This is a genomic window from Azospirillum tabaci (assembly GCF_014596085.1).
Lineage (GTDB): Bacteria > Pseudomonadota > Alphaproteobacteria > Azospirillales > Azospirillaceae > Azospirillum > Azospirillum tabaci.
This window is the reverse complement of the sequence record NZ_JACCJY010000035.1, coordinates 1-56,284: the sequence shown is the minus strand read 5'-3', so window position 1 is coordinate 56,284 and position 56,284 is coordinate 1. Positions and strand designations below refer to the sequence as shown.

Here is a 56,284-nt window from a genome sequence, read left to right as displayed (position 1 = left end):
CATGCCCCAGAAGGCGTAATGGATCGACGGCACGGTGAAGCGCATCGGGTCTTCCAGAACGGCGTTCGTCAGCGCCTCGTAATGGGCGACGTCACCATCGAGCAGGAACAGCAGCGAATGGCGCCGCATCACGTCGCCCATGGCGTAGGCCGCGTCCACCTCGGCCGCCGCGGCGCGGCGGTCCTCGTCGTCGTAGCGGCGGATCAGCCCGGCCAGCGCGCTCACGTTGCCCCAGCCCTCGCCCTCGTTGGTCAGCAGGGTCAGGGCGCGGGCGAAGCTCAACGCCGCGTCGCGGGTCTGGCCGGTGGCGTGCAGGGCGTGGCCGAGATTGGCGTGCAGCAGGGGAGAGGTCGGGTCGCCGGCCACCGCCTGCCCGATCAGGTCCACCGCCTCCGCCGGACGCCCGCTTTGCAGCCCGATGACGCCGAGCAGGTGCAGCGCATCCGGATGGCCGGGCGACGCCGCCAGCACCTCACGGTACAGGCGTTCCGCCTCCGTGGTGCGGCCGGCGCGGTGGTGTTCGGTCGCAACGGCCAGCGTCTGTTCGATGGTGTCCATGGTCGGCGTTCCTGCTGCTTGGTCCCTGACGGCATGTTTACGCGCTTTTAGGGCGGATGCGCTGAACTTTTCCCATGCAGCGCACCGCGACATTCTTGTGGCATCTTGTCCCGACGGCAACCCTGGCGATTGCCCTGGCGCTTGTTTCGCCCGGTGGCGTCCGCGCGCAGGACACCGCCACCACCGCCGAAACCCCGTCGCCGCGACGAATCGTCATCAGCCTGACGGAGCGCCGACTCCATTTGCTGGAGGAGGGACGCCCGCCGCGTTCCTTCCCGGTCGCCATCGGACGGCCCGGCGTGGCGATCCCGCTGGGGGACAGCCAAGTTCTGCGCAAGCGGCGCAACCCGACTTGGCACCCCACCGCCAACCAGCGCCGCGACAACCCGGCATTGCCGGCGTCGGTGCCGCCGGGGCCGTCCAACCCCTTGGGCGAATTCGCGCTCGACCTCGGCTGGACGGCCATCGCCATCCACGGGACCAACGAGCCGGATTCGGTGGGCCGCCGGGCCAGCGGCGGCTGCTTCCGCATGCTGCCCGCCGACATCGCCGCCCTGTTCGAGATGGTGCCGGTCGGGACGCCTGTCCGAGTCGTCTCCGGGCCGGCCATCGTCCCGGCACCGCAGCCCGCCAGTGCAGTCGCCGTTCCGGCGGCTCTCCCAACTCCCGCCCCGCCGCCGTCGCTTCCCATCGTGCCCGATCCGCGCTGTACCACAGCCGGCGCGCCCCTGCGGCGGATGATTTGCACGATGCCGGACCTGGCCGCGCTGGATGGGCGGGCGCGCGGGCTGCACCAGCGCCACCTCGCCGCCCTGCCGGCGGAGCGCCGCGACGCGGCCGCTTATGCGCTGCTTCAGGAGGAGCGCCGCTTCGACGACCGCATCACCGCCCGTTGCTGGGTCCGCCGCGGCATGGAGGAGGACCCGGCGGTCGCCGCCGCCGCGCGGGCCTGCCTGAGCGACGCCCTGACCGTGCGGCTGGAGCAGGCAAAGCGCCGCTGATCGCCGCCAGATCCGCACAGGAAACTTGTCACGACTACGAAGGACTGCTACGCCGCTCAGGCTTGGCCATCCGGGGCTCTCCCAAGGGCGAATCGTGCATGCCGTTTGACTATTACCTGAACATCGCCGCGTCCGGCCTGCTGACCGGACTGGTCTACGGGCTGGCGGCGCTCGGACTGTCGGTCATCTTCGGCGTCGTGCGCGTGGTCAACTTCGCGCATGGCGAGATGATGGTCGCCGGCATGTACGGCGCCGTGCTGCTGGCCAGCCTGCTCGGGCTCGACCCGATCCTGGCGGCGCCCGTCGTGGCGGCGGTTCTGTTCGCCTTCGGCTGGGTGCTGCAGCGCGGTTTGGTCAACCGCTTCGTGGAGCGGCCGGAGCACATGCAGTTCATCCTGCTGCTGGGCATCGCGACGATCATCCTGAACGCCATGCTGATGCTGTTCGGCCCGGATTCGCGCAACGTCATGGTGCCCTATAGCTTCGACACGGTGGAGATCGGGCCGCTGCTGCTCGACGCGGTGCGGCTGCGCGCCGGGGCCGGGGCGATCGTGGTGACGGTGGCGCTGTTCGCCTTCTTCCGCTTCAGCCGCACCGGCAAGGCCATCCGCGCCTGCGCCGACAACCCGCTGGGCGCCCGGGTCGTCGGGCTGAACATCGACGGGCTCTATGCGCTGACCTTCGGCATCGGCGCCGGGGTGGTGGGCATCGCCGGCGCGCTGATGACGCTGCTGGTCGACTCCCGGCCGCAGCTCGCGCCGGAATACACGCTGCTGAGCTTCATCATCGTCATCGTCGGCGGGCTGGGCAGCCTGCCGGGCGCTCTGCTGGGCGGCATGCTGATCGGCTTTTCGGAGGCGATGGCCGGCTTCCTGCTGGATCCCTCGCTCAAGTCCCTCTTCAGCTATGGTGTGCTGATCGTGGTGTTGCTGCTGCGCCCGCAGGGCCTGCTGGGGAAACGGTCGTGACGGGGCGCGGAATCGTCCTTCTGGCGCTGTGCGGCGCGCTGCTGCTGGCCGCGCCGATGATCGCCGACCGCTACGTCCTGTCGGTGCTGACCACGGTGCTGTGGTTCGCCTATGTCGGGCAGGCGTGGAACGTGATGATGGGCTTCTCCGGCCTGCTGTCGCTGGGCCACGCGCTCTATGTCGGGCTGGGGGCCTACGCCAGCGCGGCGCTGTTCGTGCACTTCGGAATCGGTCCCTGGGCGGGGATGTGGGTGGCGATGCTGGCGGCGACGGCGGCGGGCTGCTTCATCGGCTTCCTGGGCTTCCGCTTCGGGGTGCGCGGCGTGCATTTCGCGCTGCTGACCATCGCCTTCGCCGAGGTCGCGCGCATCGGCTTCGACCATCTGCAATGGTTCGGCGGCTCGGGCGGCTTCTTCATCCCGGTGGCGGGCGACGCCGGCAACGACCTGCTGAACCTGCGCGGCTCGCCGGAGCTGTTCTACTACGTGATCCTGGCGCTGGTGCTGGCCGCGCTGGCCCTGTCGCGGGTCCTGCTGCACAGCCGCCTCGGCTACCAATGGCTGGCCGTGCGCGAGGAGCCGGAGGCGGCGGAGGCGGTCGGCGTTGACCTGTTCCGCGCCCGCATCGCCGCGGTGGCCGTGTCCTCCGCCCTGACGGCGCTGGGCGGGGTGTTCCAGGCCTTCTACTTCAACAACCTGTTCCCCGAGCAGGTCTTCTCCATGGGCCGCTCCATCGAGATCATCCTGCCGGCCATCGTCGGCGGCATCGGCACGCTGATCGGGCCGATCCTCGGGGCCTTCATCCTGACCCCGCTGGGTGAGCTGCTGACCTACCTGATCGAGGTGACCGGCTTCGACCTGCCGGGCCTCAAGCAACTGTTCTACGGCGTGGCGCTGGTGGTGATCGTCGTCTACCGCCCGGACGGGGTGTGGCCGTGGCTGGCCGACCGGCTGGGCCTCGTCCGCCGCCCCGGGGAGGACGCGTGATGGCGGCGCTTCTGGAGGTCGAGGGCCTGTCCAAGCGGTTCCGCGGGCTGAAGGCCGTCTCCAACGTCAGCTTCTCCGTGCCGGAGGGCCGGATCGTCGCGCTGATCGGGCCGAACGGCGCCGGCAAGACGACCACCTTCAACCTGATCGCTGGGGTCTTCCCGCCCGACGAGGGGCGGGTGCATCTGAAGGGCGCGCCGATCACCGGGCTGAAGCCCAACCGCATCTGCGCCGCGGGGATCGGCCGGACCTTCCAGATCGTCAAGCCCTTCGGGCAGTTGTCGGTCGAGGAGAACGTGGTCGTCGGCGCGCTGGCCCGCGAGCGGTCGGTGGCGGCGGCGCGCGACCACGCCCGGATGGTGCTGGACCGGCTGGGGCTGGCCGATCAGGCCGCCCGCCCGGCGCGCAGCCTGACCCTGCCGGACCGCAAGCGGCTGGAGGTCGCCCGCGCGCTCGCCACCCGCCCGATCCTGCTGCTGCTGGACGAAGTGCTGGCCGGCCTGCGCCCCACCGAGGTCGACCGCATGGTCGAGGTGCTGCGCGACCTGAACCGGCGCGAGGGCATGACGATCCTGATGATCGAGCATGTGATGCGCGCCGTCATGGCCCTGTCCGACCGGGTGGTCGTGCTGGATCATGGGGAGAAGATCGCCGACGGCCTGCCTGCGGAGGTTGTGGCGAACCCCAAGGTGATCGAATCGTATCTGGGCGCCGAGGATCTGTGACCCGCCAGCGGCGACAGCCGAGCGCGACGCTGGAAACACTCCCTTAATGTTTGTTGGTCCATCATTCGTTCCTGACTGAAGGCAACGGCCGACGCGGCAACGTCCGGTCGAAAAAGAAGCGTCCGACAAAGGGTGCTGCACGGGAGGAACGAATGAAGGCACTCGGCAATCTGCGGATTGGCCAGCGGCTGTCCATCGGCTTCGCGGCGGTGATCGCGGTGCTGGTGGTGACGGTCGGCACCGGCCTGCTGCTGACCGACAATGGGAAGACGCTCAGCCGCCTTGTGGCCGATGTCCGCATGCCGACGGCGCTGGCCGGGCAGGGCATCGTCGCGGCGGTCACCGCCACCAACGCGGCCATGCAGGGCTACCTGCTGACCAACCGCGAGGATCTGAAGCAGGAGCGCAACGTTGCGTGGGACCGCATCGACGCGCTGCGCCAGGAAATGGACGGTCTGTCGGCCCGCTGGTCCGACCCGCAGGTCCAGGCCACCTGGGACGCGGTGAAGCCGCTGCTCGACCATCTGCGCCGCGATCAGGACATGGCCGAATCGCTGGGCACCATCGGCGACCAGATGGGGGCGCTGAATTCCCTGAACGACGACGCGATCCCGCGCGCCAACCAAGTCATGAGCCTGCTGGTCGGCGACGCCCGCTCGAACGACGCCAGCGGCCTGATCCCACGCCAGCGCGCCCTGCTTCAAGCCGACACGGAGGGGATGATCCAGGGCGCCGACCGTCTGGTGATGGTGCAGGCGGTTCTGCTGACTCTGGGGCTGCTGATCGCGGCGGCGGCGGTTCTGCTGACCTCGCGCTCGATCGTGCGGCCCTTGGGCGCCATGACGGAGGCGATGCGGCGGCTGGCCGACGGCGACTCCGGGACCCCTGTGCCGGCCACCGGGCGGGGCGACGAGATCGGGCAGATGGCCAAGGCCGTCCTGGTCTTCAAGGACAACATGATCGCCGCGCGGCAGGCCGCGGAGCGCGAGCACGCGGAGCAGGATGTCCGCGCCCGCCGCGCCCGCGCCATCGAGGAGCTGACCGGCCGCTTCGACCGCGAGGCGGCGGCCGTGCTCGGATCGGTCTCCGCCGCCGCGGTGCAGATGAAGGCGACGGCCAGCCAACTCGCCGCCACGGCGGAGCAGACCTCCCGCCAGTCGGTGACCGTGGCCGGCGCGTCGGAACAGGCCAGCGCCAACGTGCAGACGGTCGCCACCGCCACGGAGGAGCTGGCCGCGTCGGTCCAGGAGATCGGGCGGCAGGTCGCCAGCAGCACCGCCATCGCCGACGAGGCGGTGCACAAGGCCGAGCGCGCCGATCAGGCGATGCGCAGCCTCGCCAGCGCCTCGGCGGAAATCGTCGCGGTGATCGACCTCATCACCCAGGTGGCCTCCCAGACCCGGCTGCTGGCGCTGAACGCCACCATCGAGGCGGCGCGGGCCGGCGAGATGGGCAAGGGCTTCGCCGTGGTGGCGGCGGAGGTCAAGGCGCTGGCCGACCAGACCACCCGCGCCACCGACGAGATCGCGGCGAAGATCGTCTCCGTCCGCAGCGAGACCGAGGGGGCGGTGGCCTCGATCGGCGACGTGATGGGCACCATCGGGCGAATCAGCGAGGTCGCCTCGACCATCGCCGCGGCGGTGGAGCAGCAGCAGGCGGCGACGCGGGAGATCGCCCGCAACATCCAGCAGGCCGCCGTCGGCACGCAGGACGTGACCTCCAACATCGCCGACGTGAACCGGGCGGCCAGCGAGACCGGCAGTGCCGCCCGCAACGTGCTGGAGGCGGCGGGATCGCTGTCCGATCAGGCGGACGGGCTGCGCAGCAAGGTGGAGGTGTTCCTGACCGCGGTGCGCACGGCCTGACGCGGCGGGGGCGCCTTGAGGAGCAAAAGTTCGGCGCGCCGGGTCTTCGGCCCGATCAACACTTGACCCGGACGCCCGAGCCCGTCAGCTTCTCGCCGGGCTTCCCCGCGACGCAAGCACATGAACCGACTGCAACGCTATCTCTTCCGCAATCTTCTGATCGCCCTTCTCTATTCCACGGCCGGCCTGACCTTGACGATCTGGCTGAGCCAGTCCTTGCGGCTGATCGAGATGGTGGTGGAAGCCGGGGCGCCGATGCGGGTGTTCCTGTGGCTGCTCGTCCTGACGGTGCCGACCTTTCTCGGCATCGTGCTGCCGCTGGCGCTGGTCGGGGCGGTGCTGTTCACCTACAACCGGCTGGCAACCGACAGCGAGCTGGTCGTGATGCGCGCCGCCGGCGTCGGCCCCTTCGCCCTGGCCGCGCCCGCGATGCTGCTGGCCTTCGGCGTGACGGTGGTCGTCTATGTGCTGAATCTGTGGCTGACTCCCGCCGCCCACCAGGAGCTGGTGCGCATGGAATACGCCGTGCGCAGCGACTATTCGCAGCTGTTCCTGCGCGAAGGCGTGTTCAACGAGGTGGGCGACCGCTTCAGCGTCTTCGTCCGAGAGCGCGACAGCGACGCCAATCTGCACAACGTGATCATCCATGACGGGCGCGTTCCGGAAAAGCCGGTGACGATCATGGGCGAGCGGGCGGTGATGCTGACCGGGTCGGAGGGCGCGCGCTTCGTCGTCTACAACGGCAACCGCCAGGAGCTGGACCGCAAGACCAACCGGCTGTCCCAGCTTTTCTTCGAACGCTACGCGGTCGACCTGAAAGTGTTGAGCAGCGCCACCGGCGAGCGCTATCCGGACGCCCGCGAACGCTCCACCGACGAGCTTCTGCACCCGCCCCCCCAGTTGGCGGAGGACCCGAAGATGATGCGGGACCTGCTGGCGGAGCTGCATCACCGCCTGTCCTCGCCCTTGCTGGCGCTGGCCTACACCATGGTGGCGCTGGCCAGCCTGCTGTCGGGCGAGTTCAACCGGCGCGGCCAGTCGGTGCGCGTCACCACCGCGGTCCTGTTGGTCATGTCGATCCAGGCCGCCGTCCTCGGCCTGTCCAGCCTCGCCGCCAAGGTCAGCGTGCTGGTGCCGCTGATGTATGTGCTGCCGGTGGCGGCCCTGGCGCCGGCGGCCTGGATTCTGTCGCGCAACCTGCGGCGGCGCGTGCCGCCCAGCGGCGAAGCGGCGGCGGGCTGAGGGGCGGGTCTTGCGCATCCTGTTCATCACTTCCAACCGGCTGGGCGACGCGGTCCTCTCCACCGGGCTGCTGGCCCATCTGAACGAACGCCATCCGGACGCCGCGCTGACCATCGCCTGCGGTCCCCTGCCGGCGCCGCTGTTCCGTGCCGTGCCGGGGTTGGACCGGCTGATTCCCATGCCGAAGCGGGCCTGGGCGCGGCATTGGATCGACCTGTGGCGCGCCTGCGTCGGCACGCGATGGGATCTGGTGGTGGACCTGCGCAACTCCGCGGTCGGACGTCTCGTCCTGGCGAAACGCCGCTTCTTCCACACCCGCGCCCCGCATCTCCACAAGGTGGAGGAGATCGGGCGGGTGCTGGGCCTGTCCCCGCCGCCTTCCCCCCGCCTGTGGATCGACGCGGCGGCCGAGGCGGAGGCCGACCGGTTGCTGCCCGGCGGGGCGGAGCCGTTCCTGGCGATCGGCCCGACCGCGAACTGGACCGGCAAGGAATGGCCGGCGGACCGCTTCGCCGAGCTCGCCGCGCGGCTGACCGGTCCCGGCGGCCGGCTGTCCGGCCGGCGCGTCGCCGTCCTGGCCGCCGGGCCGGAACGCGAGCGTGCCCGGGCGGTTCTGGAGGCGCTGGGCGATCGGGCCATCGACCTGACCGGGCGCACCGACCCGATGGCCGCGGCGGCCTGCGTGCGCCGGGCGGCGCTCTACATCGGCAACGATTCCGGACTGATGCACATCGCCGCTGCCGCCGGCACGCCGACCGTCGGGCTGTTCGGGCCGGGTTTCCCCGAGACCTACGGCCCCTGGGGCGTGGCGGCGCGCACCGTGATCAGCCGGGTTCCTCGGTCCGAGCTTCTGGCCCGCCAGAAGGCCGATCCGCAGGCCACCGGCCTGATGGACGGCATCGCCGTGGAAGCGGTTGAACGGGCGGTGGAGGAACTGCTTGGACCGGCAACTCAGGAATGGCGCGAAGTCGTGACAAATCCTTGCAAATCACCGGAGACAGGTCCCTAAAGTTGACAAGGATTGAAGGATCGCTGACAATCCATTTGGTCCGGACCTGATTCAGCATTGCTCTGTCCGGCGGCCTGTCCCGAGGGTTTGGAATGAAGCCGACACCGACATACGCGAACAAGCCGACCTCCGACAATCCCCGTGATGTCGAGGCCTGGGCTTTGGCGGAGGCGTCGCGACGCCTGATCGATGCCGGGCGCAGCCCCGTGAACGAAGAGACGCTCCGCGCCGCCCTGCAATTGAACCAGCGCCTGTGGACGATCTTCCAGGCCGCGATGACCGAGGATGATTGCGGCCACCCGCCGGAGGTGCGGACGAACATCGCCGCCCTGTCGCTGCTGGTCGATCGCGAGACGGTCGCCCGGCTGATCGACCTGGATGTGTCGAAGCTGGAGACGCTCATCAGCATCAACCGGTCGGTGGCCAGCGGCCTGACCGCCCGTCCCGACGCGCCCGCCCAGGGTCAGCCCGCGCCGGCTTCGCAGGCGGCGCGTCCTCCGATGGCCCCTCAGGCGATGGCCCCGCAGGTTCCCGCTCCGGACAGCCAGCCGCCGCGCCAGTCGCTGCGGATCTCGATCTGAAGCCAGAACGCTTCGAACGAAAAACCGGCGCCCTTCGGGGCGCCGGTTTCGTTTTGGCGGCGGCTGTCGGAAAAGCGGCGGAAGCGTTGTCCAAGGGGGTGTTGCCCCCTCCGCAGGCCTCCCCCGCTCCGCAGGGGAGGGAGCCATTGGCGCCTCAAGCGATGTAGTTCAGCAGCGACAGCTTCTGACGCTGGCCGGCGACCGTGTAGGCGGCCTCCAGCGCGTTCATGGAGGTGCGCAGCCGCGCCGCCACCTCGGTCTCGTCGATGCCCTCGATGCCGGCGATGCGCTCGACCACCGTGGCCGACGCGGTGGTGTGCGCGGTTTTCTTCTCTTCCAGCGTGGCGAGGTCGGACGCCACCTTCGAGTGCACCGACCGCACCTCGTCCTTGGCCTGGGCCATCAGCTCCCGCGACTTGGTGATGTACTCCTCGTACTTGCCGGGATTGGACGCGGCGACGTGGGCCATGCGGAAGGCGGAGATCAGCTTCTGGAAAGCGCGGTCGTCGCTGGTGACGCCGTAGGTCAGCGTCTGGCCGTCGTCGATGGTGACCGCGGCCTTGTCCCACGCCTTGCTGTTCTGCCGGTTCGACATGTATTCCGAATCGTAGAAGGGCAGGTCCGGCGGGTCCACGTAGGGCAGGTCGGTCAGGGCGTCGGCCTGCGACGGCAGGGTGGCGACCGAGATGGTGTTGTCGATCTGGCCGTTGACCGCCCGCACCGAGGTGGTGAACTGCTGCACGCGCGACGGATGGTTCGGGTCCATCGTGCTGTTGCCGGTCAACGCGATGGTCGGCCCCTTGCCGAGGTCGCCGAGGATCGCGTTCATGTCCAACGGCGGCACGGGGCTGGTCTTCGTGAGCTCGGTGCGCAGCATGTCGGCCACCTTCGACACGTCGGTGACGCCGTTGTTGTAGTCCTTCTCCGTGACCGTGTAGCGGACCGTGTATTGCTGATAGGGCGGCAGGTCCTCGGGCTCGTCCGGGTGTTCCGAATAGTATTTCCGGTTGAAGGGGTCCTCCGGGTCGCCGACGGTGACGTTGATCTCGTAGGTGTCGCCGATGTCCACGCCGTCGCCGGTCAGCGCGAAGCTGTCGATCTGCTTCAGCCCGGTGCCCGCGGGCGCCGGCAGGGTGGCCGCCTGGGTGGTGGTCGGCGCCGTCATCGAATTGTCGATGCTCATCGAGTTCTGGACGCGCGCCTTCACGTCGAACTTCTGGCTCGGGTCCTCGCTGATCAGCGAGATGACGCCGTTGGCCGCGGCGGCGATGATCGGCAGCTTCGGGTTGGCCGACTGGATCAGGCTGTTCAGCGTGTTGGCGACGAAGGTGACGGTCTTCGGATCGCCCGGCTGGACCTGATAGCCGAAGGGCTTGCCGTCGATCGACACCTCGAAGTAGTCGTCGGCGTTGACCATCGACCCGTTCAGCGTCACGCGGGTGGACTGCGGCTGGGCCAGCAGGTCGCCGACCGGTTCCGTGCCGTAGCGCGAGCCGGCGAACAGGTAGCGGTCGCCGAACTGCTCGTTCAGGAGCTGCTGGATGTCGCGCAGCGCCCCCTCGACCCGGTCCCGCATGTCGTTGGCCTGGGGCCAGCTCACCGTGAAGGTGCTGCTCGAAGCCGCGGTGAGCTGGTCGAAGCTCAGATTCAGGACCGCGCCTTCGCCGGGGCCGCCATCGATCTTGAAGTTGTAGCCGCCGCCGTCGCTGGGGGGCACGGTCTTCAGATTGATGGTGCGGGTGGTCTTGCCGCCCAGCCCGTCGGTCACCGTCACGTCGAACGACCCGTTGACTCCGTCCTTCGACGGGATGGAGGTCACGGTGTAGCGGGCGTTCTGGGTGAAGGTGGACTTGTCGCCGTTGACCGTCAGCTTCAGCGCGTCGGGGTTGCTGTTGAAGGGGGAGGTGACGCTGGCGGGGCCCGGCTGGAACGGCATCAGGTTGCTGCTCTGCCAGTCCGTGGCCAGCTTTTCCAGGCTGTTCAGCACCGTGTCGGTCGCCTTCACGCGCGGCGACGCGGTGTTGATGTTCTGGACATAGGCCTCGCGCTGGGTCAGCTCCGCGCGCAGAGCCAGCAGCTTCTGCGTCTCGGCCCCGTAGGCGTTGAGGTCGGTGGACTTCTTGCCGGTGGTCAACTGCTCCGAGAGCGTGTCCACCCGGTTCTGGCCGTTCGTCAGATTGCGGACCAAGCCGAGATACTTGGCGTAGCTGCTGACTTGAGTGATGGAGCTCATCGGACGATCGCCTCCAGCGCGTCAAACATCGTGTTGGCCACTTGCATGACCCGTGCCGACGCGGCGTAGGAGGTCTGAAGCTGCTGCAGATTCGCGATTTCCTCGTCGATGTTGACGCCGGTCGTCGCGTGGTAGCGCTCCTCCAGGATCTGGCGGGAGTCCTTGTCCAGCGTGGTCTTGTCCAGCGCGGTCTTGGCCGCGGACATCCAGCCGCCGGTGATGTTGCTGGTGATGGAGCTGAAGGACGCGCCTTCCAGCTTCAGCCCGTCGGCTTGGAAGGTCCGGCCCGTGGCGCCGAGCGCCGTGACCACGTCCTTGACGGCCGCGCTCTTGAGCTTCTTGCTGTTGTTCAGCAGGTTCTCGTTCACGTGGATGGTGAAGCGGTCGTTGCCCATGAAGAACTGCGTGCCTTCCTCGCCCGGCACCGTCTTCGCTTGGTCGTAGGCGTCGCGGAAGCTGGTGGGCTCGCCGGGCTTGGTCGAGCCGGTGAACATCTGCGCGTAGGCGTCGAGCTGCGAGCGCAGCTTGCGGATCACCTCGTTGGTCGGGTCGGCGCTGGCCGGCTGCGGCGGGTTGGTGGCCGAACCGTCGGCGCGCAGGTTCATCAGCGCGGCGACCTTGCCTTCCTTCAGGTGCTGGTTGACGTTGGTGACTTGATTGCCCACCGTCAGGTTAATATTGCCGCCGTCATAGGAAAGATTTGCCGCCTGGCTGTCGACCAGCGCCAGCCCGGTGGGGGTGAAGACGGCCACGCGACCGTCCGGGCGGGTCATCGTGCGCACGCCGACGTAGGTGCTCAGCTCGCGGATCAGCCCGTCGCGCTTGTCGGCCACCTCGTTGCCGGCGGAGCCGTAGCCCTGCAGCGAGACGATGTTGTTGTTGATGCTCTCGATTTCCTTCAGCAGCCGGTTCACCTCGCCGACCGACTGGCCGAGGTCGCCCTGAATCTCGCGGTCCATGTCCTCCACGCCCTGGGACACCCGCACGATCTCGCGCGAGAAGGTGTCGGCGGCCTGGATGAGCTGGTACTGAGCGACCTCGCTTTCCGGAGAGGTCTCCACCGCCTTCCAAGCGGTCTGGAAGGCTTCGGCGTATTCGTTCAACTGCGGCTTGCCGCTGGTCGTGCGCAGCAGGTCGCCCAGCTTCTGCATGTAGGACGATTTGGCGGCCGAGGAGCCCTCGCGCGCGGTCAAATCCTGCACCTGGCTGAGCAGGGCGGAATCGACCTCGCGGCGGTACTGGGAGGTGAGGACGAACCCGTTGGAATCCAGCACGTTCGACACGGTGTGCCGGGTGCGGGTGGGATCGTCGGCGCGGGCGACGTTGTCCGAGACCAGCTTCACCTGGGCCTGGACCGCACGGAGGCCGGCTGTCGCGCTGCCGAGGGCGCCGAAGAGGGACATGGCCGTTGGACCTTTCGTCTACGGGGAAAGCGGGCTGCTGTTGGCCGGGCGGGCCGCGGATCACGCGGCCGCCCGCCGGATCGGAACCGCGCTTAGCGCTTCAGCCCGAGGACTTCCTGGAGCATCTCGTCGGAGGTCGTGACGATCTTGGTGTTGGCAGAGTAGGTGCGCTGGGTGACGATCAGCTTGGTGAACTCGTCCGCGATGTCCACGTTGGAGGACTCCACGCTGTTCGCGACCACCGCGCCGGCCCCGTTGGTGTCGGGGTCGTTGAAGTTCGGCCGGCCGCCGTCGTCCGTCTCGATGTAGACGCCGCCCGCCTCGCGCTGCAGGGCGTTGGGGTTGTTGAAGGTGACCACGGGAATGCGCCCGATGGTGCGGCTGCGGCCGTTGTCGTAGTTCACGATGACGTCGCCGTTGTCGCCGTAGACCACCTCCTTGTACTGGCCGCGCGAGGCGCCGTCCTGCACCAGCTCGCGCACGTTGATCTCACTGCCGGCGAACTGGGTGACGCCGCCCGACTTGCCGATCTGGCCGAGGTTCAGCGTGATCTGCTGCGGGCCGAAGCCGTAATCCACCGTGAAGGTCACGTTGGCGTCCGCCCCCAGCCCCTGGTTGGCGGACGTTACCGCCGTGCCGGTGCCGACTTTCGCCGTGCTGACGCTGGTGATGGTGCCGACGTTGCCGGGATCGGTGCCGAAGTTCAGCAGGACGTGCGCGGGGGTGGTGCCGGCTTGGGCGGCGGTTTCCAGCAAGAATTGGTCGGCGGCGGTGCCGCTCGCCGTCTTGGCGACGAGCTTCAGCACGCTGCCCTCGGCACTGGCGGTCACCGGCAAGGAGGTGTTCTTGTTCACCAGATTGGCGAGGCTGGCCGCGATGGTCTCCATCGAGGTCTCCTCACCCGTCGTCCGGTAGGTGATCGGCGAGCCGTTGACGATGACCGTGTATTCGGCGTCCTTGTCGCCCGGCGTGCCGGTCAGCGTCACCGATTCCGACTGCCGCACCCCCGCCACGTTGGAGGTGGTGGTGGAGGCGGTCAGCGTGCCGGAGCTGCCGGTGGCGTTCTGTATGCTGGCCTTCGCCTCGAACTTGCCGGTGGTCGAGGTGTTGTGGGTGAGGGTCAGCCGGCCGCCGGTCGCCGTGGCGACGACGTTCAGGTTGGCGGCGTTGACGCGGTTGGCCAATTCCTGAAGAACGCCGTTGATGTCCTGGAAGTTTCCGAAGTTGGACTTGTCCACCTTCACTGAGATCGGCGTTCCGTCGACCGACACCGAATAGACGTCGCCGATGTCGATCTGCGTCTGCGGATAGGAGAACTCCTGGCGCTGGCCGCGCGCGTCCGTCGGCGCGCTGATCGTCGGGCCGGTCACCTGGTTGTTGGAGGCCGCGCCCGATGTGTATTCCTGGTCGATCTTGAAGGGCGTGCCGGGGTTGCGGGCGGTGACCTGCAATTGTGAGTTCACGACCGACGCGATGACCGGCGCCTGCGGGCGGGCCGAGTTGATCTGGGCCGCCAGCGCGTTGGCGATGCCGCCATAGGTCCCCATGGTCAGGATGTTGTCCGCGGTCACCGAGACCGCGTAGGGCACGCCGTCCACCCGCACGGTGTAGCTGTCGCCGACCCGCACGTTGTCGGTGGCGGTGATGTTCAGATTGTTGGCGCTGACGTTCAGGGGATCATTAGGATTGATGGCCGTCAGCACCAGATCGCCTGCGGCGTTGCGCGCAGCGGATACCGCCAATCCGGCGCCGTTGATCTGCGTCACCAGATCGTCCACGACCCCTTCCATATCCTTCAGTGTGTTGATGTTCGAGTAGGAAATGCTGGTCTTGAACTCGGTCCCCAGCACGTTGACGACATACTGGTCCGGCACCTTCAAGCTTGCTGCTGTCGGGAAATCGACCTGGGTGATCTCGACCACGCCGGGGGCGGGGAGCTGGGTGGTGGTCGCCGTCATTGTCGAGTAGTCCACGGGGGTGGAGGCGGTGATGCTGTTCTTACGGCTGTCGGCGTTGGTCACGCCATAAGTGGCCGTGAAGGTCTGCGTTATTGCCGTGCCGTCCAGCACGAGCTGGTTGGCCGTGCCGGGGGGAACCGTGGCCGTGCCAATCAGGGCATTGATGCCCAGCGGCGGCACGGCGGTGTTGATCTGGTTGGCCAGATCGGCGACCACACCGTTGACGTTGAGCAGCGTGCCGATGTTGGCCGAGGTGACGCGCGTCTTGAACTCGGTGCCAGCCACCGTGATGCGGAACTCGTCGCCAACGTCAATGGCGGCGGTGGAGAAGGTGAAGGTGCTGCGCTGGTCGCCGCTGACCGAACCGGTCGAGTTGGTTGAGGGACCGCTGATCGTGCTGGTTTGTGGCGTGGTGTTGTTGAAGGTCCCCGAAATCTCAACCGGCGTGGGGTTGGTTCCCGTCGTTTCGACGATTATTCTACGGTTGTCTTTGTCGTCCAGCCTGGCTTGGTAGAGGGCAGGAGACAGCGCATTGATCTGGTCCATCAAGGCGGCGGCGACATCTTGGTAGCTTGAATAGCTCCCGATGTTCCCGGCGGTCACCGCGACCGTGATAGCGGGGCCGCCATTGATGTTCAGGGTGTAGGTGTCGCCGACCCGGATGTTGTCCTGCGACGTGCCGTCCGGGTAATAATTGGTGCGGCCACCGATGGTGACCGACGAGGACGGGAAGGAGGTCGTGCCGTTGACCAGCACCTGGCTGACCTGGGCCACTGGGGTCACGCCGGACACTTGGCTGCCCGCCGCCATGGAGGCGGCGCCGCCGGTGAAGGAGCCGGCGACCGGCTGCGTCGAGCTGCCCGGCGCCTCGATGCCCAGGCGCCACGCGTTGGCGGCATCCTGGCGCCAGTTGAACTGGATGGTCCGGGCGTTGCCCTGGGTGTCGTAGACCTGGATGCTGGAGGACGGGATGGGCACGCCCGGCGTCGGGGTGGCCGGCAGGTTGGCGCCCAGCGTGATGCTGTTGGTCGACTGCGGCTTGTCGGTCAGGGTGTTGACCTGCAGCGGCTGCACCACGTCCTTCTTCAACTGGCCGGTCACGTCGTCCACGACCCAGCCGTTCAGCGCAAAGCCGGCGCTGTTCACCAGATAGCGGTTCTTGTCCAGCTCGAAGTCGCCGACGCGGGTGTAATAGACGTTGTCGGCGTTCAGCGTGCCGGTCTGGGTCTGCACCGTCTCGCCCTGCTGACCGGGACCGGTCAGGCCGCGGCTGAGCTTGGACACGCTGAAGAAGCCCTGGCCCTGAATGGCGGCGTTGGTCGGGCTCTGCACCTGGGTCAGGTTGCCCTGGATGTTGTTCATGAAGACCGGCGCCGCCGTCACGCCGCCCGGTGCGTGCAACCGCTCGTTGGACTGGAGCACCAGCGTCTCGAAGGCGGTGTTGACCCGCTTGTAGCCGACCGTCGAGGCGTTGGCGATGTTGTCAGAGATGTGACCGAGGGCCTTCGACTGCGCGCTCAGGCCGAGGACGGCGGTGGTCATCGAACCGAAGATGCTCATGGCCAGGGATCTCCACGCGGAAAGGGCATAAATCGTTGCCATTCGGGTAAGCAAGGACGATGCCAACTTCCTGGTCTTCCCTAACGCACTGATTTATATGAATAAGCCTCTGAGACGACCGCGCTGGCCCCCTTTTTGCCGCGCGCTGGGAAAAATTGGCCTAGCAGCCTGTGCGGGGGAGGGAAGAAAGCTCCCGTCCCCTCGGTCCGACCGACCGATATGACCTAAGGACAGGGCGTGGCCGGGCGGGGGCTGCGGTAAAAGGGGGGAGGAAACGGGACACACGCCGGCGGTGGGGCCGCTGGGGGAGGGCGGTTTGGACCGTGTGGAGCAACTTCTGATACCGTTGCTGGGGGCGGCCCTTCTGGGGCATGCGCTGAGCAACGCGCCGCTCCACTTCGATCTTCCGGATCCGCAGGCCTTCGATGTGGCCGCCTTCAACGCCACCCTGCTGGCGGCGGAGATGCCGGCGCTGCCGGCCGCGGTGCCTCTTCCAGCCTGGAGCGGGAACGATCCCTACGACTGCTTCTGCGGCGCCAACTGAGCGGCGGCGAACCGCTCCAGCTCCGTGGCGACGGCGCGCAGGACGCTGTCCCAGTCGCCGGGGCGGGACTGGCGGAACAGGCGGAGCGACGGGTACCAGGGGCTGTCCGCACGGTCGAGCAGCCAGCGCCAGTCCGGCGCGTAGGGCAGCATCAGCCACGCCGGGACGCCGAGCGCTCCGGCCAAGTGGATCGTCGCCGTGTCCACCGCGATCACGAGGTCCAGATTCGCCAGGATGGCCGCGCTGTCGGCGAAGTCGCGGATGCCCGCGGTCAGGTCGGGCAGGGCGGCGGGCCGGGCCGCTTTGGCATCGCCGGTCTGAAGGCTGAACAGACGGGGGCCCGGCGTGTCGAGCAGCGGGGCCAGCCGCTCGACGGGGATGGAGCGGTTGCGGTCGTTGCGGTGATTGGGGTTGCCCGCCCAGACGAGGCCGACACGCGGCCCCGAACCCGTTCCCGTATCAACCTCGGCGATCCGGCGGCCCCAGCGCGCCACCTCGTCCGCCTCGGCGGCGAGGTAGGCGGGAGGCGCGGGGATGCTCGTCAGATCGGTGCCGAAGGCGCGTGGCAGGCTCATCAACGGGCAGTGGAGGTCGTGCGGCGCCGGGGCGGGACCGCGCACCAGCACTTCGATGTCCGGTCCCAGCGACCGCAGCAGACGGAACTGCAGCGGGTGCACGTCCAGGATCACCCGCCCCCCGGCGCGGGCCACCAGCGGGGCGTAACGGGCGAACTGGATGGTGTCGCCGAACCCCTGCTCGGCGTGCAGCAGGATGCGCCGGCCCTCCAGCGGCTCCCCGCCCCAGGGCGGGGCGGGCAGGCGGCGCGGGCGCCACTCGAACTCGTCCCATCCGGCGCGCAGGTCGCCCCGCACCAACCGGCTGACGGCACGCGCCAGATGCGCGTCGGCGTGCTCGGGACGGGAGGCCAGCAGGGCGTCCAGGCAGGCGTCGGAGTCCGCGAAGCGGCGCGCGTCGCGCAGCACGACGCCGCGGTTGAGCGCCGTGTCCGGATGGCCGGGGCGCAGGCGCTCCGCGCGCTCCAGCCACGCCAACGCGGCGGGGTAGTCGGAGAGCGCGTGGCGCACCGAACCCAGGTTGGTCAGGGCGTCGGCCAAGGCCGGGTCAAGGGCCAGGGCGCGGGTCAGCGCGGCGTCGGCCCGCTCCGCTTCGCCCAGCATGCGCAGGGCGCCGCCGAGGTTGGCCCAGGGCGCCGCCGCGTGGGGGCGGAGTCGCAGCGAGCGGGCGATCAGCGCCTCCGCCGCGGCGTGGGCGCCGCGCTGCGCCTCCATCACGCCGAGCAGATGCAGGGCGTCGGGCTGCGCCGGCTCCACCGCCAGCACGACGCGGTAGTCCTGCGCCGCCTCGGCGAGGCGCCCGGCCATGTGGTGGTTGACGGCGGCGTCGAGAACGTCCAGGAGTGTCGCCATGCCCGTTGTCTACACCGGGGCTTTGCCGAAGGCGAGCCCCCGGACCTTCCCGGAGCGAGGATTTCCATGGATGACCGCCTGCCGACGCATCTCTGGGTGATGGCGCACATCCGCGCCGCCGATGCCGAGGGCGTCACGATGATGGTTCTGCGCAAGGGGGACCCCAGCCGCGGGACGGTCATCCTGAAACTGAACCGGCTGGATCGGACCTTCAGCGTGCTGGTCCAGGTGCGCGACGAGGAGCGGCTGCGCTGGTCGCGCGGCACCGGTGCCGAGCCGGTGGACGAGGCCACCGCCGACGCCTACATCGCCCGCCAGACCCGCTACGACCCCGACGTCTGGGTGATCGAGGTGGAGGACCGCAAGGGCCGCCACTGGTTCGAGGGCGAGGTGCGCTGACCGCCCTCCCCGGGGCAGTGGCCGATCACACCAACTCGGCCTTTCCCGCCGTCGCCCCTGCCGTCGGCGTGACGCGCGGGAAGCGCAAGGTGAAGCGGGTGCCCTCGCCGGGGATGCTCTGCACGGTGATGGTGCCGCGCAGCGTGCCGGTGACGAGGTTGTAGACGATGTGCAGCCCCAACCCGCTGCCTCCGTTGCCGCGGCGGGTGGTGAAGAAGGGGTCGAAGATCTTCGGCAGGATGTCCGACGGGATGCCCAGCCCGTTGTCGGCCACCGTCAGCTCCACCTGGTCCTGCGGCAGCAGGCTGGCGGCGATGGTCAGCCGGCCCGGTTGGTGCGGCGTGAAGGCGTGGGTCAGCGCGTTGAGGACGAGGTTGGTCAGAATCTGCGACAGGGCGCCGGGGTAACCGTCCAGTTCCAGGTCGTCGGGGCTGTCCACGCCGATGTCCAGCCCGCCGACGTCCTTGTAGGCCGGGCGCAGGCTGCGCAGCAACTCGACGATGTAGGTCTTCAGCTCGAACCGGCGGCGCTCGTCGCTGGACTGGTCCACCGCGACCATCTTGAAGCTCTGCACCAGATCGGCGGCGCGCGTGCTGTTGGACAGGATGAGCCGGGCCATCTCCCCGCCGTCGGCCAGGAAGCGCTGGAACTCCGACTTCTTGATGGCCCCGGCGGCGAGCTGGCGGGTCAGCTCCTCGAACTGCAGGGCAAGCTGCGAGGCGCCGGTGATGGTGATGCCGATGGGCGTGTTGACCTCGTGCGCCACACCGGCGACGAGCTGGCCGAGCGACGCCATCTTCTCCGCCTGGATCAGGCTGGCCTGGGTCTCCTTCAATTCGCGCAACGCCTGTTCCGCCGCGTCGCGGGACCGGCGCAAGGCCGCCTCCGCCTCGACCTCGCGGGTCACGTCCACAACGATGGACTGGACGGCGGTCTCGCCCTTCCAGTCGATGCGGCGGCTGGTCAATTCGATCCAGCGCTCCGCCCCGTCAAGACGGCGGGCGCGCAGCCGCCGCCGGTCGCTGGGCAGGCCGGTGGCGACGATGTGCCGGTAGTTGTCCTCGACCACCGGCCGGCTGTCCTCCGCGATGAAGTCGAGCACCGACCGCACCCGCAGCGCCCGGTCCAGGCTGCTGCCGAGCATCTGCAGGAACGCTTCGTTGGCGTAGAGCGGGCGGAAGTCGCGGTGGATGATGATGCCCTGGATGGAGCCTTCGACGAGGTCGCGGAAGCGCCGCTCGTTGTCGGCCAGATCCATCTGGCGCCGGTCGATCTCGTCGATGAAGTAGCGGATGGAGGCGGCGATGTCGGTGATCTCGTCGTTGCCCTCCACCGGCACCGTCGCGTCGCTGCCGGACAGGCGGGCCAGCACCGCGCCGTTCAGCGCCACCAGACGCGAGGTCAGGAAGCGCCGGAAGACGAGATGAACGAGGATGGCCAGCAGGATGGAGGCGCCGCCCAGCACCATCACCATGCGCGAACGCTCCTGAATCATCGCCGCCAGATCGCCGGTGCGGTCGGTGGACTGGTCGTGGATGGCGTCGAACAGAGCCAGGGTGAAGCGGTCCACCGTCTCCACCAGGACGCGCGACTGGCCGGACAGCGCCTGGGCGCGGTTGCGCGCCTGCAGCCGCTCGGCGGAGCTGTCGAACAGCGCCCCCGGCGCCACCAGGATCGTGGCGAGATCGGCCCGGATGCGTTCCATGGCGGACCCCTCCGGCTCGGCTGTGGCGGCGGCCAAGCGGCCCAGCTCGGCCAGCGCATGCTCGGCGTTGCGGCGCTCCACCCGCAGCCGGTTCAGATGGTCCGTCTGCATCGCCCCGGCGGCCCGCGCCATCAGCGCGCCCGCCCGCACCGCCCAGGCGCCCAGCATCCCGCCGTCCCCGCCGGGCGCCGCCGTGGCCGAACCGGTGGCCAAACCGGTTCCGGGCTCCGCCCCCGGCAGCCGCTCCAGCGCGTCGGCCAGCTGGGCCAGCGCGCGGATCGCCTCCGCCTGACGGGCGCCGGACTCGATCTGCCGCCCGACCTCCGCGTTCAGGTCGGCCACCGTCGCCGCCAGGATCAGCAGGGTGGACTGGGCCTGTTCCAGAAGCCGCAACTCGTCGCCATCGTCGCCGCCGGCCGGCTCCCCTTGCTGGTGGAGGTCCCGCATGCGTTCCACCAGCTTCCTCAGGAACTCCAGTTCGCTGATGAGTTCGTCGTAGATGGCCCGGCGCTGCGGGGTGGTGGCCGCCCCGGCCAGGACGGGCAAGCGGGCAACCAGCTTCTGGAGCGAGCCGCGCAGCTCCGCGCTGGTGATGACCTTCGGCAGGGTGGTGGAGGAGAGGACCGACACCTCTCCCCGGAACAGCTGGAAGGAGGACAGCGACACGACCCCGACCAGGAGGACCAGCATCGTCATGATGGTCAGGCCGATGGAGATGCGCAGCACGATGCCGGCACGCGCGCGCCGGCGCCGCCGCAGGGGCGCGGCAGCGTCGGCGCGGTCAGTGGGCGGCGTCGTGGCCGTCTTGGTGGCGGTCGCGTCCATTCCGCGGTTACCGCTGGACCGTCAGGCGACCGTCGAGCCGCGGCGCGAAGCCGCCCGTGCGGGCGATCCGGCTGGCCAGGATGGTCGAGACGAAATCCGCGTCGCGGTCGTCCACCAGCCGCGGGGCGGTGGACAGCATCGCATAGCCATCCCCGCCGTTGGCGAGATAGCTGCCGGTGGCCAGCCGGAAGCGGACCAGCGGCTCCACCGGCTTGCCGCCCACCGTCAGAGCCACCACCCGCTGGCCGGGCGGGCGCGACGCATCGACGGTGACGCGGGCGTTGGACAGGTGCGGGAAGCGGCCCTGCAACTGCTCGATTCCGGAGAAACCGAACTCCAGCGCATCGCGCAGCTGCTGCCCCGTGACCTCGATCAGCACGGCGGTGTCGTGGAAGGGGAATTCGGTCTGGATGTCCCGGCGCGTCCACACCGTGCCCGCCGCATAGGCGCGGTCGCCGCGGAAGGAGCCGCCGTTGATCAGCGCCACGTCGGCCTCCATCGCCTCGCGCAGAGCGTCGGCGACGGTGTTGGCGAAGGCGTTCTCGCTGGCGCGCACCGCCTCGCGCCGCGTGTCGATCGGCGCGTCAAGCCGGCCCACCTGCATGCCCAGCATGCTGTCGAGCCGCGCGCGGTAGGCCTTGGCTTGGGCGTCCAGCGCCGTATCCGGGGCCACGGTGGCGGTGTCGATGGCGCGCACGCCGCTGCTCCATGCGGTGCGCGTGGCGCCGCCCTTGGTCACCTTTTCAGCAGTGACGTCCAGGGCGAGCACCCAGGCGGCCTGCGGCTCGACCGTCGCGTTCAGGGTCTTGCCGTCGTAATCCACCGCGACCACCCGCCCGCGGTCTTGGTAGAGCACGATGTCGGCGGCGCCGGAGGCGATCACGTCGCGGTGGGTGCCGCCGGAGTCACCGGTCAGCGCCACCACCAGATCGGCCCCGGCGTCGCGCAGGTCCTTCGCCTTCCGCGCCAGGACCGGACCCGGCGGCAGGAAATCGGTCCGTGGCGAGCGGGTGATCTCCCCCGTCCGCGCCGGCGCCGCGGCCAGAACGCCGACGCGCAGCGGGCCGGCGTTGAGCATCGCCCGGTCCTCCAGCCCGTCCAGCGGCTTGCCGGTCTGGCGGTCCACCGCGTTGGAGACGACGATGGGGAAGTTCGCTTCGAAGGCGCGGGTCATCAGCACGTCGTCGCCGTGATGGAATTCCCGGTTCAGCGCCGCCATGGCGTCGATGCCGACCCCGTTCAGCAGGTCGATGACGTGCGCCCCCTGGTCGTAGAAGGACAGGACGGAGGGGGCAAGCGCCTGCCCGCCGTGCAGGACCAACACGCTACCACCCGCCGCACGTTCCTGCCGGACCAGCGCGGCGAGCCGGGCGATGCCGCCGCGACCCTGGACATCCTCCAGTTCGGTCGTGCTGTGGGCGTAGAGAATGGTGAAGCGGGCGGGGTCCGCCCACGCGGTTCCGCAGGCCACACTCCCGCCAGCCAACATCCCACAAGCCAGGATTCCGAGAACCCGCGCAAACACCGGGCGCAACCAGACGCCCCTGCCGAATCCCATGCCGTCGTTCCCCATCCAGCACCCGCACGGCCGTCACCACCGTGGGCCGCACCCCCCAGTTCCGCGCCGGATTATGCGCGTTCGCGCGACGGTGGTGAAGCTGTACCGAGGATGACAAATCGCCCCGTTCCGCGAGGGGACAACACCCGAACGCCGCGGCGAATCGGTAATGCCGAAAGGCCATAGTATTTACAGGGAAATTTCGGCCTATGCGGATGTTGCACCGCACCCATTCCGCATTGGTAATACCACTTCGAAAGGGGTGCCCCTATTCTCCGCCAGCCCATTCTCGGGGCGTTTCCTCCCTAGACTCAAGGCCGGAGCGGTTGCTCCGGCCTTTTTTTCGTCCGCGATGCGCCGGACGCCGGGGCCAGCCGGCGTAAAACCGGGGAGGCTTGCGGTGGATAGCGGACGGGCAGGGTTGCGCTATCCTGCGGCCCATGCCCGCCCTGCCGCTGCCGGAAACTCTGGACATCGCCCTCAGCCGAACCGCGAAGGTTCCGCTGTCTGCACAGATCCACGCCGCCTTGCGCGACGCCATCCGCGATGGCCGGCTGGCCGGAGGGGCGCGGTTGCCGTCCTGGCGGGATCTGGCTGTACAGCTCGGGGTGTCCCGCGGCACGGTGCGCGACGCCTATGAGCGGCTGATTGACGAACAGCTTGCAGTCGGCCTGGGCGCCGCGGGCACGCGGGTGGCCGAGGGGGCCATGGCGGGGCCGTCCCCCGATGGGCCGGTCCAGGCTCCGTCCTTCCCGGAGTTGTTTTCAAATGTCGAGCGGGCGCCGCTGCCCTTCCAGATGGGTGTGCCGGCGCAGGACGCCTTCCCCTTCACGCTATGGTCCCGGATCGTCGGGCGGGCGGCGCGTGCCGCGGCGGCGGCTCCGGTCGGCTATCCCGATCCTCGCGGCCATCCGGAATTGCGGCGCGAGATCGCCGCCGTGCTGGCCATCGCCCGCGGCATCCGCTGCACGCCGGAGCAGATTTTCATCACGGCGGGCTATTCCGGCGCGCTCGGCCTGGTGATTCGCGCCTTGCGGCTGGACGGCGCCACCGCCTGGATGGAGGAGCCCGGCTTTCCTCTGACCCGCCGCGCCCTCCACCTCGCCGGCATGACCGTGGTTCCCGTGCCGGCGGATGGCGGTGGGATCGACGTGGATGCGGGATTCGCGCGGGCCCCAGCGGCGGGCTTGGCCGTGGTGACGCCCGGCCAGCAGGCGCCGCTCGGCGTGACCATGACGCTGCAGCGCCGCCTTGCCCTGCTGGACTGGGCGTCGCGGGCCGGGGCATGGATCGTCGAGGACGACTATCTCAGCGAACTGCAGCTGAAGGGCCGGGCCGCTCCGGGGCTGGCCTCCCTCGACCGGGATGGGCGGGTGCTGCACGCCGGCACCTTCAGCAAGACCATCACCCCGGCGCTGCGGCTCGGCTTCCTGATGGTGCCGCCGGGGCTGGCCGGTCTCTTCGGCGAGGCCGCCGCCTGCCTGTCCCCGGCCTCGGCGGCAGGAATGCAGCGGGCGGTGGCGGACTTCATGGCGGGCGGGCATTACTTCCGGCATCTGCGCCGGATGAAGCGGCTCTACGCCGTCCGCCAGCAGACGCTCCTGGCGGCGCTGCGCGACGCCGCGGGTGCGGAGTCGCCGATGGCGGTGGAGGCGTCGGGAAGCCTGTCGGTCCGGCTGGTCCTGCCACCGGGCAGCCGCGACATCGCCATCGCCGCGGCGGCGCAGGCGGATGGCCTCGCGCCGGTGCCGCTGTCGCCCTGGTACGCCGATGGCCCGGAGGCCGCTCGCCCCCGCGGTCTGCTGCTTGGCATCACCAACCTCCAGGACCGGCGCCTGTCCGACGACTGCCGCCGCTTGATCGGCTTGGTGAAGCGGCATGGCTGACCCGGTATGGCTGACCCGGTATGGCTGACCCGGGGGACCACGCTCAGCGGGCCGCAGAGGGAACCGTGCGGAAGCTGATGGCGAGGCGGTTGTAGAGGTTCATCAGGCCGATGGCGATCGTCAGGTCGGCCACCTCCTTCTCCGAGAACAGGGCCGACACCGCCTGGAACTCCGCGTCCGGGACGGCGGTTTCGGCCACCCGCGTCACCGTCTCCGCCCAGCGCAGCGCGGCGCGCTCGCGGTCGGTGAACAGCGTTTCGGCCTCGTGCCAGACCGGAACCAGCACCAGCTTGTCGATGGTGACGCCGTTCTTCAGAAGATCGCGGCTGTGCAGGTCGATGCAATAGGCGCAGCCGTTGATCTGCGACACGCGCAGGTAGACAAGGTCGATCAGCGTGACCGGAAGCCCGCACTGGCCGATGTAGCCATGCGCGCCGGCGAGGGCCTTCATGCCGGCAGGGGCGGTTGCGTGGTAGTCGAGACGCGGGGACATGGCGGTTGGTCCTCAAGGAGGGATGCGGGAGGTTCCCGGCTGCCGCTGATCCTGCACCGCCCACCGATCAGTCGTAAGGACCAAGACATGACGGAAATCCTGTACCATCCTCCGCAGGGTGGAACCGTCAGGCGCCCGACAGCTCCCGGCGGAAGGCCCGGTCCATCATGGCGGCCACCCGCTCCAACCTGCCCCGGTCCGCGCCGTCGCGGGCCGCCGCCGACATCCCCATCATCGTGACCACCACCAGATCGGCCAGGGCGTCGGCGCGGTCCGGCGCTTCGGTGGCGATGAAGTCGCGGACCGCGGCGCGGCCTTCCCGCTTGGCCGCATCGGCCAGGGCCTGCGCCTCGGGGTCGGCGCTGTTGCGCGCGCCGTCGAGCACGAGGCACCCCGCCGTCCCGCCCTGGCCGGGATAAAGCGCGGCGGCGAGCGCCAGCGTCCGCCCGATCACCGTCGCCACGTCGCCGCCCTCCGCCCGCGCCCGCGCGAAGACGTTGGCCTCGCCCGCCGCGTAGCGGCGCAGGGTCCGTTCGAACAGCCCGGCCTTGCTGCCGAAGGCGGCGTAGAAGCTCGGCGGCTTGATGCCCAGCTCGGCGCCCAGCTCGGCCACGCCGACCGCGTCGTAACCGCGGGCGTGGAACAGTCGCATCGCCGTCTCCACCGCCTCGTCCACGTCGAAGGAACGACGCCGTCCACGCGGTTCCAATTTTTTTGTAGTGGTCACTATAGAAAAACCTTGCGCGATGCCCTCTGCCGATTTTATATAGCGGTCACTACATTAATTCAAGGAACCGATCATGAGCGACTTCGCGGGAAAGAACATCCTGGTGCTGGGCGGCAGCCGGGGCATCGGCAAGGCCATCGTCCAGCGCTTCGCGTCGGGCGGCGGGCGCGTCGCCTTCACCTACGCCGGTTCGGCGGAGGCCGCTGCGGCGCTGGCCGCCGAGACCGGGTCCGAGGCGATCCGCACCGACAGCGCCGACCGCGACGCGCTGATCGCGACGGTGGCCGGGCGGGGCGCGCTGGACGTGCTGGTCGTCAACGCCGGGGTGGCGGTGATCGGCGATCCGCTGACCTTCGACCCCGACGCGGTGGATCGCATGATCGACATCAACGTGCGCGGGCCTTACCACGCCGCGGTCGAGGCGGCGCGCCACATGACCGGGCCGGGGCGCATCATCGTCATCGGGTCGGTCAACGGCGACCGGATGCCCTTCGCGGGCGGGGCGGCCTACGCGCTCACCAAGGCGGCGGTCCAGGGCATGGTGCGCGGCCTGGCGCGCGACTTCGGCGACCGCGGGATCACCGTCAACGCCGTCCAGCCGGGGCCGACCGACAGCGACATGAATCCGGCCGACGGTCCGATGGCCGAGGCCATGCGCGGTTTCATGGCCATCAAGCGCTACGCCCACGCCAGCGAGGTCGCCGAACTGACCGCCTTCATCGCCGGCCCGCACGGCGCGATGATCACCGGCTCGTTCCAGACCATCGACGGTGGCTTCGGAGCCTGACGGCGGTTCCTACGTCCTCTCACCCCAGCGGTCGCGGAAGACGAGGTCCTCCAGGGGAAGCCGGCTGCGCCAGCCGGCTTTCTCCAGTTCCGGCGTCTCGTGGAAATGGGAGACGTAGCCCAGGCAGAGATAGGCCACCGGGACGATCCGCTCCGGGATGCCCAGCGCTTCGCGCAGCTTGTCCTCGTGCAGGATGCTGACCCAGCCGACGCCCAACCCTTCCGCCCGCGCGGCCAGCCAGAGATTCTGCACGGCGCAGACGCAGGAATAGAGGTCCATGGTCGGGATGTGCGTCCGCCCCAGAACCACCGGGCCGGAGCGCTCGCGGTCGCAGGTGATGCACAGGTTGACCGGCGCTTCGCGGATGCCTTCCAGCTTCAGGCGGCTGTAGAGCGCCTTGCGCTCCCCGGTGAAGAGGGCGGCGGCCTCTTCGTTGGCCTGGGAGAAATCGGCGTGCACGCGGGCCTTCACCGCCGGGTCCTGGACGACGATGAAGTTCCAGGGCTGCATGAAGCCGACCGACGGCGCGTGGTGCGCGGCGGTCAGCACGCGGGTCAGCACCTCCTCGGGCACCGGATCGGGGGCGAACTGCCCGCGCACGTCGCGGCGCGAGAAGATCGCCTTGTAGAGCGCGTCCCGCTCCTCCGGCGCGAAGGCGTGGTCGCTCATCGGTCCGCCGCAATCACATGGAAGAACGAGGCGAAGACGCTGCCCCGCCGCCCGCCGAGCGGCCCGAGGTCCGACCCGTCCGCCGCCGTGGCGGTGACCAGCGGCTCGTCGGACCCACGGTCGAGGATCGAGGCGTAGTGGAACTCGTGCCCGCGCAGCGCCGTGCCCGACCGACCGAGCGGCGTGTCGCCGAGCAGGACGGCGCGCCGGTATCCCAGGTGCAGCTTGCGCTTGGCGAAGGAGGTCCGCACCCCCAGCAGCCCGAGCATCGGGTGGGTGGTGCCCGCCGCGTCCTCCAGCGATTCGCCCAGCGCCATGTAGCCGCCGCACTCGCCATAGACCGGGCGCCCGAGGGCGGCGACGCGATGCATGCCGTCGCGGAAGCGTCCGGCGGTGGCGAGCCGTCCGGCGTGCAGTTCGGGATAGCCGCCGGGCAGATAGACGGCGTCCGCGTCGTCGGGCGGCGCCTCGTCGGCCAGGGGCGAGAAGTGCGTCACCTCGGCGCCTGCCGCGCGCCAGCCCTCCAGCAGGTGCGGGTAGACGAAGGTGAAGGCGGCGTCGCGCGCGATGGCGATGCGCTGGCCCAGTGGCGGCAGGGCGGGGGCAAAGCTCCCTTCCGGCGCGCGGGAGGGGGCGGCGAGTGCCGCCACCCGGTCGAGATCGACATGCTGCGCGATGAAGCGGCCCAGCGCCGCCAAACGCTCCTGAAGGTCCGCCGTCTCCTCCGCCTGGATCAGGCCGAGATGGCGTTCGGGCAGGATCACATCGGGGGTGCGGGGAAGCGAACCGAGGACGGGGATGCCCAGCGCCTCGATGGCGCCACCGGCCAAAGCGAGGTGGCGCGGGCTGGCGATGTTGTTCAGGATCACCCCTCCGATCCGCACATCGTCGCGGTAGGTGGCGAAGCCCTTGACCAGGGCGGCGGCGGACTGCGACTGGCCCTTGGCGTTGACCACCAGGATCACCGGCCAGCCGGTGCGGGCGGCCAGCTCCGACGTGGCCCCGGTGCCGGTCGCCCCGACGCCCGCCACCCCGTCGAACAGGCCCATCAGCGCCTCGCAGACCAGCAGGTCGGTGCCCTCCCCGGCGCGGCGGGCCAACGAGTCCAGCAGGTCCGGCCCCATCGCCCAGTTGTCGAGGTTGACGCTGGGCCGCCCGGTTGCCGCCTGATGGAAGGCCGGGTCGATGTAGTCCGGCCCCGCCTTTACCGCGCCGACGCGCAGGCCGCGCGCCTTCAGCGCGACCAGCAGCCCCAGCGTGACGGTGGTCTTGCCGGTGCCGGACGCCGGCGCTCCGACGATCAGCCCGCGTGGCGCAGCCTCAGACATAGGGGCCTCAGCCATGGGGAAGCTCCTTGGGCAGCCAGTCGAGCACGGGGCGCAGCCGCACCACCTCGCCGATCACGATGATGGCCGGGGGCTCCATCCCGCTCGCCTCCAGGTCGGCGACGCAGGTGCCGAGCGTGGTGACCAGCACGCGCTGCCGCTCGGTCGTCGCGTCGGTCACCACGCCGACCGGCGTGTCGGCGGGCCGCCCGCCCTCCATCAGCGCGGCGGCGATGCCGGGCAGGCCCTTCCAGGCCATGTAGAGGATCAGCGGCGCGCCCGTCGCGGCCAGCGCCTTCCAGTCCGGCCCGCCCGCGCAGGAATGGCCGGTCGCCAGGATCACCGCCTGGTTCGCCGTGCGGTGGGTGGCCGGAATGCCGGCGTAGGCCGGGCCGGCGATGCCCGCCGTGATGCCGGGGATGATGCGGAAGGGGATGCCCCGCTCGGCCAGAGCCTGCGCCTCCTCCCCGCCGCGCCCGAAGACGAAGGGGTCGCCGCCCTTCAGCCGCAGCACGCGGTGCCCCTCGCCCGCCAGCTCGATCAGGCGGTTGGTGATGTCGTCCTGGTGGGCGGAGGGCTTTCCGCCGCGTTTGCCCGCGAACTCCAGTCTTGCCGAGGGCGCCGCCAGCGCCATGATCCGTTCACCGACCAGCGCGTCGTGGACGATCACGTCGGCTTGCCTTAGACCTTGCAGGGCCAGCAGGGTCAGCAGGCCGGGGTCGCCGGGACCGGCCCCCGCCAGCCACACGCTGCCGGGCCGGAAGTCGGCCAGTTCCAAAGGAAGAGAAAGGGAGTCGGGCGACGGCTCTGCGGTCATGGACGAGCACTCAGCGACGGAAATCGGTGTGGACGGCGACGGGAAAACGTTGCGGCGGGGCTGGACGACGGGCACCTGCGCCACCGCCGCCGCGCGCGCGGCCTGCGGAGCGCTGTTCTCCGGCGACTTTCCCGATCCGGTGACGGTAACCCTGCCCGGCGGCCAGACGCCAGCCTTTGCGCTCGCCTGGACGGAGCGCGGCGACGGCTGGGCGGCGGCGGGGGTGGTCAAGGACGCCGGCGACGACCCGGACGTGACCCACGGCGCGCTGATCCGCGCCCGAGTCAGCCGCGGGCAGCCCGGCCAGGGCGTCGTCTTCCGCGCGGGGGAGGGGGTGGGCACGGTGACCCGCCCCGGCCTGCCGGTCCCCGTCGGCGAACCGGCCATCAACCCGGTGCCCCGCGCGATGATCCGCCAAGCGGTCGAGGAGGCCGCCGCGCTGGCCGGCGAGGCCCCCGACGTCATTGTCGAAATTTCCGTGGAGAATGGGGAGGCGCTGGCCCGCCGCACCATGAACCCGCGTCTGGGCATCCTCGGCGGCCTGTCGATCCTGGGGACGACGGGGATCGTCGTGCCCTATTCGTGTGCTGCCTGGATCGCCTCCATCCAGCGCGGCGTCGACGTAGCGCGGGCGGCGGGGCTGGGCCACGTTGCGGCCTGCACCGGCGACACCTCGGAAAAGGCGGTCGTCGCGCGCTACGGCCTGCCCGAGCACGCGCTGCTCGACATGGGCGATTTCGCGGGGGGCACGCTGAAGTACCTGCGCCGCCACCCGATCCCGCGCCTGACCCTGTGCGGCGGCTTCGCCAAGTTCGGCAAGCTGGCGCGCGGCCTGCTCGATCTGCACTCCAAGCGCGGCAACGTCGATCTCGACTGGCTGGCCGACCGCATGGCCGAGCTGGGTGCCAACCCCGACACCGTGGCGGAAGCCCGGAGCGCCAACACCGCCGCGCAGGTCCTGGGCATCGCCAAGGAGGCCGGCCTGCCGCTGGCCGACCGCGTGGCGGTACTGGCGCAGCGCACCGCGCTGGACACGTTGGACGGCGCCCCCGTGTCGGTCGAGGTGCTGGTCACCGACCGCCAGGGCAACATCGTCGGAACGTCCGGGTGGGCGGGGTCCTAGTCCCCTCTCCCCCCTGGGGAGAGGGTTAGGGTGAGGGGGTTCAGGGGGGACCGGAACGTTCAGCAACCGCCGGACCCCCTCACCCCGCCCCTCTCCCCAGGGAGAGGAAGAAAAGAGCTTCCTCACTCCCCCAGCCCCCGGTAGCGGCGCACATGCGACCCGTCGTAGAGCGCGCTGCACCGGAAATCCTCCACACCCAGCGCCGGGCCGACCAGGATCAGGGCGGTGCGCTCCATCGGCGAGTCCGCCACCTGGGCGGCGATGTCGGCCAGCGTGCCGCGCAGCACGCGCTCGTCCGGCCAGGTCGCCCGGTAGACCACCGCCGCCGGGCAGTCCGCGCCGTAGAGCGGGGTCAGCCGCTCCACCACCCGGTCGACGACGTGGATCGACAGGTGGATGGCCAGCGTGGCGCCCGACCGCCCCAGAACCTCCAAAGTCTCGTTCGCCGGCATGGCGGAGGCGCGGCCCTCCGTCCGTGTCAAAATCAGCGTCTGGCTGACCTCCGGCAGGGTCAGCTCCCGCCCCAGCGCGGCCGAGGCCGCGGCGAAGGCCGGCACGCCCGGCGTGATGTCGTAGGGAATGCCCAGTTCCCGCAGCGCCCGCGTCTGCTCGCCGAGCGCGCTGTAGACCGACAGGTCGCCGGAGTGCAGCCGCGCCACGTCCTGCCCGGCCGCGTGCGCCGCCGTGAACTCGGCGACGATCTGGTCGAGCGTCATCGGGGCGGTGTCGATGATCCGGGCGCCCGGCGGGGCGTGGGCGATGATCTCCTTCGGCACCAGCGACCCGGCGTAGAGGCAGACCGGGCAGGACGCGATCAGGTCGCGCCCGCGCAGGGTCAACAGGTCGGGCGCGCCCGGTCCGGCGCCGATGAAATGCACGGTCATGCGGAAACTTCCCCAGAAATCGCCAGCGCGCAGGTGGCGCGCGGGGTGGAACGGCGCGGCAGCAGAAGGGTGGAGCCCGGCCCTGCGGCGGCCAGGGCGGCGGCCTCGGCGACCGAGGCGACGCCCACGGCGGACTTGACGCGGGCGGAGCGGGTCTGCACCCGGTCCTGCGCCGCGGCCAACGCTGAATCGTCAACGAACCGCAGCGGCAGGGCGAGCAGGCGTGCCGCCTCCGCCACCCCGGCCTCGTTGCGTTTGCGCATCGGTGCCGCCAATTGCACGGCGCGGCGCGCGGCCTCGTCCAGCGCGGCCTCCTCGAAGGCGGAGCGGAGCAGCCCGGCGATCTCGTCACCGGGACAGCCGGCCCGGCAACCGATTCCCGCCGCGATGAATCGATCCGCCGTCACTGCGGCTTCTCCGCCAGCCACAGCGTGACCGGCATCAGCGGGCGCCAGCCGGTGAAGCCGCCGATGGGGGCGGCGCGGCTGACGGCGATCTGCGACAACTGCCCGCCCAGCCGCTTGTGGGTGGCGATGAGCATCGCCTCGCTCTCCAGCGTCACAGCGTTGGCGACGATCCGCCCGCCGGGCTTCAGCGCCGACCAGCAGGCGTCCAGCACCCCGTCGTTGGTCAGCCCGCCGCCGATGAACACGGCGTCCGGCGCCGGCAGCCCGTCCAACGCCTCCGGCGCCTTGCCGCGCACCAGGTCCAGCCCTGGCACGCCGAAGGCGGCGGCGTTGGCGAGGATGCGGGCGGCGCGGTCGGCCTTGTGCTCCACCGCAATGGCGCGGTTGGTCGGGTCGCTCAGCATCCATTCGACGCCGATGGAACCGGAGCCGGCGCCGATGTCCCACAGCAGCTCGCCGCGGCGCGGCGCCAGCCAGGACAGGGTGACGGCGCGGATTTCGCGCTTGGTGATCTGGCCGTCATGCTCGAACCAGTCGTCGGGCAGGCCCGGCGTGCGGGGCAGGGCGCGGGCGCCGGGCGCGGCGAGGCACTCCACCGCCAGCGTGTTCAGGTCGGCCACGCGCTCCGCCGGCCACTCTTCCGCCGTCGCAACGATGCTGCGCTCGCGCGGTCCACCCATGGATTCCAGAGCCGTCAGGCGCGACGGTCCGAAGCCGCGCGCCGTCAGCAGCGCCGCCAGCTTGGCCGGGGTCGTTCCGTCCCAGCACAGAACCAGCAGCCGCGCGCCCGGTTGCAGATACGGAATGACCAGCTCCAACGGGCGGCCATGCACCGTCAATGTGCCGCACTCCTGCAACGGCCAGCCCAGGCGGGCAGCAGCCAGACTGAAGGATGACGGGGCCGGAACGATCGACAGTTCTTCAACCGAAACGAGTTTCGACAGGGTGGCGCCGATGCCGTACCAGGACGGGTCGCCGCTCGCCAGCACGCAGACCCGTTGACCGCGCCGCTCCAGCAGGGCGGGGTAGGCGTCCGACAGGGGGGAGGGCCAGGGCAGGCGCTCCTGTCCGGCGGCTTCCGGCACCAGCGCCAGATGGCGGGCGCCGCCGGCCAGCAGGTCCGCGCCTTCCACCAGCGCGCGGGCGGCGGGTGACAGACCGTCCCACCCGTCCTCGCCGATGCCGACGACGCTCAGCCAACGCCCCGGTCCTGTGCTAATCATGGCGCACCCCAAGGAGGACAAGCATGAAGGCGCTGATTCTGGGCGGCACCACCGAAGCGACGGCGCTGGCCCGCCTGCTCGGCGGCCACCCGCGCATTGACGCGGCGGTGTCGCTGGCCGGGCGCACCAAGCAGCCGGTCCTGCCGCCCTTGCCGACCCGCATCGGCGGCTTCGGCGGGCTGGAGGGGCTGGCGGCGCACCTCGTCGAGACCGGGGTCGCAGCGGTGGTGGACGCGACGCATCCCTTCGCCGACCAGATCTCCGCCAACGCTGCGGCGGCCTGCGCGCGGGTGGGCGTGCCGCTGCTGGTGCTGACCCGCAAGCCGTGGGTGCCGGGCGAGGGCGACCGCTGGATCGGCGTGCCGGACATGGTGGCCGCCGCCGAGGCTCTGCGCCCGCTTGGCGAAAGCGTCTTCCTGACCATCGGCCGACAGGAGGTCGCGACCTTCGAGGCGGTGCCGGACAAACGTTACCTGATCCGCGCCGTCGATCCGCCGGAGCCGGCGCCGAAGCTGCCGGATTACCGCCTGATCCTCGACCGCGGCCCCTTCACGCTGGAGGGAGAATGCGCCCTGCTGGAGGAGCATCGGGTGGATGTCATCGTCAGCAAGAACAGTGGCGGGAGCGCTACGGAAGCGAAGCTGGAGGCCGCCCGCCGCCGGGGCATTCCCGTGGTGATGGTCGAGCGGCCCCCTGGTAATGGCGTGGCCGAGGTGCACGACGCGGCGGCGGCGTTGGCGTGGTTGGAGGCGCGGTAGAGTAGGGTCCCCCTCCCGACCTCCCCCCGCTTCGCTCTCGCGCAAGCGTAGCTTGCGCTGACGCGTCAGGCGGACCTTGGTCCGCCGAGAGCAGGGGGAGGAGCGGATTCCCTCCCCTGCGAAGCGGGGGAGGGTTAGGGTGGGGACCCGTTTCGCCACCGTCCTCACCCCCGCACTCCATAGCTGCGCGGCGTGTAGACCCACGGCTGCGCACCCTCGCGCGGCACCAGCCGGGTGTGCGAGGCGCCGATGATGACGCAGGTCCGCATGTCGGCCTGCGCCGCGTCCACCGCACCCAGCGTCGTGATCGTCAGCGCCTCGTCGGGGCGGCCGACCGCCTGGGCGAGGATCACCGGCGTCTCGGCCGAGCGCAAGTCGCGCAGCGCGTCGAAGGCGGCGCCGAGCTGCCAGGGACGGGCGCGGCTGATCGGGTTGTAGAGTGCGATGACGAAATCCGCCTCCGCCGCCAGACGCAGGCGCTTCAGCACCACCTCCCACGGCTTCAGATTGTCGGATAGCGAGATGGCGCAGAAATCATGGCCGAGCGGCGCACCGGCCCGCGCCGCCGCCGCCTGCATCGCGGAGATGCCGGGATCGACGGACAGCGGCACGCGGTGCCACGCCGCGGGTGCTGCCGGATCGTCCAGCGCCTCGAACACCGCGGCGGCCATGGCGAAGACGCCGGGGTCGCCGCCGGACACCACCGCCACCCGGCGGCCTTCCGCCGCCAGTTCAAGGGCGTGGCGAGCGCGGTCCAACTCCACCCGGTTGTCGGAGGCGTGGCGCACCTGCGGCCCCGGCGGCACCCGGTCCACATAGGGGAAGTAGCCGACGAGGTCCGTCGCCTCCGCCAGATCGCGCCGGGCCTCTGGGGTCAGCCAATCCTCGGTGCCGGGGCCGAGGCCGACGACCTTCAACCATCCGGCGTGCGGATCGGCGGTCATCGCCGCAGCCCTTCGCCGGGGATGACGATCTGCGAGAAGTAGGGGGCCGTCTCCGGCGCCTCGCGGAAGGGCATGACGCGCTGGTCCGCCATGCTCGCCCGCTCGATGTACCAGGCGCGGTCGGCCAGCCCGGCGGCCTCGACGGCGCGGCGGACCTTCGGCAGGTTCTGGCCCAGCTTCATGATGACCGCGGCGTCGGCGTTGCGCAGCGCGCGCAGAAGCGCCTCCTCCCCCAGCGTGCCGGGGATCACCGACAGCACGTCGTCGCGCAGCGTCAGCGGGCGGGGCAGCAGCGAGGCGCTGCACATCATCGAGGTCACGCCCGGCACCACCTCCGTCGGGAAGCGCGAGGCCAGCCGCAGGAACAGGTGCATGAAGCTGCCGTAAAAGAAGGCGTCGCCCTCGTTCAGCGCGGCGATGGAACGCCCGGCGGCGAGATGCTCGGCCAGACGCTCGGCGGACTCGTCGAAGAAGGCCTCGATCTGGCGGCCGTAGTCGGGGTGGCTGGGCGGCAGCTCGACCGTCACCGGATAGACCATCGGCAGCTCGATGTGCTCCGCCGTGATGCAGCCGTCGGCAATGCGCCGGGCCTGTCCGGAGGTGCCGCGCTTGCAGAAATAGGCGACCACCGGGCAGGCGCCGATGGTGCGCATGGCGCGCACGGTCATCAGGTCCGGATCGCCGGGGCCGACGCTGACGCCGTAGAGGGTGCCGGTGGGGGGAGTGTCGTTGCTCATTATTCCACGTCGCTCGCCAGGGCGTTGACCGCCGCCGCCGCCATGGCGCTGCCGCCGCGCCGCCCTTTGATCGCCAGGAAGGGCAGGCCGAAGGGCGCCTCGGCCAGCGCGTCCTTGCTTTCCGCAGCGCCCACGAAGCCCACCGGGAAGCCCAGCACCGCCGCCGGCCTCGGCGCGCCGTCGCGGATCATCTCCAGCAGCTTGAACAGGGCGGTCGGCGCGTTGCCGATGGCGACGACGGAACCGGCCAGCCGGGGCACCCACAGCTCCAGCGCGGCGGCGGAGCGGGTGTTCCCGACCTGTTTGGCGAGTTCCGGCACCGCCGGGTCGCGCAGCGTGCAGACGACGGGGTTGTCCGCCGGCAGGCGCGCCCGCGTGATTCCGTGAGCGACCATCTCGCTGTCGCAGAGGATCGCCGCGCCGCCGCGCAGAGCCGTCCGTGCCGCCGTCCCCACGTCGGGGGAGAACATCAGGTCCTTGGCCGCGTCCACCATGCCGCAGGCGTGGATGACGCGCACCGCCACCGCTTTCAGGTCGTCGGGGATGGCCGACAGGTCGGCCTCCGCCCGGATGGTGGCGAAGGACTGGCGGTAGATGGCCGCTCCATCGCGGATGTAGTCGTAAAGCGGCTCAGCGGACACGGGACAACTCCTCAACAGACAGATCGGCGCCAGACAAAGAGGCAACGGCGGTGACGGCCTCGGACGGCGTCAGGCCGGCCCGCCAGGGCGCGCCGCCGGGGGCGGCGTTCAGCGCGACGTCATAGACGCCGTCCCGCGCGGTGAGCGTGACATCCGCTGCACCGGGATGGGCGCAGCCCTTCGCGCAGCCGGAGACATGCACCATCCGCACCACCTCCAGCAAGCCCGCTGCGCGCTCGGCGATGGCGAGGCCGTCCGCGTGGGTGTCGGTGGTGCCGACGTCGCAGCCGGTGATGCCGCTGCAGGCGGTGAGCTTCAGGCGGATGTCATGGTGATCGAGGATGCCGCCGAGGGCGGTGGCTGTCTCCGCGGCGCCCTCCTGCGGGGCGGCCAGCAGCAGGGCGCGCCAGGGGGTGATGCGGATCTCGTGGGTGAGGGCGGCCAGCGCCTCCAGCCGGTCGACGTCGAGGCGGCCGAAGGGAAAAGCGACGCCGAGCCAGGAGGGTTGAGGGCCGAGGAAATGTCGCGTGGGCGAGGTTTGCCCCCACCCTGACCCTCCCCCGCTGGGCGGGGGAGGGGATTGAAGCTCCCTCCCCTGCCCAGCGGGGGAGGGAAGGGGCCCATGCGCAGCATGGGAAGGGTGGGGGCCGGTCAGCATCCCGGACACCCGCTCCCGCAACGCCTCCACCCTCAGCGCCTTGACCAGCCCGGCCATGCGCCGCGGCGGCTCGGCCAGAGTCTGCCGAAGTTCCAGAAAGGCCCGTGCCAGCGCCGCCGCAAGCTCCACCAGATCGTCGGGGCGGCAGTGGCCCAGCAGAGCGGCCCCCTCGAACGTCCCGCCCAGCCCGACGCGGAACAGCGGCCCCTCCACCGCGTCGAAGCGCACGTCGGTGCTGCTGTCGAACAGGGGGGCCTGACCGCCGCCGTCGACCAGCCAGCCGAACTTCGGCGGCAGCCGGTGGAGGTCCCGGTCCGCCGCCAGCCGGGCGTCGAGCGCCAGGGCGTAGGGGCGCACGTCCAGCACCGCCGTCCCATCCAGCCCGGCGGTGGGGGAGGTCAGCACGTTGCGCACCGCCTCGCTCTCGGCATCATCCGAAACGTAGCCGAGCGCGCGAAGCTCCGCTATCAGCGCCTCCATGTCCGAGGCGGCGACGCCGCGCAGTTGCAGGTTTCCGCGGTGGCTGAGGTCGACCAGACCGTTGCCGTAACGCCGCCCCAGCTCCGCGATCCGTTTCGCCGAGGCGGCGGGAAGCACACCCGCCGGAACGCGCACGCGGACCAGCAGCCCGTCGCCGACCTCCATCGGGGCCAGCACGCCGGGGCACATGCCGCGCCGGCGCGGCAAATTGCGGGGCAGGGCATTGCAGGGCTGGGTGATCGCGCTCATGCGGACATCTCCTTGCGGCGGCGCAGATCGTCGCCCGTCGAATTGCGGCGTGGGTGCCAGAGACCGCGCTCCAGGGCCTCGGTCAACCGGTCCACGATATGCCGGGCGGCGGCCGGATTGGACTGCGCCAGGAAGTCCCACACCCGCTGGTCGTCCACATAGGCGTCGTACAACTGGTCGAAATGATGGGGCCGCACCGCCGTGGTGGTCGCGGCGAAGGCGAACAGCGTGTCCACGCTCGCCGCCAACTCCCCGGCGCCGCGGTAGCCGTGGCGCATCATGCCGTCGATCCAGCGCGGGTTGGCGGCCCGGCCGCGCAGCACGCGGGCGATCTCCTCGCCCAGCGTCCGGACGGTCAGGCTTTCCGGCTCCGAGCTGTCGAGGTGGTAGAGCGCCGGGTCGTTGGCCGGGTCGTCGTTGGCCAGGGCCGCGGCGGCGGAGAAGCCGCCCTCATACTGCATGAAGCCGTCGGTGGAGAGGACGTCGTGCTCCCGCTGGTCCTGGTGGTGGACGAGCGCGTCGGCCCCGCCGATGCGGCGGCGGAACAGGGCGGGCAGCGGAACGCCCTCCAGCCCCTTGCCATAGGCGTGGCAGCTTCCCTCCAGATAGGCGGCGCCGAAGTCGGCCCGCGCGGACCAGTCGCCGCGCGCGATCATGCCGGGCAGCGCCGTCCCATAGGCGCCGGGGGCCGCGCCGAAGACCCGCGCGCTGGCCCAGCGCTCGGCCTCCACCGCCGGGGTGCCTCCGGCCTCCAGTTCGGCGCGGTCGGTGCGCAACGCGGCGGCGACGGGGTTCACATCGTCGGGCTCGTCCTCCGCCATCACGGCGCGGACGGCCTGGTCGAACAGGGCGATCTGCTGCGGGAAGACGTCGCGGAACAGGCCGGAGATGCGCAGCGTCACGTCCACCCGCGGGCGACCCAGGACGGAGGCCGGCATCACCTCGAAGCCGGTGACCCGGCCGGAGCCGTTCTCCCACAGCGGGCGCACGCCGAGCAGCGCCATGGCCTGGGCCAGCTCGTCGCCGCCGGTGCGCATGGCCGGTGTGCCCCAGCAATCGACCACCAGCCGCTTCGGCCAGTCGCCGTGGTCCTGAAGATAGCGGGTGATCAGCGCGTCCGCCGCCTGCCAGCCCAGCGTCCAGGCGGTCGGCGTCGGCACGCCGCGCGGGTCGAGCGCGTAGAGGTTCCGCCCGGTGGGCAGCGTGTCCGCCCGCCCCCGCGCCGGGGAGCCGCCGGGGCCGGGCTTCACGAAGCGCCCGTCCAGCCCGGCCAGCAGGGCGGCCATCTCCGCCTCGCCGCAGGCGTCGAGCGCCGGGGCGACGTCCTCCGCCGTGCTGAAGCGCGCGACGGCGGCAAGCAGGCGGGCGCGGCGCTCCGGCTCCGGCGTGGTGCCGAAGACGTGCAGCCCGTCGCGGATCTGCATCTCCTTGATGTCGCAGAGATGGGCGTCGAGGCGGCTGAGGATGGCGTCGGGGTCGTCGTCGGGCCGCAGGTTGCAGTCGGCGGCGACGCCGGAACTCCAGGCGAGGTCCAGGATGGTTTGCCGCAGCGTGCCCAGCCGCCGTGGATCGAGCCCTGTCGCCATCGAATACTCGTCGATGGCCGTTTCAAGCGCGGCGAGGTCGCCGTGCAGCCCGGCCTCGACCGGCGGCGGGGTCAGGTGGCCGATCAGGACGGCGCCCAGCCGGCGGCGCGCCTGCACGCCCTCGCCGGGGTTGTTGACGATGAACGGGTAGAGGCAAGGCAGGGGACCGGCGACGATCTCCGGCCAGCACTCGGCGGACAGGGCGACGGCCTTGCCCGGCAGCCATTCCAGCGTCCCGTGCGCCCCCACCTGCACCAGCGCATGGATGCCCAGGACATGGCGGAGCCAGAGGTGTAAGGCGAAATAGCCGTGGCTGGGCGGCGTCTCCGGGTCATGGTGCTGGGTGGTGGTCAGCGGGCCGTGGCCGCGGCTCGGCTGCACGGCGACGGTGGCGTTGCCGCAGGCCAGCACGGTGAAGCGGAAGGCGGTGCCGTTTTCCATTTGAGCGGACAGCGGGTCGGCCTGCTCGTCCCCCCAGCATTCCGCGATGCGGGCGCGGGCCTCAGCGGGGGCGAGGCGGCGGTAGTCCTCCAGGCTCAGCGCGGCGGTCGTGCTGCCGGTCAGCGCCTCCATCAGGGCGGCGGGGCCGGCGGGAAGCCCGTCCAGCGCGTAGCCCTCGGCGCGCAGCCGCTCCAGGATGCCGACGACGCTCGCCGGGGTGTCGAGGCCCACCGCGTGGCCGATGCCGCCGCCCGGCCCCGGATAGTCGGACAGCACCAGCGCCAGCTTGCGCTCGGCCCGCGGCGTGGCGCCCAGCCGCACCCAGGCGGCGGCCAGATCGGCGGCGAACGCCACGCGGTCGGGAACCGGGCGGATCAGCGTCGGGGCGAACTCCAGATCGGGGTCCAGCGCCCCTTCGGCCTTGAAGGCGATGGCGCGGGTCAGGATGCGCCCGTCCATCTCGGGCAGCACGACGTTCATGGCGAGGTCGGACGGCCCCATGCCGCGGGCGGACCCGCGCCAGCCCTCCTCCGGCGTGGTGGACAGCACGGCTTGGAGCACCGGCGTGCCGTTGGCCTCCAGCGGCGACCCGTCCTCGCGCGCCGCCGAGAAGCCGGTCAGGTTCATCACGACGGCGGCGCTGCGGGCGGTCAGGGTGGCGCGCATCCAGGCGGCGCAGTCCGGTTCCTTCAGGCTCGCCACGAACAGCGGCAGCGGGGCGAGGCCGCGCGCGGCCAGCGCGTCGCACAGCGCGTGCACCGGCTCCAGATCGCCGGCCAGCAGATGGGAGCGGTAGAAGACGACCGGCGCGCATGGCCCAGCAACTTGGCCGGACCACCCTTCATAGACGCCGAAGCGCGGCACGGGCGCCGGTTCGCGCCAGGGGCGCTCCTGCCCGGCCAGAGTGGCGGCGTAGGCCAGCAGGTTGGCCATATTGTCCGGCCCGCCTTCGGTGAATCCACGCCACAGCCGTTGCGCGGCCTCGGCCGGAACGGTGCCGTAGCCTTCCAGGGCGGGGTTCGGCTGGGCGCAGCCGGGCAGCACGGCCAGCGCCACCCCGGACTCCCGGCAGGCGGCGGCGACATGGTCCAGCCCATAGCGCCAGTAGCCCGCCCCGCCGAGCAGGCGCAGAACGACCAGCTTCGCCTTGCGGATCACGGACTCGACATAGAGGTCCACCGACAGCGGGTGCCCCAGCCGCGCGAGATTCGCCAGCCGCAGCGTCGGCAACGTGTCGCGATGGCGCTTCCAGCACGCGGCGAGCGCCGTCAGGTCGCTGTCGGAGAAGGACAGGACGACGAGGTCCGCCGGGCTCTGCCCCAGATCCACGGCTTGGGGACCGGCGTCGAGATCTTCCTGGCGGGCGGCGAGTAGGTGCATGGGCCACAGCTTTGCAAACACTCCCTCTCCCGTCCCGGGAGAGGGTGCCCGCGAAGCGGGCGGGTGAGGGGGCGGGCGAGGATCGGTGCGGTCTCCGCGTGCGACCCTCACCCTCCCGCTCTGCGAGCGGGTCCCTCCCTCTCCCGGGGCGGGAGAGGGCTTTTTAAGACAGCGCCGCGGTCACGGCGTCGCGGTCCAGACCCGTCTCGCCGATCACCACCAAGCGGCTGCGGCGCGGCTCGTCGGGCTTCCAGAAGCGGTCGAAATGGGTCTGGATGCGCGTGCCGACGCCCTGCACCAGAAGGCGCATCGGCTTGCCCGGCACGTCGATGAAGCCCTTCAGGCGCAGCACGCCATGGGCGGCGGCGACCCGCTCCAGTGTCTTCGCCAGCGCCGCCGGGTCGGGCTGCGGGCCGAGTTCCACGACGAAGCTGGTGAAGTCGTCGTGGTCGTGGCCCTCCTCCTCGTCATGGTGGCTGGGGCGGTTGGCGAGGTCGTCCTCGGCCCCGGCGCCGACGCCCAGCAGAACCACCGGATCGACCTTGCCGTTGCTGGCGCGCAGGATCTTGGCCTCGCGCCCGGTGCCGCCCTCAGACACGCCGCCCTCCGCCATGGCGGCGCGGATCAGGTCCTCGACCTTCGCCAGATCGGCGGCGTCCACCAGATCGGTCTTGTTCACCACGATCAGGTCGGCGCAGAGGAGCTGGTCCTCGAACACCTCCTCCACCGGGGTCTCGTGGTCGAGCTGCCCGGCCTCGGCGGCCTGAGCGGCCAGCGCCGCCGGATCGGGGGCGAAGCGGCCCTCCGCGGCGGCGGCGGCGTCGACCACCGCGACCACCCCGTCCACCGTCACCCGCGTCTTGATCGCCGGCCAGTGGAAGGCCTGGACGAGCGGCTTCGGCAGGGCGAGGCCGCTCGTCTCGATGATGATGTGCTCCGGCGGCTGGGGGCGGGCCAGCAGCTTCTCGATGGCCGGGACGAAGTCGTCGGCGACGGTGCAGCACAGGCAGCCGTTCGCCAGTTCGATCACATCGTCCTCGCTGCAGGTCGGATCGCCGCAGGCGCGCAGGATCTCGCCGTCGATGCCGACGTCCCCGAATTCGTTGATGATCAGCGCCAGGCGGCGCCCGGCGGCCTGCTCCAACAGGCTGCGGATCAGCGTCGTCTTCCCGGCGCCGAGAAAGCCGGTGATGACGGTGGCCGGGGTCTTCCCGGCGGTCAGCGGGCCGGTGGTCATCGGCCGTCTCCTGAAAAGGGAAATAGGGGATAGGGTTGGGTCGGTCCGCCGGTCAGCGGAGCGGGCGCCCGGCGGCCGGGGACGGTGCGGCGGCCTGGAGCGGCAATGCGGACGGACTGAGGACGGCGCGATGCGTCATGATCTGGCTTCCCTGTCTCCGCCACACCCGGCGGATTGGATGAGTGTCGGTCCGGCGGCAGGTTTCCTGGCTCGCGGGTCGTCGTCGCGCCTCCCGCCTTCCCGGCCTGTCGGCCCGTGGCATTTCCGGAGGCGGACTCGCCGCATACAGTTGCGGGGGCAGCCGCGGCCTTGGACCCCATCCGGGTCCGCACCGCATTCCCTATTATCCCCGCGCCTTCACGGCGGACGGGGCACCGTCGGAGGCGCAGAATTGCAGGCGGACCCCCGATTTGCAAGCGGCCATTTGGCGCCCGAAAACCGTGCCGTCGAACCCGGAACGCTCCGCCCGCCCCACCGTTGGTGTGTCGGAAGATCGGTACAGCCTGTCTGGAAAGCTGACACTCTGGACTGCGTGCGATGTCCGTCGCCGACATTGGCCAATTCATGAATTTCAACAGCTTACCAAAGACTATCGCGGTTGGCATGCCGTGTGCTTATATCAGCGCAACCAAAAACGCGGACCGGCAGACGACGCGGACGAACAGGGAGGGAAAAGCGGCACCCATGGCCGACGACATCATTCTGGAAGCGCGCGGACTCTCGAAGGAGTTCAAGGGCTTCATCGCGGTGAAGGAGGTGAACCTCCAGGTTCGCCGCGGCACGATCCACGCGCTGATCGGCCCGAACGGCGCCGGCAAGAGCACGGTCTTCAACCTGCTGACCAAGTTCCTGACGCCGACGCGCGGCCAGATCCTCTACAAGGGGCGCGACATCACCGCCATGAAGCCCGCCGACGTGGCGCTGCTCGGCATGGTGCGCTCCTTCCAGATCTCCGCCGTCTTCCCGCACCTCAGCGTGCTGGAGAATGTCCGCGTGGCGCTGCAGCGCCCGCGCGGCACCAGCTTCCATTTCTGGAAGCCGGAGGCCAGCCTGTATGACCTGCACGACCGCGCCGAGGAGCTGATCGAGGCGGTGAACCTGACCCCCTGGGCCGGCCACACCGCCGCCGAGCTGCCCTACGGCCGCAAGCGTGCCCTGGAGATCGCCACCACGTTGGCGCTCGACCCGGAGGTGATGCTGCTCGACGAGCCGCTGGCCGGCATGGGCCACGAGGACATCGAAGGCACCGCCGCCCTCATCAAGCGTGTCTCCGCCGACCGCACCATTCTGATGGTGGAACACAACCTGTCGGTCGTCGCCCACCTGTCGGACACGATCACCGTGCTCCGCCGCGGCGAGATCCTGGCCGAGGGCGCATACGACGTCGTATCGCGCAACCCGCAGGTCATGGAAGCCTATATGGGCACGGGTGAGGTGGGCCATGCCTGACGGCGCGACCGTGAAGACCGCCATGCTGGAGATCCGCGACCTCCAGGCCTTCTACGGCGAAAGCCACGTGCTGCACGGCGTCAACATCGACGTGCGGCAGGGCGAGGTGGTGACTCTGCTGGGCCGCAACGGCGCCGGCAAGACGACCACCATGCGCTCGATCATGGGCATCGTCGGCAAGCGCAACGGCTCGATCCGCTTCCAGGGCAAGGAGCTGATCGGCATGGCGCAGCACAAGATTCCCCGCCTCGGCATCGGCTACGTGCCGGAGGAGCGCGGCATCTTCTCCTCGCTCAGCGTGGACGAGAACCTAATGCTGCCGCCGGTGGTGAAGTCCGGCGGGATGACCGTCCCGCAGATCTACGAGCTGTTCCCGAACCTGCAGGGCCGCGGCACCACCCAGGGCACGCGCCTGTCGGGCGGCGAGCAGCAGATGCTGGCCATCGCGCGCATCCTGCGCACCGGCGCCGACCTGATCCTGCTGGACGAGCCGACCGAGGGCCTCGCCCCCGTGATCATCGAGCAGATCGGGGTGGCGGTGCGCAAGCTGAAGCAGCGCGGCTTCACCATCGTGCTGGTGGAGCAGAATTTCCGCTTCGCCGCCACCATCGCCGACCGCCATTACGTGATGGAGGAAGGCCATGTCGTGGACATGATCCCCAACGACCAGCTCGCCCAGAACATGGACAAGCTGCACACCTATCTGGGCGTCTGACCAGTTACCTCCTCTGCCGAACACACTCAAAACAAAGCCAATCGAAGGGAGTTCGAAATGCTCAAGACGTTGCTTTGCGGGACCGCTCTGCTGGCGCTGACCGCCGGGGCCGCGCACGCCCAGGTCTCCAACAACGTGATCAAGATCGGCGTGATGAACGACCGGTCCGGCATCTACGCCGACCTCGCCGGCGAAGGATCGGCCATCGCCGCCCGTCTGGCGGCCGAGGAGTTCGGCGGCAAGATCGCCGGCGCGCCGATCGAGATCGTCGTCGCCGACCACCAGAACAAGGCCGACATCGCCGCCAACACGGCGCGCGAGTGGATCGACGCCGGCAACGTGGACGTCATCGCCGACGTGCCGAACTCCGCCGCCGCGCTGGCCGTCCAGGGCATCACCAAGGACAAGAAGCGCATCTTCCTGATGTCCGGCCCGGGCTCGACCGACCTCAGCGGCAAGTCCTGCAGCCCCTACGGCTTCCACTGGACCTACGACAACTACGCCATGGCCGCCGGCACCGCCCGCGCGCTGGTCGAGCAGGGCAAGAAGAACTGGTACTTCATCACCGCGGACTACGCCTTCGGCCACTCGCTGGAGGAAGAGACCTCGAAGATGGTCAAGCAGCTCGACGGCAAGGTCGCGGGGAACGTCCGCCATCCGCTGGGCACCGCCGACTTCTCGTCCTACCTGCTCCAGGCCCAAGCCTCGAAGGCCGACGTGATCGGCCTCGCCAACGCGGGCGGCGACGCCACCAACGCCGTCAAGCAGGCGTCGGAGTTCGGCATCACCCAGTCGGGCCAGAGCCTCGCCGGCCTGCTGCTGTTCATCAGCGACATCCACGCGCTGGGCCTCCAGGCCTCCCAGGGCCTGCTGCTGACCACCGGCTTCTACTGGGACGCCGACGAGCAGACCCGCGAGTGGACGAAGAAGTTCGAGGCCAAGGCCGGCCGCAAGCCGACCATGGTCCAGGCCGGCGTCTACTCCGCCGTCCGCCACTATCTGAAGGCGGTCGAGGCCGTCGGCTCTGACGATCCGGACAAGGTCGCCGCCAAGATGCGCGAGACCCCGGTCGCCGACATGTTCACCAAGAACGGCAAGATCGCCGCGAACGGCCGCATGTTCCACGACATGTATCTGGCCCAGGTGAAGACCCCGGCCGAGTCCAAGGCCCCCTGGGACTACTACAAGATCGTCAAGACGATCCCGGCCGAGCAGGCGTTCCTCGACCCGGCCAAGAGCGGTTGCACGCTGGTGAAGTAAGGGTCTGAGTTTCGGGGCGGGACCCCCTCCCGGCCTCCCCCCGCTTTCGCAGGGGGAGGAGATAAAGCCCTCCCCTGCGAAGCGGGCGAGGGTTAGGGTGGGGGTCCACTTCTGACATCAATCAAAAAAACACAAGTCCGATACACAGGGAGGGACGGTCATGTTCGACTTGCTGGGGGTGCCGCCCCAGGTCCTGTTCGGCCAGCTTCTGCTCGGCCTCATCAACGGGTCCTTTTACGCGCTGCTCAGCCTTGGGCTGGCGGTCATCTTCGGCATGCTGAACGTCATCAACTTCGCCCATGGCGCGCTCTATATGATCGGCGCCTTCGTGGCGTGGCTGCTGCTGACGAAGCTCGGCCTCGGCTACTGGTGGGCGTTGGGCCTGTCGCCGCTGATCGTTGGGCTGCTGGGCGTGGTTCTGGAAAAGACCATGCTGTCGCGCCTCTACAAGCTCGACCATCTCTACGGCCTGCTGCTGACCTTCGGCCTCGCCCTGATCATGGAAGGCGCCTTCCGCCACTTCTACGGCGTGTCGGGCCAGCCCTATCCGATCCCGGACGCGCTCAAGGGCGGTCAGAACCTAGGCTTCATGTTCCTGCCCAACTACCGCGGCTGGGTCGTCGTCGCCTCGCTGGTCGTCTGCTTCGGGACGTGGTTCGCCATCGAGCGGACGCGGCTCGGCGCCTACCTGCGCGCCGCCACCGAGAATCCGGTGCTGGTCCAGGCCTTCGGCATCAACGTGCCGGTGATGATCACCGCCACCTACGGCTTCGGCGTCGCGCTGGCCGGACTGGCCGGCGTGCTGGCGGCACCCATCTATCAAGTGTCGCCCCTGATGGGCTCCAACCTGATCATCGTCGTCTTCGCGGTGGTGGTGATCGGCGGCATGGGCTCCATCCTCGGCGCCATCGTCACCGGCCTGGGGCTGGGGCTGCTGGAGGGCCTGACCAAGGTCTTCTACCCCGAAGCCTCCAACATCGTGGTGTTCGTCGTGATGGCGATCGTCCTTCTCATCAAGCCCGCGGGCCTCTTCGGACGGGAGCGCTGAGCCATGGCCACCCAAAGCAAGACGACCAGCATCAAGACGGCCGGCGTCAAGACGGCCGACACCCAGACGACCACCATCGCGCTGCGCCGTCCGGGGCAGGACACCGCCCGGAACACCATCATCCTCGGCATCGGTCTGCTGATCGCGTTGGCGGCACCCTTCGTGCTGTACCCCGTCTTCGTGATGAAGGTGCTGTGCTTCGCGCTGTTCGCCTGCGCCTTCAACCTGCTGATCGGCTTCGCCGGTCTGCTGAGCTTCGGCCACGCCGCCTTCTTCGGTGGCGCCGCCTACATCACCGCCCATTCCGCCAAGGTCTGGGGGCTGGGGCCGGAGATCAGCATCCTGCTCGGCATGGGCTTCTCCGCCCTGCTCGGCCTCGCCTTCGGCTCCCTGGCGATCCGGCGGCAGGGCATCTACTTCGCGATGATCACGCTGGCGCTGTCGCAGATGGTCTTCTTCATGGCCCTCCAGCTCAAGTTCACGGGCGGCGAGGACGGCATCCAGGCGGTGCCGCGCGGCCATCTGTTCGGCGTGATCGACCTGAGCAACTCGCTGTCCATGTATTACTTCGTGCTGGCGGTGTTCCTGATCGGCTTCGCGGTGGTCTGGCGCGCGGTGCATTCGCCCTTCGGCCAGGTGCTGAAGGCGATCCGCGAGAACGAGCCGCGCGCCGTGTCACTCGGCTACCGGACGGAGCGCTACAAGCTGCTGGCCTTCGTGCTGTCGGCGAGCCTCGCCGGGCTGGCCGGCGGGACCAAGGCGCTGGTCTTCCAGCTCGCCTCGCTGACCGACGTGACGTGGCAGATGTCCGGCGAGGTGGTGCTGATGACCCTGCTCGGCGGCATGGGCACGCTGCTCGGCCCGGTGGTGGGGGCGGCCATCGTCGTCACGCTGGAAAGCTATCTGGCGGCCACCAGCATGCCGGTTCCGGTGGTGATCGGCGCGATCTTCGTAGTCTGCGTGCTGGTCTTCCGCCGCGGCATCGTGGGTGAGCTTCAGGCCCGCTTCGGCCGCCGGTAAGCGCAAAGAAACCGAACGAGATAAAAAAGACCCAAGCAGGATCAGCACGATGGATCAACCGCCTTCAGATCTGCCGCTGTGGACCCCGTCGGAGGCGCGCGTGGCCGCCTCCAACCTGACGGCCTTCCGGCAGGCCGCGAGTGCCCGCTTCGGGCTGCGGCTGGACGATTACGACGCGCTCTACGACTGGTCGGTCGCCGGCAAGGAGGACTTCTGGCGCTTCCTGTGGGAGTGGGCCGGGCTGACCGGCGACCTCGGCGGCGTTGCGCTGGTCGACGGCGACAAGATGCCCGGCGCCCGCTGGTTCCCCGAGGCCCGCCTGAACTATGCCGAGAATCTGCTCGCCAACGCGCCGGAAGGCGAGGCCGTCGTCTTCTGGGCCGAGGACAAGGTCAAGCGCCGCTGGTCCGGCGCCGAGCTGAAGGCCGAGGTGTCCCGCCTCCAGCAGGCGCTCAAGGCCGCCGGCGTCGGCAAGGGCGACCGCGTCGCCGCCGTGGTGCCCAACATGCCGGAGACGCTGGCCGCCATGCTCGCCACGGCCAGCCTCGGCGCCATCTGGTCCTCCTGCTCCCCCGACTTCGGCGCCCAGGGCATCACAGACCGCTTCGGCCAGATCGAGCCGACCGTCCTCTTCGCCCCTGACGCCTACTGGTACAACGGCAAGAGCCACGACGTCCGCGCCAAGATCGCCCAGGTGCTGACCGAGTTGCCCACCGTCAAGGCCGCCGTCATCATCCCCTACGTCAACGAGACCCCGGACGTCTCGGCCATCCGCGGCGGCGTCACCTGGGGCGACTTCATCGCCCCCTTCGCGGCGGCGGAACCGAGCTTCGAGCGGGTGGCCTTCAACCACCCGCTGTTCATCCTCTATTCGTCGGGCACCACCGGCAAGCCCAAGTGCATCGTCCACGGCACCGGCGGCACGCTGCTCCAGCACGTCAAGGAGCACCGGCTGCACAGCGACGTGAAGCCGGGCGACCGGGTGTTCTACTACACCACCTGCGGCTGGATGATGTGGAACTGGCTGGTCTCCGGGCTGGCCGCCGGGGCGACGCTGCTGCTCTACGACGGCTCGCCCTTCGCGCCGGACGGCAACATCCTGTTCGACTACGCCGACGCCGAGGGGATGACTCTGTTCGGCACCTCGGCCAAGTTCATCCAACAGGCCGAGAAGTCGGGGCTGGAGCCGATGCGCACGCACCGGCTCGACACGCTGCGGGCGCTGGCCTCGACCGGCTCGCCGCTGATGCCGGAGAACTTCGAGTACGTCTACCGGGCGATCAAGGCGGACATCCATCTGGCCTCGATCAGCGGCGGCACGGACATCGTGTCCTGCTTCGTGCTGGGCAACCCGACGGCCCCGGTGTGGGCGGGCGAGTTGCAGACGGCGGGACTCGGCATGGCGGTGGCGGCCTTCGACGACGCCGGCCACGCGGTCAGCGGCGAGAAGGGCGAGCTGGTCTGCACGCGGCCCTTCCCCTGCATGCCGGTGGGCTTCTGGGCCGACCCGGACGGGGCCAAGTATCGCGCGGCCTATTTCGAGCGCTTTCCCAACGTGTGGACGCACGGCGATTTCATCGAGCGGACGGTGCATGGCGGCTGGGTGATCTACGGGCGCTCGGACGCGGTGCTTAACCCCGGCGGGGTGCGCATCGGGACGGCGGAGATCTACCGGCAGGTCGAGCAGCTTCCGGAGATCCTGGAGGCGGTGTGCATCGGCCAGGAGTGGGACGGCGACGTGCGCGTCATCCTGTTCGTGGTGTTGCGCGAAGGGCTGACGCTCGACAAGGCGCTTGAGGACACGATCCGCAAGCGCATCAAGGAGAACTGCTCGCCGCGGCACGTCCCGGCGCGCATCGTGGCGGTCAAGGACATCCCGCGCACGCGCTCGGGCAAGATCACCGAACTGGCGGTGCGCGACGCGGTGCATGGCCGCCCGATCAAGAACACCGAGGCGCTGGCCAATCCCATGGCGCTCGACGAGTTCCGCGAGCGCCCGGAACTGGAAGGCTGACCGGCGTCCAGCCCTCTCCCCGGGCGGGGGGAGGGCACCCAAACCATCAAGACAACAGAGGATAAGCCATGACCTTGACTCAGAAGGTCGCGGTGGTCACCGGCTCGACCAGCGGGATCGGGTTGGGCATCGCGCGGGCACTGGCCGGAGCCGGGGCGGACGTGGTGCTGAACGGTTTCGGGGACGCGGCCGCCATCGAGGAGCTGCGCGCCGGTCTGACGGCGGAGTTCGGCGTGCGCGTCGGCTATCACGGCGCCGACCTGTCCAAGCCGGCGGAGATCGCCACGCTGATCGGCTACGCGGAGGAAACCTTCGGTTCCGTCGACGTGCTGGTGAACAACGCCGGCATCCAGCACGTCGCCCCGGTGGAGGATTTCCCGGCGGAGCGCTGGGACGCGGTGATCGCGCTCAATCTATCCGCCGTGTTCCACGGCATCCATCACGCCCTCCCGGGCATGAAGCGGCGCGGCTGGGGGCGCATCCTTAACATCGCCTCCGTGCACGGGCATGTCGCGTCGGTCAACAAGGCGGCCTACGTCGCGGCCAAGCACGGCGTGGTCGGGCTGACCAAGACGGTGGCGCTGGAGACGGCGGGGACGGGTGTCACCTGCAACGCCATCTGTCCGGGCTGGGTGCTGACCCCGTTGGTGCAGAAGCAGATCGACGCGATCGCCTCCACCAAGAACATCCCGGAGCAGCAGGCACGGGCGGAGCTGCTCGGCGCCAAGCAGCCCTCCGGTGCCTTCGTGACGCCGGACGAGCTGGGCGGGCTGGCCGTCTACCTGTGCTCCGACTCGGCCGCGCAGATGACCGGCTCCAGCCTGCTCATGGACGGCGGCTGGACCGCGCAGTAAGGACTTTGTTGCCCTCTCCCGCCTCGGGGCGAGAGAGGGCTTCATCATCACTTCTGGACGTTGGCGGCGGTCTGGCCGAAGAGGATCTTCTTGCCCTCGTCGGTGACCGACGGGCGCTTGGCCAGTTCCGCACCCTTCTCATAGGCGCGGACGGTCGCCGGGCGGGACTGGATCGATTCGAACCAGCGCTTCAACTCGGGGAAGTCGCCCAGGTTCTGGCGCTGCCGCTCGTGCGGAACGATCCACGGGTAGCAGGCCATGTCGGCGATCGTCAGCTCGTCGCCCGCGATGAAGGCGCGGCCCGCCAGACGCTTGTTCAGGACGCCGTAGAGGCGGTTGGTTTCCTTCACATAGCGGTCGATGGCGTAGGGGATCTGTTCGGGCGCGTACTGCACGAAATGGTGGTTCTGCCCGGCCATCGGGCCGAGCCCCCCCACCTGCCAGAACAGCCACTCCAGAACGGTCTTGCGGCCGCGCGGGTCGGCGGGCAGGAATTTGCCGGTCTTCTCCGCCAGATAGGTCAGGATCGCACCCGATTCGAAGACGGACACCGGCTCCCCGCCGTCGGCCGGAGCGCGGTCCACGATGGCCGGCATGCGGTTGTTCGGGGAAATCGCCAGGAAGTCCGGCTTGAACTGGTCTCCGGCCGAGATGTCCACGGGATGGACGGTGTAGTCCAACCCGGCTTCCTCCAGGAACAGGGTGATCTTATGCCCGTTGGGGGTCGGCCAGTAATGAAGGTCGATCATGGCGGTCCTTACGGTTTGTCTCCGCCCCGAAAAGTGATGGAGCAAGCGGTTTCAGGCAACCCGCGCCGTGCGCGGATCAGCCCTCCGGAAGGGGCAGGCGACGGGCGCAACGTCGCGGCCCCCGAAATGTTGAATACGCTGAACCGACAATCAGCATGAGGACCGTCATGAGCGACGACCGGACTCCCGCCACCCAGCCCCAGCAAAAGGACGACCGGATCGACGAGGCCCGGGAGGGCACCGTCAAGCCCGACCAGGGCGGCGAGGCCGAACTGACCGAGAAGGAGGAGCAGAAGCGCGGCGGCGCCAACAAGACCACGCCGGGCCCGATCTACGACGTGTAAGGCCGGCCCGTCATGACACGAGCGCCAGGGTGGGGTCGGGCGGTTCCGGCGTGGCGTCTTCCAGCGTCCGGGCCACCTCCTCCAGCGGAGCGGCGACCACCAGCGGTTCGGAGCGGCCGGCGAAGGTGATTTCGGTGCGCTCCCCCTCGGTGCCGCGCAGGTACAGAACGCCCGCGGCGTTGATCAGGACCGGCGCCCCGGCGCGGTCGGTGAATTCGATGAACTTCATGCAGGACTCCCACGGAGGTTGCATCACGCTTGGACTGTTTCAAACACGCAAAGAGGGCGGCGGGTTCGCTTCTCCGTATGGCACTGCCCGTTCGGTCGCCCGCCGGCTCGCTCCATTGCGCGCAATCAGCCCCTTGATTGATGCACCGCATCGACAAACATGGGCGCTGCGGGCCACGTCGGTCCGTGCCGTCCGCCAACAAGGAACAGATGCCGTGAAGTTGCTTGTCGTCGAAGACGATCCGTTGATCGGGCCCGCCATCAAGGCCGTGATGGAGAATGCCGGATACACGGTCGTCGGCCCCCTGCGCGACGCCGCCAAGGCGACGCGGCTGGGCGCCCGGGAACAGCCGGATCTCGCGCTGGTGGACGTCTATCTGGCCGGAGGTGAGAACGGGCTGACGCTTGCCCGAAAGTTGTGGGAGGAGCACAGCATCCCCTCCCTTCTGATCACCGGTTTCGACCACCGTGGCGAGGAGGCGCGCGATTTCGCGGTCGGCCTGCTGCGCAAGCCGGTGATGCCCGACGCGCTCGTCGATGCGGTCGGGGCCGTCGGAGAGATCCTGGCGGGTCTGCGCCCGTCCTCCATTCCTCCGGCGCTGGAGCTGTTCGGGCGGCCCGACCGCGTATCCGCCCCCGCGCCGCAATCCGCGCCCCAGCCCATGCGGCGGCAGGGCTGAGGCCCTGAGGCCCCGCCCCGCCGTTTTCCGATGCCTTAAAAAAAGTTCCTTTGCGAAATGACCGCTGATCAGCGGTCCGGAGACCCTTCCGGACCGCCCGGCGAGGGGGATTCCGCCGTCTCGGCGGAATTCTGCGCGGGGGCCGCCGCGGACTGGCTGTCCTGCGGCTTGGCGTTGTCGGTTCCGTTGCTGGGGTCCAGCTTGACCCACTGGCGATGATCGCTCATGACTTGTCTCCCGTCCGTCTGTGGTCGCGTCCCGTGGTGCAGGAATGAGTCCGATGAGGCGCCTCTCGTTTCTCGATTAGGGGCTCGGTTCGGGCGCCTATCCATTGGAATAACGCGTGGCGGAGGGATTCGATCAATCCTGAGTGAAAAAATCGGGTATTTTGTGAGGTTGCCCTGTCGGTAGCCCTCTTCAGAAGCCCTCGCGGGCCAGCGCCGGCTCGCCCCGCCGCAACAGCCGCCGGGCCAGCGACAGCGGGGCGCGAAGCAGCCGACGCGCAGCGGCACGGGGGCCGAGCGGCTTCTCGATGGCGTAGTATTTGCGGATCGTCTCCCGCACCTCCCAGACCCCGGTGAAGCCCCTGGGAATGACGAAGGCGTCGCCCTGTCCATGCTCCTGCGGGGCGCCGTCCCGGGGGGTGATGACCACCCGCCCGGCCAGCAGCACGCAGAACTCCTCGTACGGCCAATCGGCCATGGCGATGGTGCCCGGCGTGCATTGCCAGACCCCGCAGGCGAACCGTCCCCCGCCGCCGTCGTAGAGGTTCAGGTAACTTTCCTGAGGATCGCCGGACAGCACGGTCCCGAAGACGGCGGGTTTGCCGGGGTCTTCCCCGATCAGCCGCTGGTCGATGGGAACGAGCGTGCGGCGCGGCGGCGGGTTGCGGTCCATGGAACTCACCCCTCCCGCACCAGGAGCGCGACGGGGAAGTCCCGGAAGAGGTCGGCGGCGGTCACCGCGTCGGCGGCCTCCAGCGTCCCGTCGGTCAGCGCGTTGCGCCAACGTTGTCCGCGCGGCAGCGGGACGGAGGTGTCGCCCCAGTCCGGGGTTTCGCCCAACGTCCCCACCAGCCGCGGAACGGCGACCACGACGGTGTCGTCGCCCAGCCGGCGGGCGAAGGCCACCACATGCTCAGCCCGCTCGCCCGTCGCCTCCAGCGGAAGATATTCGCCCCTGGCGAAGAGGTCCGGTATGGCCACCCGCAAGGCCAGGGCGCGCCGGGTCAGGGAGAGTTTCACCGCGCCGTCCTGCCAGCGGCTCAGCAGGCTGCCGATCTCCGCCCCCTCGACCTCGTCGAGCAGGCGGCGGCGGGCGTCGTAGTCCACCGGACGACGGTTGTCGGGATCGACGAGGCTGAAGTTCCACAGCTCGCAGCCCTGGTAGATGTCCGGCACGCCGGGGCTGGTCAGCTTCAGCAGGGTCTGGGTCAGCCCGTTGACCATGCCAATGCGGGCAAGCCGCGCCTGGAAGGGCAGAAAGGCGTCGAAGAAGGCGGTGCTGCGCGACACGTCCAGCGCGTCGTGGACGAAGCTGGTCATGGCGCTTTCGTACGCCTCGTCGGGGGCGGCCCAGGTGCTGTGCACCTTGGCTTCGCGCATCGACTTGGTCATGGCGCCGGCGAGGCGCTCCGCGAACTCCGTCATCGCCTGCGGGTCCAGGCTGGCGGAGTCCGCCCCGGTCAGCTCCGCCGGCCAGGCGCCGACGAGGAGCTGGTAGAACAGATACTCGTCGTTGCGGTCGGGCGGAGCGGTGCCCTCCACGTCGCCGCGGCGGGCGCGCAGCAGGCGGCTCCAGGTCTGGATCTGCCGCTCCCACTCCTCCGGCATCTCCGACAGGGCGTAGAGGCGGGCGCGGGTGTCCTCGCCGCGCTTGGTGTCGTGGGTGGTGCTGCCCAGCATGGCTTGCGGCCAGCGGGCGGCACGCTCCGCGTTGGCGTGGTGGAAGTTGGCGGTGCTGACCCCGAAATGCTCGGGATGCCCGCCCACCTCGTTCAGCGCGGCCAGCCGGTTGTAGCGGTAGAAGGCGGTGTCCTCCAGCCCCTTGGCCATCACCGGCCCGCTGTACTGCTGGAAGCGCATGGCGAAGCGCAGCACCTGCTGGCGGCTGTAGCCGCTGCGCGGCTGGGCCACCAGATCGGTGGTCAGCAGCCTTTGCAGGAAATCATAGGCGGAGCCGTCGGTGTTCGGGTCGGCCTTGCGCGCCTGGGTGATCGCCCAGTCGATGCTCCGCCGGTCCAGCTCGCTGACGCCGCGCCAGTCCACATAGGTGCGGTAGACCGGGAAGCGGGCGATGGTTTCCTTCAGCGCCTGATGCAGGATGTTGGCGGTGAAGTCGGCGGTGCGCGGGTTGGCGCGGGCGATGCGCGAGGCCTGCCGGGCCAGCACATGAAGCTCGCTGGCCATCTCGCTTTCCATGATGCGGATCTTGCTCGTCCGCACCACCTCGTCGAAGCTCTCGTGCCGCCCGGTGAAGTCGGCGTAAAGCTTGGTGAAGGCCTCCTCGCCCTTCGGGTCGACGAACAGCCCGCCCATCAGGTTGGCGAACTCGTAGCCGGTGGTGCCGTCGATCGGCCAGTCCTCGCGCAGCCGCTCGTGGCGGGCCAGGATCTTCTCGACCACCAGATAGAAGGGCCGCTCCGTCGCCTGGGCCAGCCGCTCGCAATAGCCCTTGGGGTCGTAGAGGCCGTCGATGTGGTCGATGCGCAGCCCGTCCAGCGTGCCGTCGTCGACCAGCTTGAAGGCCAGCCGGTGGGCGACGTCGAACAGCTCCCGCTCCTCCATGCGCAGGCCGGCGAGCTCGTTGATGTTGAAGAAGCGGCGGTAGTTGATGTCGTCCGCCGCCACCTTGAAGTAGGCGGCCCGCCAGTTCTGGGCGGCGATCAGGTCGGTCAGGCGGCGCCAGCTCTCCGGCTCGCCCTCCTCGCCGCGGAAGCGCTTCAGCCGGCGCTCCACGGCTTCGGCCACATCGGGTTTCTCGGAGACCAGGGCGGCCAGCTCGGCCTTGAGGGCGTTGGCACGGCGGATCTGGTGCGGGCGCACCTGATCGAGATGGCGGAAGGCGTCGCCGATGCGCTCCAGGTCGGGATGGTCGTCGCCGAGGATTGTGCCGTAGTCGGCGGGCCGGATGGGCAGCTTGTGGGTGCCGTAGGCCCAGATGGCGAAGCCGCCCGCCTCCCTGTCGAAGCGCAGCTCCAGCCCACCGGACTCCAGCACCGCGCCGAACTGGTCGCCCAGCAGGGGCACCAGAACCTTGCCGTGCAGGTAGCGGCGGTCGGGCTCCCACTCGATGTCGAAATAGCCGGCGTAGGGGCTGTCCGGCCCCCATTCCAGCACGTCGAGCCACCAGCCGTTGTCCGACCCGCCGACGCCCATGTGGTTCGGCACGAAGTCGAGGATCTGGCCCAGCCCGTTGCGCTTCAGAGCCTCCACCATGGCGTGGAAGGACTCCTCGCTGCCCAGCTCCGGGTTCAGGGCGTTGTGGTCCACGATGTCGTAGCCGTGGGTGCTGCCGGGCCGCGCCTTCATGTAGGGCGAGGCGTAGAGGTGGCTGACGCCCAGCCGCGCCAGATAGTCGGCGATTCCAGCGGTGCGGTCGAAGCCGAACTCGGCGCGCAGCTGCACGCGGTAGGTGGCCAAGGGGATCGGCTTTCGGGCGCCCCCCGCCAGGGGTTGGTCCCCAGAAACAGGAACGGAGAAAGCCCCTCCCCCGACCGGGGAGAGGGAGGGGCCCGCCGCTATGCGGCGGGAGGGTGAGGGTACCGGCGACGGGCAAGGGGCTGATCTTCGGCTGTACCCTCACCCGGCGCCTCCGGCGCCACCCTCTCCCGGGGCGGGAGAGGGGCGAGCGGGCGCCACCCCGGCCGGCCCGGGGGGGGGCCGGGTGGGGGGGGGGGGGGCGGCCCCGGGGGGGGCGGCCCGG

Annotated in this window: 49 protein-coding genes and 1 riboswitch (1 of these 50 cut by a window edge); of the genes, 23 read left to right on the top strand and 26 right to left on the bottom strand. The window is 70.0% G+C overall.

Annotated elements, in window-relative coordinates; all coding sequences use genetic code 11:
- Positions 1-558: the start of a tetratricopeptide repeat protein gene (locus H0B54_RS24970; RefSeq protein ID WP_188262570.1), read on the bottom strand. The gene continues 1,248 nt to the left of window position 1, outside the view; only the first 558 of its 1,806 coding nucleotides appear in the window; its start codon is at positions 556-558; its stop codon lies off the left edge, out of view.
- Between the two features lie 74 nt (positions 559-632).
- On the opposite strand from H0B54_RS24970, the gene H0B54_RS24965 reads away from it, so the two are divergent.
- From H0B54_RS24965 to H0B54_RS24930, 8 genes are all read left to right on the top strand, one after another.
- The gene (locus H0B54_RS24965) at positions 633-1,559 is read left to right on the top strand and encodes a L,D-transpeptidase (protein ID WP_188262569.1); all 927 of its coding nucleotides are present in this window, start codon (positions 633-635) and stop codon (positions 1,557-1,559) included.
- A 98-nt stretch (positions 1,560-1,657) separates the two neighbouring features.
- Complete coding sequence (locus H0B54_RS24960; RefSeq protein ID WP_109469516.1) at positions 1,658-2,527, top strand: branched-chain amino acid ABC transporter permease; 870 nt, start codon at positions 1,658-1,660, stop codon at positions 2,525-2,527.
- Entirely contained in the window at positions 2,524-3,513 is a 990-nt protein-coding gene (locus tag H0B54_RS24955; protein ID WP_188262568.1) for an ABC transporter permease subunit, read from the top strand. The genes H0B54_RS24960 and H0B54_RS24955 overlap by 4 nt, the downstream gene beginning before the upstream one ends.
- The gene (locus tag H0B54_RS24950) at positions 3,513-4,238 is read left to right on the top strand and encodes an ABC transporter ATP-binding protein (protein ID WP_188262567.1); all 726 of its coding nucleotides are present in this window, start codon (positions 3,513-3,515) and stop codon (positions 4,236-4,238) included. The genes H0B54_RS24955 and H0B54_RS24950 overlap by 1 nt, the downstream gene beginning before the upstream one ends.
- A 152-nt stretch (positions 4,239-4,390) precedes the next feature.
- Positions 4,391-6,103: a methyl-accepting chemotaxis protein gene (locus H0B54_RS24945; protein ID WP_188262566.1), complete on the top strand. Its 1,713-nt coding sequence runs from the start codon at positions 4,391-4,393 to the stop codon at positions 6,101-6,103.
- A 120-nt stretch (positions 6,104-6,223) separates the two neighbouring features.
- Positions 6,224-7,345: an LPS export ABC transporter permease LptF gene (gene lptF / locus H0B54_RS24940; RefSeq protein ID WP_188262565.1), complete on the top strand. Its 1,122-nt coding sequence runs from the start codon at positions 6,224-6,226 to the stop codon at positions 7,343-7,345.
- A 10-nt stretch (positions 7,346-7,355) separates the two neighbouring features.
- Positions 7,356-8,354, top strand: coding sequence for a glycosyltransferase family 9 protein (locus H0B54_RS24935; RefSeq protein WP_246472782.1), 999 nt, complete (start codon positions 7,356-7,358; stop codon positions 8,352-8,354).
- A 92-nt stretch (positions 8,355-8,446) separates the two neighbouring features.
- A complete protein-coding gene (locus tag H0B54_RS24930; RefSeq protein ID WP_188262563.1) occupies positions 8,447-8,935 on the top strand; it encodes a flagellar biosynthesis regulator FlaF in 489 nt (162 codons plus the stop codon).
- 154 nt (positions 8,936-9,089) lie between these two features.
- On the opposite strand, the gene H0B54_RS24925 is transcribed toward H0B54_RS24930, so the two are convergent.
- The 3 genes from H0B54_RS24925 to H0B54_RS24915 all read right to left on the bottom strand — a co-directional run bounded on the left by H0B54_RS24925 (position 9,090) and on the right by H0B54_RS24915 (position 16,089).
- Positions 9,090-11,168 carry a flagellin N-terminal helical domain-containing protein gene (locus H0B54_RS24925; RefSeq protein ID WP_188262562.1) on the bottom strand — a complete coding sequence of 693 codons (2,079 nt, stop codon included), beginning with the start codon at positions 11,166-11,168 and terminating at the stop codon, positions 9,090-9,092.
- Complete coding sequence (flgK, locus tag H0B54_RS24920; RefSeq protein WP_188262561.1) at positions 11,165-12,571, bottom strand: flagellar hook-associated protein FlgK; 1,407 nt, start codon at positions 12,569-12,571, stop codon at positions 11,165-11,167. The genes H0B54_RS24925 and flgK overlap by 4 nt, the downstream gene beginning before the upstream one ends.
- A gap of 92 nt (positions 12,572-12,663) precedes the next feature.
- Positions 12,664-16,089, bottom strand: coding sequence for a flagellar hook-basal body complex protein (locus H0B54_RS24915; RefSeq protein WP_188262560.1), 3,426 nt, complete (start codon positions 16,087-16,089; stop codon positions 12,664-12,666).
- A 325-nt stretch (positions 16,090-16,414) separates the two neighbouring features.
- Here H0B54_RS24915 and H0B54_RS24910 point away from each other — a divergent pair, with 325 nt between their 5' ends.
- Positions 16,415-16,633, top strand: coding sequence for a hypothetical protein (locus H0B54_RS24910; protein WP_343069030.1), 219 nt, complete (start codon positions 16,415-16,417; stop codon positions 16,631-16,633).
- Here the strand turns inward: H0B54_RS24910 and H0B54_RS24905 are convergent.
- Positions 16,606-18,060, bottom strand: a complete 1,455-nt coding sequence (locus tag H0B54_RS24905) for a tetratricopeptide repeat protein (protein ID WP_188262558.1) — start codon at positions 18,058-18,060, stop codon at positions 16,606-16,608. The two genes, H0B54_RS24910 and H0B54_RS24905, sit on opposite strands and share 28 nt — an antisense overlap.
- Before the next feature lie 66 nt (positions 18,061-18,126).
- On the opposite strand from H0B54_RS24905, the gene H0B54_RS24900 reads away from it, so the two are divergent.
- Positions 18,127-18,459 carry a DUF1491 family protein gene (locus H0B54_RS24900; RefSeq protein WP_014197577.1) on the top strand — a complete coding sequence of 111 codons (333 nt, stop codon included), beginning with the start codon at positions 18,127-18,129 and terminating at the stop codon, positions 18,457-18,459.
- A 25-nt stretch (positions 18,460-18,484) separates the two neighbouring features.
- On the opposite strand, the gene H0B54_RS24895 is transcribed toward H0B54_RS24900, so the two are convergent.
- Positions 18,485-20,989, bottom strand: a complete 2,505-nt coding sequence (locus H0B54_RS24895; protein WP_188262557.1) for a sensor histidine kinase — start codon at positions 20,987-20,989, stop codon at positions 18,485-18,487.
- A 7-nt stretch (positions 20,990-20,996) separates the two neighbouring features.
- Entirely contained in the window at positions 20,997-22,460 is a 1,464-nt protein-coding gene (locus H0B54_RS24890; RefSeq protein ID WP_343069029.1) for a bifunctional metallophosphatase/5'-nucleotidase, read from the bottom strand.
- A gap of 527 nt (positions 22,461-22,987) precedes the next feature.
- Here H0B54_RS24890 and pdxR point away from each other — a divergent pair.
- On the top strand, positions 22,988-24,433 hold the full coding sequence (pdxR, locus tag H0B54_RS24885; RefSeq protein WP_188262555.1) for a MocR-like pyridoxine biosynthesis transcription factor PdxR: 1,446 nt from the start codon (positions 22,988-22,990) through the stop codon (positions 24,431-24,433).
- 43 nt (positions 24,434-24,476) lie between these two features.
- Here the strand turns inward: pdxR and H0B54_RS24880 are convergent, their stop codons facing one another.
- Positions 24,477-24,926 carry a carboxymuconolactone decarboxylase family protein gene (locus H0B54_RS24880; RefSeq protein ID WP_188262554.1) on the bottom strand — a complete coding sequence of 150 codons (450 nt, stop codon included), beginning with the start codon at positions 24,924-24,926 and terminating at the stop codon, positions 24,477-24,479.
- A 127-nt stretch (positions 24,927-25,053) separates the two neighbouring features.
- On the bottom strand, positions 25,054-25,578 hold the full coding sequence (locus tag H0B54_RS24875) for a TetR/AcrR family transcriptional regulator (protein WP_211109540.1): 525 nt from the start codon (positions 25,576-25,578) through the stop codon (positions 25,054-25,056).
- Positions 25,579-25,726: 148 nt separating this feature from the next.
- On the opposite strand from H0B54_RS24875, the gene bdcA reads away from it, so the two are divergent.
- Positions 25,727-26,440: an SDR family oxidoreductase gene (gene bdcA / locus H0B54_RS24870; protein WP_188262553.1), complete on the top strand. Its 714-nt coding sequence runs from the start codon at positions 25,727-25,729 to the stop codon at positions 26,438-26,440.
- A gap of 9 nt (positions 26,441-26,449) precedes the next feature.
- Here the strand turns inward: bdcA and bluB are convergent, their stop codons facing one another.
- From bluB to cobA, 3 genes are read right to left on the bottom strand one after another with little or no spacing between them, the layout of a single operon-like run.
- Complete coding sequence (bluB, locus tag H0B54_RS24865; protein WP_188262552.1) at positions 26,450-27,109, bottom strand: 5,6-dimethylbenzimidazole synthase; 660 nt, start codon at positions 27,107-27,109, stop codon at positions 26,450-26,452.
- Positions 27,106-28,452: a cobyrinic acid a,c-diamide synthase CobB gene (locus tag H0B54_RS24860; protein ID WP_211109539.1), complete on the bottom strand. Its 1,347-nt coding sequence runs from the start codon at positions 28,450-28,452 to the stop codon at positions 27,106-27,108. Before H0B54_RS24860 ends, bluB begins: the two co-directional genes overlap by 4 nt.
- The gene (gene cobA, locus H0B54_RS24855) at positions 28,445-29,251 is read right to left on the bottom strand and encodes a uroporphyrinogen-III C-methyltransferase (protein WP_188262551.1); all 807 of its coding nucleotides are present in this window, start codon (positions 29,249-29,251) and stop codon (positions 28,445-28,447) included. The genes H0B54_RS24860 and cobA overlap by 8 nt, the downstream gene beginning before the upstream one ends.
- Here cobA and H0B54_RS24850 point away from each other — a divergent pair.
- Positions 29,250-30,374, top strand: coding sequence for a cobalt-precorrin-5B (C(1))-methyltransferase (locus H0B54_RS24850; protein ID WP_188262550.1), 1,125 nt, complete (start codon positions 29,250-29,252; stop codon positions 30,372-30,374). The two genes, cobA and H0B54_RS24850, sit on opposite strands and share 2 nt — an antisense overlap.
- Positions 30,375-30,496: 122 nt before the next feature.
- Here the strand turns inward: H0B54_RS24850 and cobM are convergent, their stop codons facing one another.
- From cobM to cbiE, 3 genes are read right to left on the bottom strand one after another with little or no spacing between them, the layout of a single operon-like run.
- Positions 30,497-31,258 carry a precorrin-4 C(11)-methyltransferase gene (cobM, locus tag H0B54_RS24845; RefSeq protein WP_188262549.1) on the bottom strand — a complete coding sequence of 254 codons (762 nt, stop codon included), beginning with the start codon at positions 31,256-31,258 and terminating at the stop codon, positions 30,497-30,499.
- A complete protein-coding gene (locus tag H0B54_RS24840; RefSeq protein ID WP_188262548.1) occupies positions 31,255-31,665 on the bottom strand; it encodes a cobalamin biosynthesis protein in 411 nt (136 codons plus the stop codon). Before H0B54_RS24840 ends, cobM begins: the two co-directional genes overlap by 4 nt.
- Positions 31,662-32,888 (bottom strand): precorrin-6y C5,15-methyltransferase (decarboxylating) subunit CbiE, encoded by a 1,227-nt coding sequence (cbiE, locus tag H0B54_RS24835; protein ID WP_188262547.1) that lies wholly within the window; start codon positions 32,886-32,888, stop codon positions 31,662-31,664. Before cbiE ends, H0B54_RS24840 begins: the two co-directional genes overlap by 4 nt.
- Before the next feature lie 23 nt (positions 32,889-32,911).
- Between cbiE and H0B54_RS24830 the strand changes: the two genes are divergently transcribed.
- Positions 32,912-33,646 carry a cobalt-precorrin-6A reductase gene (locus H0B54_RS24830; RefSeq protein ID WP_188262546.1) on the top strand — a complete coding sequence of 245 codons (735 nt, stop codon included), beginning with the start codon at positions 32,912-32,914 and terminating at the stop codon, positions 33,644-33,646.
- A 164-nt stretch (positions 33,647-33,810) separates the two neighbouring features.
- On the opposite strand, the gene cobJ is transcribed toward H0B54_RS24830, so the two are convergent.
- The 6 genes from cobJ to cobW form a co-directional block, all read right to left on the bottom strand.
- Entirely contained in the window at positions 33,811-34,590 is a 780-nt protein-coding gene (gene cobJ, locus H0B54_RS24825; RefSeq protein ID WP_188262545.1) for a precorrin-3B C(17)-methyltransferase, read from the bottom strand.
- Positions 34,587-35,327, bottom strand: a complete 741-nt coding sequence (locus H0B54_RS24820) for a precorrin-2 C(20)-methyltransferase (protein WP_145679815.1) — start codon at positions 35,325-35,327, stop codon at positions 34,587-34,589. The genes cobJ and H0B54_RS24820 overlap by 4 nt, the downstream gene beginning before the upstream one ends.
- The gene (locus tag H0B54_RS24815) at positions 35,327-35,968 is read right to left on the bottom strand and encodes a precorrin-8X methylmutase (RefSeq protein ID WP_188262544.1); all 642 of its coding nucleotides are present in this window, start codon (positions 35,966-35,968) and stop codon (positions 35,327-35,329) included. The genes H0B54_RS24820 and H0B54_RS24815 overlap by 1 nt, the downstream gene beginning before the upstream one ends.
- Positions 35,958-37,355 carry a precorrin-3B synthase gene (cobG, locus tag H0B54_RS24810; RefSeq protein ID WP_188262543.1) on the bottom strand — a complete coding sequence of 466 codons (1,398 nt, stop codon included), beginning with the start codon at positions 37,353-37,355 and terminating at the stop codon, positions 35,958-35,960. Before cobG ends, H0B54_RS24815 begins: the two co-directional genes overlap by 11 nt.
- Positions 37,352-40,762 (bottom strand): cobaltochelatase subunit CobN, encoded by a 3,411-nt coding sequence (gene cobN / locus H0B54_RS24805; protein WP_188262542.1) that lies wholly within the window; start codon positions 40,760-40,762, stop codon positions 37,352-37,354. The genes cobG and cobN overlap by 4 nt, the downstream gene beginning before the upstream one ends.
- A 163-nt stretch (positions 40,763-40,925) precedes the next feature.
- On the bottom strand, positions 40,926-41,999 hold the full coding sequence (gene cobW, locus H0B54_RS24800; RefSeq protein ID WP_188262541.1) for a cobalamin biosynthesis protein CobW: 1,074 nt from the start codon (positions 41,997-41,999) through the stop codon (positions 40,926-40,928).
- Between the two features lie 178 nt (positions 42,000-42,177).
- A riboswitch (cobalamin riboswitch) is annotated at positions 42,178-42,393 on the bottom strand.
- A gap of 290 nt (positions 42,394-42,683) precedes the next feature.
- On the opposite strand from cobW, the gene H0B54_RS24795 reads away from it, so the two are divergent.
- From H0B54_RS24795 to H0B54_RS24765, 7 genes are all read left to right on the top strand, one after another.
- On the top strand, positions 42,684-43,448 hold the full coding sequence (locus tag H0B54_RS24795) for an ABC transporter ATP-binding protein (protein ID WP_094303257.1): 765 nt from the start codon (positions 42,684-42,686) through the stop codon (positions 43,446-43,448).
- Complete coding sequence (locus H0B54_RS24790; RefSeq protein ID WP_035681427.1) at positions 43,441-44,163, top strand: ABC transporter ATP-binding protein; 723 nt, start codon at positions 43,441-43,443, stop codon at positions 44,161-44,163. The genes H0B54_RS24795 and H0B54_RS24790 overlap by 8 nt, the downstream gene beginning before the upstream one ends.
- A 57-nt stretch (positions 44,164-44,220) precedes the next feature.
- Positions 44,221-45,423, top strand: coding sequence for an ABC transporter substrate-binding protein (locus H0B54_RS24785; protein WP_188262540.1), 1,203 nt, complete (start codon positions 44,221-44,223; stop codon positions 45,421-45,423).
- Positions 45,424-45,583: 160 nt separating this feature from the next.
- On the top strand, positions 45,584-46,471 hold the full coding sequence (locus tag H0B54_RS24780) for a branched-chain amino acid ABC transporter permease (protein ID WP_188262539.1): 888 nt from the start codon (positions 45,584-45,586) through the stop codon (positions 46,469-46,471).
- A 3-nt stretch (positions 46,472-46,474) separates the two neighbouring features.
- Positions 46,475-47,491, top strand: a complete 1,017-nt coding sequence (locus tag H0B54_RS24775) for a branched-chain amino acid ABC transporter permease (RefSeq protein ID WP_188262538.1) — start codon at positions 46,475-46,477, stop codon at positions 47,489-47,491.
- Positions 47,492-47,540: 49 nt separating this feature from the next.
- Positions 47,541-49,505, top strand: coding sequence for an acetoacetate--CoA ligase (locus tag H0B54_RS24770; RefSeq protein ID WP_188262537.1), 1,965 nt, complete (start codon positions 47,541-47,543; stop codon positions 49,503-49,505).
- Positions 49,506-49,573: 68 nt separating this feature from the next.
- A complete protein-coding gene (locus tag H0B54_RS24765) occupies positions 49,574-50,359 on the top strand; it encodes a 3-hydroxybutyrate dehydrogenase (RefSeq protein WP_188262536.1) in 786 nt (261 codons plus the stop codon).
- A 47-nt stretch (positions 50,360-50,406) separates the two neighbouring features.
- On the opposite strand, the gene H0B54_RS24760 is transcribed toward H0B54_RS24765, so the two are convergent.
- A complete protein-coding gene (locus H0B54_RS24760) occupies positions 50,407-51,108 on the bottom strand; it encodes a glutathione binding-like protein (RefSeq protein ID WP_188262535.1) in 702 nt (233 codons plus the stop codon).
- A gap of 167 nt (positions 51,109-51,275) precedes the next feature.
- Between H0B54_RS24760 and H0B54_RS24755 the strand changes: the two genes are divergently transcribed.
- Entirely contained in the window at positions 51,276-51,452 is a 177-nt protein-coding gene (locus H0B54_RS24755; RefSeq protein WP_172428404.1) for a hypothetical protein, read from the top strand.
- A gap of 10 nt (positions 51,453-51,462) precedes the next feature.
- Here the strand turns inward: H0B54_RS24755 and H0B54_RS24750 are convergent, their stop codons facing one another.
- Complete coding sequence (locus H0B54_RS24750; RefSeq protein WP_188262534.1) at positions 51,463-51,681, bottom strand: hypothetical protein; 219 nt, start codon at positions 51,679-51,681, stop codon at positions 51,463-51,465.
- Positions 51,682-51,895: 214 nt separating this feature from the next.
- Between H0B54_RS24750 and H0B54_RS24745 the strand changes: the two genes are divergently transcribed.
- Positions 51,896-52,360 carry a response regulator gene (locus tag H0B54_RS24745; protein WP_188262533.1) on the top strand — a complete coding sequence of 155 codons (465 nt, stop codon included), beginning with the start codon at positions 51,896-51,898 and terminating at the stop codon, positions 52,358-52,360.
- 68 nt (positions 52,361-52,428) lie between these two features.
- Here the strand turns inward: H0B54_RS24745 and H0B54_RS24740 are convergent, their stop codons facing one another.
- The 3 genes from H0B54_RS24740 to treY form a co-directional block, all read right to left on the bottom strand.
- On the bottom strand, positions 52,429-52,587 hold the full coding sequence (locus tag H0B54_RS24740; RefSeq protein ID WP_188262532.1) for a hypothetical protein: 159 nt from the start codon (positions 52,585-52,587) through the stop codon (positions 52,429-52,431).
- Between the two features lie 190 nt (positions 52,588-52,777).
- Positions 52,778-53,257: a cupin domain-containing protein gene (locus H0B54_RS24735; protein WP_211109537.1), complete on the bottom strand. Its 480-nt coding sequence runs from the start codon at positions 53,255-53,257 to the stop codon at positions 52,778-52,780.
- A 5-nt stretch (positions 53,258-53,262) separates the two neighbouring features.
- On the bottom strand, positions 53,263-56,001 hold the full coding sequence (treY, locus tag H0B54_RS24730; RefSeq protein WP_246472778.1) for a malto-oligosyltrehalose synthase: 2,739 nt from the start codon (positions 55,999-56,001) through the stop codon (positions 53,263-53,265).
- Between the last annotated feature and the right edge of the window lie 283 nt (positions 56,002-56,284).

Excerpts from the sequence above, each read along its gene's own strand:
- H0B54_RS24755 (WP_172428404.1), top strand. The coding sequence starts at position 51,276 with ATGAGCGACGACCGGACTCCCGCCACCCAGCCCCAGCAAAAGGACGAC.
- H0B54_RS24750 (WP_188262534.1), bottom strand. The coding sequence starts at position 51,681 with ATGAAGTTCATCGAATTCACCGACCGCGCCGGGGCGCCGGTCCTGATC.
- H0B54_RS24740 (WP_188262532.1), bottom strand. The coding sequence starts at position 52,587 with ATGAGCGATCATCGCCAGTGGGTCAAGCTGGACCCCAGCAACGGAACC.
- cobG (WP_188262543.1), bottom strand. The coding sequence starts at position 37,355 with ATGAGCGCGATCACCCAGCCCTGCAATGCCCTGCCCCGCAATTTGCCG.
- lptF (WP_188262565.1), top strand. The coding sequence starts at position 6,224 with ATGAACCGACTGCAACGCTATCTCTTCCGCAATCTTCTGATCGCCCTT.
- H0B54_RS24915 (WP_188262560.1), bottom strand. The coding sequence starts at position 16,089 with ATGAGCATCTTCGGTTCGATGACCACCGCCGTCCTCGGCCTGAGCGCG.
- H0B54_RS24925 (WP_188262562.1), bottom strand. The coding sequence starts at position 11,168 with ATGAGCTCCATCACTCAAGTCAGCAGCTACGCCAAGTATCTCGGCTTG.
- bdcA (WP_188262553.1), top strand. The coding sequence starts at position 25,727 with ATGAGCGACTTCGCGGGAAAGAACATCCTGGTGCTGGGCGGCAGCCGG.
- cbiE (WP_188262547.1), bottom strand. The coding sequence starts at position 32,888 with ATGATTAGCACAGGACCGGGGCGTTGGCTGAGCGTCGTCGGCATCGGC.
- H0B54_RS24765 (WP_188262536.1), top strand. The coding sequence starts at position 49,574 with ATGACCTTGACTCAGAAGGTCGCGGTGGTCACCGGCTCGACCAGCGGG.
- H0B54_RS24830 (WP_188262546.1), top strand. The coding sequence starts at position 32,912 with ATGAAGGCGCTGATTCTGGGCGGCACCACCGAAGCGACGGCGCTGGCC.
- H0B54_RS24735 (WP_211109537.1), bottom strand. The coding sequence starts at position 53,257 with ATGGACCGCAACCCGCCGCCGCGCCGCACGCTCGTTCCCATCGACCAG.
- H0B54_RS24795 (WP_094303257.1), top strand. The coding sequence starts at position 42,684 with ATGGCCGACGACATCATTCTGGAAGCGCGCGGACTCTCGAAGGAGTTC.
- H0B54_RS24780 (WP_188262539.1), top strand. The coding sequence starts at position 45,584 with ATGTTCGACTTGCTGGGGGTGCCGCCCCAGGTCCTGTTCGGCCAGCTT.
- bluB (WP_188262552.1), bottom strand. The coding sequence starts at position 27,109 with ATGAGCGACCACGCCTTCGCGCCGGAGGAGCGGGACGCGCTCTACAAG.
- H0B54_RS24875 (WP_211109540.1), bottom strand. The coding sequence starts at position 25,578 with ATGCGACTGTTCCACGCCCGCGGTTACGACGCGGTCGGCGTGGCCGAG.
- cobW (WP_188262541.1), bottom strand. The coding sequence starts at position 41,999 with ATGACCACCGGCCCGCTGACCGCCGGGAAGACCCCGGCCACCGTCATC.
- H0B54_RS24930 (WP_188262563.1), top strand. The coding sequence starts at position 8,447 with ATGAAGCCGACACCGACATACGCGAACAAGCCGACCTCCGACAATCCC.
- H0B54_RS24850 (WP_188262550.1), top strand. The coding sequence starts at position 29,250 with ATGGACGAGCACTCAGCGACGGAAATCGGTGTGGACGGCGACGGGAAA.
- pdxR (WP_188262555.1), top strand. The coding sequence starts at position 22,988 with ATGCCCGCCCTGCCGCTGCCGGAAACTCTGGACATCGCCCTCAGCCGA.
- H0B54_RS24965 (WP_188262569.1), top strand. The coding sequence starts at position 633 with ATGCAGCGCACCGCGACATTCTTGTGGCATCTTGTCCCGACGGCAACC.
- cobJ (WP_188262545.1), bottom strand. The coding sequence starts at position 34,590 with ATGACCGCCGATCCGCACGCCGGATGGTTGAAGGTCGTCGGCCTCGGC.
- H0B54_RS24905 (WP_188262558.1), bottom strand. The coding sequence starts at position 18,060 with ATGGCGACACTCCTGGACGTTCTCGACGCCGCCGTCAACCACCACATG.
- H0B54_RS24945 (WP_188262566.1), top strand. The coding sequence starts at position 4,391 with ATGAAGGCACTCGGCAATCTGCGGATTGGCCAGCGGCTGTCCATCGGC.
- H0B54_RS24775 (WP_188262538.1), top strand. The coding sequence starts at position 46,475 with ATGGCCACCCAAAGCAAGACGACCAGCATCAAGACGGCCGGCGTCAAG.
- cobA (WP_188262551.1), bottom strand. The coding sequence starts at position 29,251 with ATGACCGCAGAGCCGTCGCCCGACTCCCTTTCTCTTCCTTTGGAACTG.
- H0B54_RS24900 (WP_014197577.1), top strand. The coding sequence starts at position 18,127 with ATGGATGACCGCCTGCCGACGCATCTCTGGGTGATGGCGCACATCCGC.
- H0B54_RS24820 (WP_145679815.1), bottom strand. The coding sequence starts at position 35,327 with ATGAGCAACGACACTCCCCCCACCGGCACCCTCTACGGCGTCAGCGTC.
- H0B54_RS24785 (WP_188262540.1), top strand. The coding sequence starts at position 44,221 with ATGCTCAAGACGTTGCTTTGCGGGACCGCTCTGCTGGCGCTGACCGCC.
- H0B54_RS24860 (WP_211109539.1), bottom strand. The coding sequence starts at position 28,452 with ATGGCTGAGGCCCCTATGTCTGAGGCTGCGCCACGCGGGCTGATCGTC.
- flgK (WP_188262561.1), bottom strand. The coding sequence starts at position 12,571 with ATGTCCCTCTTCGGCGCCCTCGGCAGCGCGACAGCCGGCCTCCGTGCG.
- H0B54_RS24770 (WP_188262537.1), top strand. The coding sequence starts at position 47,541 with ATGGATCAACCGCCTTCAGATCTGCCGCTGTGGACCCCGTCGGAGGCG.
- H0B54_RS24950 (WP_188262567.1), top strand. The coding sequence starts at position 3,513 with ATGGCGGCGCTTCTGGAGGTCGAGGGCCTGTCCAAGCGGTTCCGCGGG.
- H0B54_RS24895 (WP_188262557.1), bottom strand. The coding sequence starts at position 20,989 with ATGGACGCGACCGCCACCAAGACGGCCACGACGCCGCCCACTGACCGC.
- cobM (WP_188262549.1), bottom strand. The coding sequence starts at position 31,258 with ATGACCGTGCATTTCATCGGCGCCGGACCGGGCGCGCCCGACCTGTTG.
- cobN (WP_188262542.1), bottom strand. The coding sequence starts at position 40,762 with ATGCACCTACTCGCCGCCCGCCAGGAAGATCTCGACGCCGGTCCCCAA.
- H0B54_RS24880 (WP_188262554.1), bottom strand. The coding sequence starts at position 24,926 with ATGTCCCCGCGTCTCGACTACCACGCAACCGCCCCTGCCGGCATGAAG.
- H0B54_RS24960 (WP_109469516.1), top strand. The coding sequence starts at position 1,658 with ATGCCGTTTGACTATTACCTGAACATCGCCGCGTCCGGCCTGCTGACC.
- H0B54_RS24760 (WP_188262535.1), bottom strand. The coding sequence starts at position 51,108 with ATGATCGACCTTCATTACTGGCCGACCCCCAACGGGCATAAGATCACC.
- H0B54_RS24790 (WP_035681427.1), top strand. The coding sequence starts at position 43,441 with ATGCCTGACGGCGCGACCGTGAAGACCGCCATGCTGGAGATCCGCGAC.